The following is a 54,119-nucleotide window of genomic DNA, read 5'->3' on the forward strand; positions in this document are numbered from 1 at the left end:
CCTGCTGGCTCGCCAGGTGGGCGTGGGCTACATCATCGTCTACCTGAACAAGTGCGACATGGTGGACGACAAGGAGCTGCTCGAGCTGGTGGAAATGGAAGTCCGCGAACTCCTCGACAAGTACGAGTTCCCTGGCGACGCCACCCCGATCATCCACGGCTCGGCCAAGCTGGCCCTGGAAGGCGACAAGGGCGAGCTCGGCGAAGGCTCGATCATGAAGCTGGCCGAGGCGCTGGACACCTACATCCCCACGCCCGAGCGCGCGGTGGACGGCACGTTCCTGATGCCCGTGGAAGACGTGTTCTCGATCTCCGGCCGCGGCACCGTGGTGACCGGCGCTGTCGAGCGCGGCATCATCAAGGTCGGCGATGAAATCGAGATCGTCGGTATCCGTGCGACCCAGAAGACCACCTGCACGGGCGTGGAAATGTTCCGCAAGCTGCTGGACCAGGGCCAGGCGGGCGACAACGTGGGCGTGCTGCTGCGCGGCACGAAGCGCGAAGAAGTCGAGCGCGGCCAGGTGCTGTGCAAGCCCGGCTCGATCAAGCCGCACACGCACTTCACCGCCGAGGTGTATGTGCTGAGCAAGGACGAAGGTGGCCGTCACACGCCGTTCTTCAACAACTATCGCCCGCAGTTCTACTTCCGCACGACCGACGTGACCGGCTCGATCGAGCTGCCCAAGGACAAGGAAATGGTCATGCCCGGCGACAACGTGTCGATCACGGTCAAGCTGATTGCTCCGATCGCCATGGAAGAAGGTCTGCGCTTCGCGATCCGCGAAGGCGGCCGCACCGTGGGTTCGGGCGTCGTCGCCAAGATCCTCGACATCTGATTCGAACGTTCGCTAGGAAGGAATCAACATGGCCACCAAGCAAAAAATCCGCATCCGCCTCAAGGCGTTCGACTACAAGCTGATCGACCAATCGGCTGCCGAGATCGTGGACACCGCCAAGCGTACCGGCGCCATCGTCAAGGGTCCGGTGCCGCTGCCGACCCGCATGAAGCGCTTCGACATCTTGCGTTCGCCGCACGTCAACAAGACGAGCCGCGATCAGTTCGAGATCCGCACGCATCAACGCCTGATGGACATCGTCGACCCGACGGACAAGACGGTGGACGCGCTCATGAAGCTCGACCTGCCGGCCGGCGTGGACGTCGAGATCAAGCTGCAGTAAGCGCATTCCTACCGCTGTGTAAGCCCGCACGCAGAAATGCGTGCGGGCTTTCTCTTTTGGGCGCCGAATGTGGCATCCTAGAAATCGTGAAGAGCGTTCGCGCCTGAATGCTCTGGATGCGGCACGAGGTGGTCAGGGTATGAATTGCAGATCGTATTGGCAAGGGTTCGCGGTGTGGGCCCTGGTGTCGCTTCTCGCCGGGTGCGGCGGCGGGGGTGGTGGTGGCGGCGGTGCTGTATTCCTGCCGGCAGCGGTCAGTTCCGTCACGCTGAGCGGCACGGCAACCTTCGATTCGATTCCCAATGACAGCGGGCCGCTGAACTATGCGGCCGTGAGCTCCAAGCCGGTCCGCGGCGCCGCGGTGGAGGTCGTGAACAGCGCCTCCGCGGTCCTGGCCTCGACGAGCACCGATGCCAATGGCGCCTACTCCGTGACCGTGCCGGCCAATACCTCGGTGATCGTGCGCGTCCGCGCGCAGATGACGCAGGGCGGCTCGGGGCCGAGTTGGGATGTCTCCGTGCGAGACAACACCCAGTCCGATGCGATCTACGCCATGGAGACGCCGGCCTTCTCGTCGGGATTCAATGCCACGCTCCAGCGCGATATTCACGCGCCGTCCGGCTGGGGTGGTTCCTCCTATACCAGTGCGCGCGTGGCGGGGCCTTTTGCGCTGCTCGACGTCGTCTATGCGGCGCAAGCCAAGGTGCTGTCGGTGGCGCCCGCCACGGCATTCCCGGCATTGCGCGTCTTCTGGAGCGTCAACAATGTGCCGGGCGGCAACAATCCGGCCATCGGCCAGATCGGAACGACCTTCTTCAGCAACGGCACAGCCGCACGCGCCATCTACGTGCTGGGCAAGGAGAACGTCGACACCGATGAGTACGACGCATCCGTCATCGCGCACGAATGGGGCCATTACTACCAATCGGCCTTCAGTCGCGACGATTCGCCGGGCGGCAGCCATTCGATGACGGACAAGCTCGACCGCCGCGTGGCTTTCTCCGAAGGCTGGGGCAACGCCTGGTCGGGCATCGCGCTCGGGCGCAGCAACTACACCGATTCGGTCCTGACGGGACAGGCTTCGGGCTCGAACGTGAATCTGGCGATCGGCTACCCCACGGACCCGGGGTGGTACCGTGAGGCCTCGATCCATTCCATCTTATGGAACCTGAACAGCCAGATCGGCTTCAAGGCGATCCACGACACGCTGACCAACAGCGCCTTCAAGAGCGGCATCGCGGTGACAGAAATTCACCCGTTCGCGGCCGCGTTCTATGCGGTGGCACCCGGGGCCGCCTCGAACCTCAACGCGCTGCTGAGCGGCCAGGCGATCAGCGCGGCCTCGGCCGACCCGTTCGGCGTGTCGGAAACGAATGGCGGCAATGTGTCGACCGCACTGCCGATGTACCGTGCGGCCACGCCGGGGGCGACCACCCAGGCCTGCGTGAGCAACGCGGCCGGTGCCGACAACAAGCTCGGAAGCTACGCCTACCTGCGCTTCACGGTGCCGTCGGCGGGCACCCGCACGATCTCCGTGTCCGGGCCCGCCGGTAGCGATCCGGATTTCGCGGTCTTCCATGGCGGACAGATCGCTGCGTCCGACGCCGTCGCCACGACCGAATCCGCCGCGGTCGACCTGCCCGCCGGCGAAAGCGTTCTGGTGATCAACGACTTCAACAATTCCTCGGCCTCGACATGCTTCAACGTCTCCATCCAATGATCGGCTCGATCGCCCGCGTGGGCGCAGCGGCATGGCTGATGCTCGCCCTCGCCACGCCGCCGCAAGCCGCTGCCGACGCCGCACGGCCTGACCCGCGCGCCGCTGGCGTGGCGGGCATGAAAACTGCACCGATGAAGGGCAATGGCTCCGGCGTGACCGTCCGCTACCGCATCGACGGCACTCCGCGGGCCGGCGCCGCGATCCCCGTGGTGCTGAGCTTCGATGGCGTGACCGATCCGGCCGGGGCCTCACTGCGCTTGCAGACCGAGGGCGGACTCAGCCTGGGCAGCGCGGCCGAATCCCGAACGCTGCCGGCCGGCGCTGCAACCACCCTCACGATCGAGGTCACGCCGTCGGCCGCGGGCACGGCATACCTTCACGTGTTCACGGCGCAGTACGGGGCCGTGAGCGCGATCTCCATTCCGGTCCAGGTCGGCAAGGCGCCGTCCGGACTGCCGGAGGCGCAGGGCCTCAAGCAGGGGCCCGACGGCGAAAAGATTCGCTCCATGCAGGTCAAGTAGGGCGGCTTTCTGCGCGGCCCGCTGCCCAGTTGCGGCAACTAACGGCCCGGGCTATAATCGCCGGCTCTGCCCAAAATGCGTCTATTGGCCCCTGCCGGTAGCGCGGTTGTGCAGAGCTTTATCAACCTTCTTTCGCACACCAAACGCTGTCGCCAATTGAAGTGGCAGCGGCGGAAGTTTTGGAGAAAACCAATGAGTCTGAGCAACTCCCTCGGGTTGCTGGGCCGCAAGGTGGGGATGATGCGTCTCTTCACCGATGACGGGGACGCAGTTCCTGTCACGGTGGTGGATGTGTCCAACAACCGCGTGACCCAGATCAAGTCCCAAGAGAACGATGGCTACGTCGCACTGCAAGTGACGTTCGGTTCGCGCAAGGCATCGCGCGTGACCAAGCCCGAAGCCGGTCACCTCGCCAAGGCGGGCGTTGAAGCTGGCGAAATCATCCGGGAATTCCGCGTGACCGCAGACGCCGCCGCCCAGCACAAGGCGGGTGGCGCGATTGCCGTCGGCAGCGTCTTCGCCGTGGGCCAGAAGGTCGACGTGCAGGGTACCTCGATCGGCAAGGGCTACGCCGGCACGATCAAGCGCCACAACATGGGTTCGCAGCGCGCCTCGCACGGTAACAGCCGTTCGCACAACGTTCCTGGCTCCATCGGCATGGCGCAGGATCCCGGCCGCGTGTTCCCCGGCAAGCGCATGACGGGTCACCTGGGCGACGTCACCGTCACCACCCAGAACCTCGATGTGATCCGTATCGACGAAGCGCGTCAGTTGCTCCTGATCAAGGGTGCGATTCCGGGCTCGAAGGGTGGCTTTGTCACCGTGCGTCCGGCCATCAAGGCCAAGCCGCAAGCCGCTGAAGGAGCGAAGTAATGGAACTCGAACTCCTGAACGAACAAGGCCAGGCGGCGTCGAAGTTCGACGCGCCGGAAACCGTGTTCGGCCGTGACTTCAACGAAGACCTGGTTCACCAGATCGTTGTCGCCTACCAGGCCAATGCACGCCAAGGCACGCGCGCCCAGAAGGACCGCGAGCAGGTCAAGCACTCGACCAAGAAGCCTTTCAAGCAAAAGGGAACGGGCCGCGCCCGTGCCGGTATGACTTCCTCGCCGCTGTGGCGTGGGGGCGGCCGCATCTTCCCGAACATGCCTGACGAAAACTTCACGCAGAAGATCAACAAGAAGATGTACCGCGCCGGCATGGCCTCCATCTTCTCGCAGCTCGCTCGCGAAGGCCGTCTGGCGGTGGTCGATTCGATCAAGGTCGACTCGCCCAAGACCAAGGCGCTGGCCGCCAAGTTCAAGGCGATGAATCTCGAGTCCGTGCTCGTGATCGCCGAGGAAGTCGACGAAAACCTGTACCTGGCATCGCGCAACCTGGTGAACGTGCTCGTGGTCGAGCCGCGTTACGCCGATCCGGTTTCGCTGGTCCACTACAAGAAGGTGCTGGTCACCAAGGGTGCCGTCGACAAGCTCAAGGAGATGTTCGCATGAGCCGCATGAACCCTACCCCCGCACAGCGTCAGTTCGACGAAGGTCGCCTGATGAACGTGCTGGTCGCCCCGATCGTGTCCGAAAAGGCCACGATGGTCGGCGAGAAGTCGAACGCAGTCACCTTTAAGGTGCTGCAGGACGCCACCAAGCCTGAGATCAAGGCGGCTGTCGAACTGATGTTCAAGGTCGAAGTTCAAGGCGTGTCGGTGCTCAACACCAAGGGCAAGACCAAGCGCTTCGGCAAGTCGGTCGGTCGCCGCGACAACGTTCGCAAGGCCTACGTGACGCTGAAGGCCGGTCAAGAGCTCAACCTCGTCGGGGAAGGCGCTTAATCATGGCCGTCATCAAGCAGAAACCCACTTCGCCGGGCCAACGCGGCGCAGTGAAGATTTCGCGCGACCACCTGTACAAGGGTGCACCGCACGCGCCGCTGCTGGAATCGCAATTCCAGAAGGCCGGCCGCAACAACAACGGTCACATCACGACCCGTCACAAGGGCGGTGGCCACAAGCACCACTACCGCGTGGTGGACTTCGTGCGCAACAAGGACGGCATCCCGGCCAAGGTCGAACGTATCGAGTACGACCCGAACCGCACCGCCCACATCGCGCTCGTGTGCTATGCCGACGGCGAGCGCCGCTACATCATCGCCCCGCGCGGTCTGGAAGCCGGTGCAACGCTGCTGAGCGGTTCGGAAGCCCCGATCCGCGCCGGCAACACGCTGCCGATCCGCAACATTCCCGTGGGTTCGACGATCCACTGCATCGAACTGCAGCCCGGCAAGGGTGCGCAGATCGCCCGCTCGGCCGGCACCTCGGCCACGCTGCTGGCCCGCGAAGGCGTCTACGCCCAGGTCCGCATGCGTTCGGGCGAAGTTCGCCGCGTGCACGTCGAGTGCCGCGCGACCATCGGTGAAGTTGCCAACGAAGAGCACAGCCTGCGCCAGCTCGGCAAGGCCGGTGTGAAGCGCTGGATGGGTATCCGCCCGACCGTTCGCGGCGTGGTGATGAACCCGGTCGACCACCCGCACGGTGGTGGCGAAGGCAAGACCGGCGAAGGCCGTCACCCTGTCGACCCGTGGGGCAACCTGACCAAGGGTTATCGCACCCGTAACAACAAGCGCACGCAGGTCTTCATCGTGTCGCGTCGCAAGAAGTAAGGGATAGCAAATGACTCGCTCTCTCAAGAAGGGTCCGTTCGTCGACCACCACCTCGTGGCCAAGGCCGACAAGGCCGTGACGACCAAGGACAAGAAGCCGATCAAGACCTGGTCGCGTCGCTCGATGGTCCTGCCCGAGTTCATCGGCCTGACCATTGCCGTGCACAACGGCAAGCAGCACGTGCCCGTGTACATCACCGACCAGATGGTCGGCCACAAGCTCGGCGAATTTGCGCTCACGCGCACGTTCAAGGGCCACCCCGCGGACAAGAAAGTCCAGAAGAAGTAAGGAACGACCATGTCTGAAACACGTGCAGTCCTCCGCGGCGTCCGCCTCTCGGTCGATAAGGGCCGTCTGGTCGCCGACCTGATCCGCGGCAAGAAGGTCGATCAAGCGCTCAACATCCTGCAGTTCACGCAGAAGAAGGCCGCTGTGATCGTCAAGAAGGTGCTCGAGTCGGCCATCGCCAACGCCGAGCACAACGACGGTGCCGACATCGACGAACTGAAGGTCAAGACCATCTACGTCGAGCAAGGTGCCACGCTCAAGCGCTTCACCGCGCGCGCCAAGGGTCGCGGCAATCGCATCAGCAAGCCCACGTGCCATGTGTACGTGACGGTTGGCAACTAACAGGCTGGCAGAACTATGGGACAGAAAATCCACCCAACCGGCTTCCGCCTTGCGGTCAGCCGTAACTGGTCCAGCCGCTGGTACGCAAGCAACCGCGACTTCGCCGGCATGCTGGCCGAAGACATCAAGGTGCGCGAGTACCTGAAGAAGAAGCTCAAGAACGCGTCCGTTTCGCGCGTGCTGATCGAGCGCCCCGCCAAGAACGCACGCATCACGATCTACTCGGCACGTCCGGGCGTCGTGATCGGCAAGAAGGGCGAGGACATCGAGAACCTCAAGCGCGAACTGGGCAAGCAGCTCGGCGTGCCGGTTGCGGTGAACATCGAAGAAGTGCGCAAGCCCGAGATCGATGCGCAACTGATCGCCGACAGCATCACGCAGCAGCTCGAGAAGCGGATCATGTTCCGCCGCGCGATGAAGCGTGCGATGCAGAACGCCATGCGTCTGGGTGCCCAGGGCATCAAGATCATGTCGGCCGGTCGTCTGAACGGCATCGAAATCGCCCGTACCGAGTGGTATCGCGAAGGTCGCGTGCCGCTTCACACGCTGCGCGCCGACATCGACTACGGCACCTCGGAAGCCAAGACCACCTACGGCGTCATCGGCGTCAAGGTCTGGGTCTACAAGGGCGACACGCTGGGTCGCAACGACCTGCCGGCCGTCGAAACGCCGCGTCCCGAAGAAGAGCGTCGCCCGCGTGGCCCGCGTCGTGATGGCCGCCCCGGTGGCGACCGTCCCGGCTCCGACCGCCGTGGCCCCCGCGCCGGTGCCCGTGGCCCCATCGGTGGCAACACCGCTCCGGCCGACGGCAGCGACAAGCCCGCAGAAGCGACCGGTGCAGACTCGAAACCCGCCGTTAAGCGCGTCCGCAAAGCCGCGCCCGCTGCAGCAGCGGACGGTGCCAAGACCGAGTGATCGGTCTTAGAACTACGGAGTAACAAACATGCTGCAACCTGCACGCAGAAAGTTCCGCAAGGAACAAAAGGGCCGCAACACCGGCATCGCGACGCGCGGCAACGCGGTGTCGTTCGGTGACTTCGGCCTCAAGTCGATCGACCGCGGCCGCCTGACGGCCCGCCAGATCGAAGCCGCACGTCGCGCGATCTCGCGTCACGTCAAGCGCGGTGGCCGTATCTGGATTCGTGTGTTCCCCGACAAGCCGATCTCCCACAAGCCCGCAGAAGTGCGGATGGGTAACGGCAAGGGCAACCCCGAGTACTACGTCGCCGAAATCCAGCCCGGCAAGGTGATCTACGAGATCGTCGGCGTTCCCGAAGAACTCGCTCGCGAGGCCTTCCGTCTGGCCGCTGCCAAGCTCCCGCTGCGCACGACCTTCGTCGCACGCCAGCTCGGCGCCTGATCGAGGAGAACACCATGGCAACACGTAAGAAGAAGGACGCCGCGGCAACCGCCAAGACGTCGAAGGCTGCCGAGCTGCGCAACAAGGACGTTGCCGGCCTGCAAGCCGAAATCAAGGATCTGCAGAAGGCCCATTTCGGCCTGCGCATGCAGAAGGCCACGCAACAGCTGTCGAACACCGCCACGCTGCGCGTCACCCGTCGTGACATCGCACGTGCGAAGACCATTCTTGCTCAGAAGCAGCAAGAAGCCGCCAAGTAAGGAGTGACCATGACGGAAGCTAAAAAGTCCCTCAAGCGCACCTTGATCGGCAAGGTGGTCAGCGACAAGCGCGCGAAGACCGTGACCGTTCTGGTCGAGCGTCGCGTGAAGCACGAGCTCTACGGCAAGATCGTCGCCAAGACGAGCAAGTACCACGCCCATGACGAAAAGGGCGAGTACAAGCTCGGCGACATCATCGAGATCACGGAAAGCCGTCCGATCTCGAAGACGAAGAACTGGGTTGTGACCCGCCTTGTCGAAAAGGCCGCTCTGGTCTGATCCCGGCGAAGCAGCCAACGCAAAAGCGGCCCACAATGTGGGCCGTTTTTCTTTTACAGGAGCACTTCACATGATCAAAGTTGGCGACACGCTACCTTCCGCAACGCTGCAGGAGTACTCGGAGGTGGAAGGCGAGGGCTGCAGCATCGGCCCGAACCCCGTGGACGTGACCAAGGCGACGGCCGGCAAGACAATCGCGTTGTTCGCGCTTCCGGGCGCTTTCACGCCCACCTGCTCCGCCAAGCATGTGCCTGGGTACGTCCAGCACTTCGACGATTTCAAGGCCGCGGGCGTGGACGAAATCTGGTGCGTCAGCGTCAACGATGCCTTCGTCATGGGCGCGTGGGCTCGCGACCAGAAGACTGCCGGAAAGGTCCGCATGCTGGCCGACGGCAGCGGCGTGTTCGCCAACGCGACGGGCCTCACCCTCGATCTCACTGCACGTGGCATGGGTGTGCGCAGCAATCGCTATTCGATGCTGGTGAAGGATGGCAAGGTCGCTTCGCTGAACGTCGAGGCCCCCGGCAAGTTCGAGGTCAGCGGGGCCGACACCCTCCTCGCCCAAGCAAAGGGCTGAGTCTGATCCTGCGTTCGCGGGAAACGCCGCGGAACCGGCTTCGCCGGTCCGCTGGCGTTGCCCCCGGAAGGGGGTGTCCGAGCACACGAAGTGAGCGAGGCTGGGGGAGAGCCAAAGCTCCAAGGCTGGGGGAGGCTAAAGCTCCACCTTGAGGTAATGCGACCCGGCAATCGGGTTGTGATAGTAGGGGGGCACTTCGGCGAAACCCAGGTCTTCGTAGAGTGCCCGCGCCGATTCCATGTCGTCGAGCGTGTCGAGCAGCACGCATGCATACCCGGCGCCGCGCGCCGCGTCCAGGATGGCCTCGGCCAACTGCCGCCCGAGTCCGACACCGCGAAACTCCGGCCGCACGTACAGGCGCTTCATTTCCGCCGCATTGGGGTAGTCGGCCGAGTCCAGCGGGCGCAGCGCACAGCAGCCCGCAACATGAGCAAGGCCGCCATTGGCCCGCCGCAACGGCTGAGCCTGGACGGGCACGGCCGTGTCCGCGGTGCTGACCAGCGCGAGCAGCAGGGCGCCCCGCGGTTCGGCGTACTCGCCAGGGAGGGCCGCCAGTTCTTCCTCGAAATGCTGGAACCCGAGATCGATGCCCAGGGAGGCAGCGTAGTCACGGAAGATGGCGCGGGCCGCGTCGAACTCGTGCGGTTCGTCGGGCGTGAGCAGCACGATCTCGGGCATGTCCGCCAGGGGCAGTGGACGCGACGTCGAATGACTCATAGGCGAAGCGAGGCAATCCAGGCGGCGAATCCGCTGCAGATGACGATGACCACCAACGCGAGCGTTCTCGAGGCCGCATCGTCGCGGCTCGAAGCAGCGGCTCCGGCAGCAATGCGCTTGTCGCCGCCGAGCATCGGCCGCACCAGTTGCTGATGCTTCACCCGCACATAGAACAGCACGGCCAGGATGTGCACGCTCACCAGCGCGATCACGATCCACTTTCCGAAGCCCACGTGCCAGCCGCTCGCAAGACTGACGACCGCGCCCGGAACGAACCGCGTCAGTGGGCCCGATGCCGAAATCTCGTCGTCGGCGACGAGCCCTGTCGACGCCTGAGCGATCAGGAGGACAAGCAGGGCGTAGACCGACAGCGCCCCCAGCGGTGTGTGTCCGACCAGATGATCCGGATGGGCCTGGCCCCGGAGGTAGGCAACGAGTGCACGCGGCGCGTAGATGAAGGCGGAAAAACGCGACCAGCGGCCGCCGATCAATCCCCAGACCACCCTGAACAGCAGCAGCGAGAGCGACGCATAGCCGAACCGGAAATGCCACTCCATCACCCCGCCGAATCCAGTCGCGAGCAGACAGGCCACGGTGAGCGTCAGCGCCCAGTGGAACAGCCGCGTGGGCAGATCCCAGACACGCACCGAAACGGACACGGCGCCGGCGTTGTCCGACCCGGGGCGGCGTCTCGCGGGCTCGAGGGAAGCGGTCATGGTGGCGGTGGGCGCATGGCTGCGGGAAGCGCAGATTAACAAAGTTCGGGGGCGGCCCGTCCTGCGGGTTCCCTCTAATCTCGGCCGCCGGCAAATCCCTTACCTTGCCGCGGCACCGTGTCTCGCGATGCATCCACAGGAAGGGTTCACATGAAACGTCTCGTCACGTCTGCGCTGGCGATGGCCTGCGCCGCCCTTGCTGCGCCATCCCAGGCCCAGTTCGCGAAGGCCGAGGATGCGGTCAAGTACCGTCAGAGCGCGATGTTCATTCAGAGCCAGAACGTGGCCCGCCTCGGCGCCATGGCCAGCGGCCGGGCGCCCTACGATGCCGCCGTGGCAGTGGCGAACGCCGAAGTGGTGGCGCAGATCTCGAGGCTCCCATGGGCCGGCTTCGCGCCCGGCACCGAGGGCGGCAAGGCGAAATCCGAGATCTGGAGGGAACAGGCCAAGTTCAAGGAGCTCAGCGAGCGCCTCATGGCCGATGCCGACAAGCTCCTCGTCGCCGCAAAAGCTGGCAGTGTCGATGCGCTGAAAGCTGCCATGGGGCCCTTGGGCGAGACGTGCAAGAGCTGCCACGACACGTTCAGGAACCGCTGAAAAAACGAAGGCGCTGTATGGAACAGCGCCTTGTCTGAGTGGGCCGGGGCCCGCTTCACGCCTCGGCGAGCAGCTTCTCGATCAGCTTGTGGAGCTCGGCGAAGTCCGGTTCACCCACGTAGCGCTTGACGATCTCTCCGCGCTTGTTGACGACGTAGGTCGTCGGCGTGAGCTTCACATCGCCCCAGGCCTCTGCCACAGCGCCCGTGTTGTCGATGGCCACCTTGAACGGCAGTTTGCGCGTTTCGGCGAAGTTGACGACATACGCCGGCGGGTCGTAGCTCATCGCGACGGCGAGCGTGTCGTAGCCCTGGCCCTTGTACTTGTCGTACGTGGCGATCACCTTGGGCATCTCCGCGACGCAGGTGACGCAACTCGTCGCCCAGAAGTTGACCAGCGTCACCTTGCCCTTGAGGTCCTCCGTGCTCTTCTTGCTGCCGTCGAGCAGGACGAAGGTCGAAGCCGGGGCAGCGGACGTGCCGGTGTTCAGGTAGACGCCCGCGCCGACAGCCAGGGCAACTGCCACAAGGGCAACGGGGATGAATTTCTTCATGATGAACAAGGAGATGACTGGAAGCGATTTTAGTTCCGCCGCGCAGAACACGCAGAACGCCCGCGAAGGCAGGCCGCCCGGCGGCCAGGCGGGTTCGATAATGACCGCTCCATGTCAACCCGCTCCCGAATGGGCCGAGCCACGCTCGTCGCAGCTGCGGCCGTGTTCGCCGCCTGCAGCCCCACCTTCAATTGGCGCGAAGTCCCCGTCGGCGACGCGGGCGTGATCGCGCTGCTGCCCTGCAAGCCGGAGCGAGCGACGCGGGATCTCCCACTCGGCACCGAATCGATCCCTGTCGAGATGGCCGGATGCAAGGCCGGCGGCGCGATCTTCGCGGTCGCCCATGCCCGGGCGCAAAGCGCCGAACAGGCCGAGCTCTGGCTGCGCGCCTGGCATGCGGCGACGCGCAGCCAACTGGGCGACGTGCCGGTGGTCGAGTCGCCGGTGGTGCTTGCCCGGGCCGCGTCCTCGCCCGCGCCGGCCCGCCTCGATACCGGGGGCAACGACCCCGCGGCGGGCGCAGCCGCCACCCACGTGCTCTGGTTCGCCCATCGCCGCCTGGACGGGGGCGCGTCGGTCTACCAGGCGACCGTCTCGGGTGTGCCGTCATCGACGGACGCCGTAGGGACGTTCTTTGAGGGGTTCCACATCCCATGAGCGTGAAAAATCAAGCCATGCGAACGGGGCCCCTGTCGTGGATGCCCCCGCATAATCGACTAGCAGCAGATCGACCCGCATGAACAGCATCTTCATCATCGCCCACATGCCGCTCGCGAATGCGTTGCGGCAATGCGCGCTGCATGTGTTTCCCGATTGCGAGTCGTCGATCGCAGCGCTCGATGTGCTGCCCAATGTGTCGCCCGACGAAACCCTCGCGGCGGCGCGCATCACCCTGGCGCAGCTTCAGCGCTCGCCGCGCTCGCAGGTGCTCGTGCTGGCCGACGTGTTCGGCGCGACGCCCTGCAACGTCGCGCAGAAGCTCGTCGACGGCGTCCGCTCGCGGCTCGTGGCCGGGGTCAATCTGCCGATGCTGCTGCGCGCGGTCAGCTATCGCAACGAGCCGCTCGAGACCCTCGTGCAGCGCGCGCTCACCGGCGGAACCGCGGGCGTCATGCAGGTCGCAGTCACCGCTCCCCAGAACCAGGCAAGAAGAAAGCACAGTGATCAAGACATCCGTGACCATCAGCAATAAGCTGGGCCTGCACGCGCGCGCCTCGGCCAAACTCACCAAGCTCGCGGGGAGCTATCCCTGCGAAGTCTGGCTCGCGCGCGGCGACCGCCGCGTCAATGCCAAGAGCATCATGGGTGTGATGATGCTGGCCGCCGGCCTCGGCGTGACGGTGGACGTCGAGACCAACGGCGAGCGCGAGCAGGAGGCGCTCGACGCGATCGTCGCGCTCATGAACGACAAATTCGGCGAAGGAGAGTGATGAAGCCCACCCCCGTTGCTTGTCCACTTCGTGTAGCAGCCTCCCCCATCGAGGGGGCGCACCCGGCGACCCGGCCGAGCCGGTTCCGCGGGTGCCTGCGAACGGGCCTGCTACGCGGCCGGGGGGATTGGGGCGCTCTGATCGCAGCGGGTGACTGACATGACTTTCTCGATTCACGGTCTTCCGGTTGCCCGTGGCATCGCCATCGGGCGGGCGGTGCTCGTCGTGTCGAGCCGGATCGACGTCGCGCACTACTTCATCAAGCCCGAAGAGGTCGAAACCGAGATCGACCGCGTGCGGGTAGCGCGCGACGGGGTGGCCGAGGAACTGCAGAAGCTGCAGGCCAGCGTTGCCCTGATGGGCCCCAACGACGCGCCGCACGAGCTTTCGGCGTTGCTCGACGTGCACCAGATGCTGCTGCAGGACGAAGTGCTCACCACCGGTGTCAAGCACTGGATCGTCGAGCGCCTCTACAACGCGGAATGGGCGCTGACCACCCAGCTCGAGATCGTCGCGCGCCAGTTCGACGAGATGGAGGACGAGTACCTGCGCGAGCGCAAGGCCGACCTCGAGCAGGTCGTCGAGCGCCTGCTGCACCGGATGAAGGGCACGGCCGCGGTCCTCGCGCCGCCGCCTCCGCGCCGCAAGCGGGCCGCGGAACACCACGACGAGGACCACGCCGACCCGACCGCCGGCGAGGCCTTCGACGCGCCGCTGGTGCTCATCGCGCACGATCTCTCGCCGGCCGACATGCTGCAGTTCAAGAAGAGCGTGTTCGCCGGATTCGTCACCGACGTGGGCGGGCGCACGTCGCACACCGCCATCGTCGCGCGCAGCATGGACATCCCCGCCGTGGTCGGCGCGCGCAGCGCGAGCCAGTTGGTGCGGCAGGACGACTGGGTCATCATCGATGGCGATACCGGCGTGGTGATCGTCGATCCGTCGCCGATCATCCTCGCCGAGTACGGCTTCAAGCAGCGCCAGGGCGACCTCGAGCGCGGACGGCTGTCCAGGCTGCGGCACAAGCCGGCCGTCACGCTCGACGGCCAGCGCGTCGAACTGCTCGCCAACATCGAGATGCCCGAAGACACGCTCGGCGCCGTCAAGGCGGGCGCGGTCGGCGTGGGACTCTTCCGCAGCGAATTCCTCTTCATGGGCCGCGAGTCGCAGCGCAAGACGCGGCTGCCCGACGAGGACGAGCAGTACGAGGCGTACAGGCGCGCGATCGATGGGATGCAGGGCATGCCGGTCACGATCCGCACCATCGACGTCGGCGCGGACAAGCCGCTGGACGGCAAGTCGGTGCGCGACGACGCCCACCTGAACCCCGCGCTCGGCCTGCGTGCGATCCGCTGGAGCCTGGCCGATCCGGCGATGTTCCTGACGCAGTTGCGCGCCATCCTGCGCGCCGCGGCTCACGGCGAGATCCACCTGCTGATCCCCATGCTCGCGCACGTGAGCGAGATCCGGCAGACGCTGTCGCTCATCGACTTCGCGCGCGCCGAACTCGACAACCGTGGCGTCGCCTATGGGCACGTGAAGGTCGGCGCGATGATCGAGATTCCCGCGGCGGCGCTCACGCTGCGCACCTTCCTCAAGTACTTCGACTTCCTGTCGATCGGCACGAACGACCTGATCCAGTACACGCTGGCGATCGATCGCGCCGACGAGTCGGTGGCACACCTCTACGACCCCGCGCATCCCGCGGTGCTTCGGCTGGTGGCCGACACCATCGCCGAGTGCCGCCGCCAAGGCAAGGGCGTGAGCGTCTGCGGCGAAATGGCCGGGGACGTGATGTTCACGCGCCTGCTGCTTGGGCTCGGCCTGCGCAGCTTCTCGATGCATCCCTCGCAGATCCTGGCCGTCAAGCAGGAAGTTCTGCGCGCCGACGTCAGCAAGCTCGAAGCCTGGGCGCGTGAGGTCGTGGAGGCCGAGGACCCGGCGGCCGCGCTGGCGCGATAGATCGTCCGTCGCAATAAAACGAAACAGAGCGAAACCGCCGCGAAAGCACTTCGCGGCGGCTCGCCGCGAGCATCGAGTCTTCCGATCGATCCCCGATCGCAATGCAAGGAAGACTCATGAAGCCCTGGTTCAAACGATCCCTCTTCGGCCTCGCCGGCGCAGCGCTGGTGGCGGGCAGCCTCACCGGCTGCGGCTATCGCCATGGCGGCTGGCACAACGCCTCCGAGCAGGACCGCGCCGAGTTCCGCGCCCGCATGGTCGAGCGCGTCAGCAGCAAGCTCGAACTCGACGCCACGCAGAAGGCCAAGCTCGCGGCCTTGAGCGAGAAGATCCAGGCCCAGCGCGCCGCACTGCGCGGCGGTGGTGATCCGCGTGCCGAGTTCCGTTCGCTGTTCGCCGGCGCCAAGCTCGACCAGGAACGCGCGAAGAAACTCGTCGAGGACAAGACGGCTGCCATTCAGGCCGGCAGCCCCGAGGTCATCGCCGCGGCGGCCGACTTCTTCGACAGCCTCAATCCGGAACAGCAGCAGAGGGTCCGTGACTTCATGGATCGCGGTCGTCGCTGGGGCCGGGGGTGAGCTACGTCCCGCCTTCGTCCGGCGTGTCGCGCGCCGGAAACCGGCCTGCCGCATGGGCAGCCCGCCGGCACGCGCCCGGCGGCGCTGCAGAAGGTGCCGTCTCCGGTGGCGTCCGTGCGGCGCTGCGCCTTGAAGGCCTCGCGGTTCTGCTCGCGTCGGTTGCCGCCTATGCGCAACTCGGCGCGGGATGGGGCGCATTCGCGATGCTGTTCCTGGTGCCCGACCTTTCGTTCCTCGGCTACCTGGCCGGGGCGCGCACGGGCGCGGCGATCTACAACACTGCCCACTCGTACGTCGGGCCCGTCGCGCTGCTGGCGCTCGGCGCGCTCGCGGACCTGCCGGTCACGCTGGCGATTGGCCTGATCTGGTGCGCGCACATCGGATTCGACCGCATGCTGGGCTACGGGCTGAAGTACGCCTCGGGCTTGGCGGCCACCCACCTCGGCCGCATCGGTCCGGGCGATCCATGGTGAAGCCATGACCAGCGTATGCACAATGCCCGCATGCCACGCATCCTGCTGATCGACGACGACGAGCACCTGGGCGCGCCGCTCGCGAGCTATTTCGCGCGCTTCGACTATGTGCTCGAAAGCACGACGCGCCCCAGCGACGGCCTCGCGAAGCTGCGCGCCGGCGGCTATGACGTCGCGATCCTCGACGTGATGCTGCCCGAGATGGATGGCTTTGCGCTGTGCCGCGAGATCCGCAAGGAAAGCGACATCCCCATCGTGATGCTGACTGCGCGCGGCGAGGTGATGGATCGCGTGGTCGGGCTCGAACTCGGCGCCGACGACTACCTGCCGAAGCCCTTCGAGCCGCGCGAACTCGTGGCGCGCGTGCAGACCATCCTGCGGCGGCAGCGCAGCGCGCCGGCCGCCGTGCCGGCGCAACGCAGGGAGTTCGATGGACTGTCGATCGACCTCGACAAGCGCGAAGTGCTCCGGCACGGCGAGCGCGTCGAGCTGACCGGCACCGAATTCGAGCTGCTGGCGCTGCTGGCCGACCAGCCCGGCAAGGTGTGGAGCCGCGACGACATCCTCAACCGCCTTCGCGGGCACGAGGCCGAGCTCTACACCCGCGCGGTCGACATCGTCGTCAGCCGCCTGCGCAAGAAGCTCGAACCGCTGGACTGCATCAAGACGCTGCGCAACGCGGGCTACACGCTCGCGGTGGGCAAGAGCGCGCCATGAGGCGTCGCCAAGGACGGCCCGGGCATTGGCGCCATCGCTGGGGCCATTCGCTACGCGTGCGCCTCATCACCGTCTTCGTGCTGCTCGCGCTGGCGATGACCGCGGTGTTCCTCGGCGGCATGCAGCACGCCTTCTCCAGCGGCTGGCGCGATGCCGCGCGGCCGATCGTGTCCGACTACCTCGACCGCCTCGTCGCCGACCTCGGCACGCCGCCGGATGTCGAGCGCGCGAAGGCGCTGGTCACGCGACTGCCGATCTCGATCCGCATCGAAGGCCCCGCGGTGAACTGGGACTCGCATCCCGATCGCCGCCGCCACGGCTTCGGCGCGCGCGGCGACTGGCTCAGCCGCACGACGGCAGACGGCCATCGCGTGACCTTCGGCCTCGGGACGCTGCCCTGGCAGCGCGAGCCGCAGGGCATCGGCTGGATGACGCTGGCGCTTCTGCTGGGACTGATCGTGCTGGCCTATGCCTACGTGCGACGGCTGCTGCGGCCACTGGACGATATCCGCGCGGGCGCCGAGCGTTTCGGACGCGGCGCTTTCGACACCCCGATCCCGCTGCGCCGGCGCGACGAGCTGGGCGACCTCGCGTTGCGCATCAACACCATGGCGCGCGACATCCAGGGCATGCTCGATGCCAAGCGGGCGCTGCTGCTGGCGCTCAGCCACGAACTGCGCTCGCCGCTCACCCGTGCGCGGCTCAATGCCGAACTGCTGCCGCCGACGGCCGAAGGCGCCACCGAACGTGCCGCGCTGCTGCGCGACCTGGCGGAGATGCGCGACCTGATCAGCGACCTGCTCGAAAGCGAGCGGCTCGCCAGCCCGCATGCGGCGCTGCATCGCGAACCGGTCGATCTCGCCGCGCTGGTGCGCGACGTGGCCGGCGAGCTGGAAGGCGGCGGGCGGGTCGCCATCGACGCGACGGCCGATCTGCCTGCGCTCTCGCTGGACCGCTCGCGCGTCCGCCTGCTGGTGCGCAACCTGATCGACAACGCGCTGCGCCACGGCGGCGACAGCGCGCAGCCGCCGCAGCTGACGCTGCGCCGCGCGGGGCAGGGCATCGAGCTCGAAGTGCGCGACTTCGGTCCGGGCGTCGATGCGGCCCAGCTCGACCGCCTGACCGAACCCTTCTACCGCACCGACAGCGCCCGCCAGCGCGCGACCGGCGGCGTCGGTCTCGGCATGTACCTTTGCCGGCTGGTGGCCGAGGCGCACGGCGGGCGACTCTCGGTGCGCAACGCCGAGCCGGGGCTCGCGGTCACAGCAGTATTGGCGTGACCGCGTCTGCCGCAGCACCGCCCGTGCGCTGGCCGGCCTGCTGCACCGCGTCGTCGACGCTCCACGCCGCATAGGCGCTCGGCGGCAGGTCCTCGGATCGGACCTGTTCGAGCAGGTCGCGCAGCGTGTCCTTCACCCGGGCGAGCGTCAGTTGCGCGCCGCGCTGGCGGACGTGGGCCGCGAAGTCGCACAGGGCTTCGACGCTCGTGCCGTCGAGGTCGGCGGATTCCTCCAGACTCACGACCACGTGATCGAGGTTCCGCGTCTGCGCCACCTGCGCCCGGATCGTGGCGAACACCGCTTCGACATTGCCGAAGAAGAGCGGCGTCTCGGGCCGCGCGATCAGCATGCCGGCCGGCACCCGCGCTTCGGGGTGCCGCGCGATGTCGACGAAGTCGTGGCCCCCGTTGAGCCGACCGAGCCAGCTCACGCGCGCCGTCGACATCCCGCGCAGCAGAAGCAGCAGGCTGACGCCGATGGCGGTCAGCAGCCCGTCGAGCACGCCGAGCAGCAGGACGGCCACGAAGGCCACGATCGCGACCAGCCGGTCGCGTCGCCACGAGAAATAGGGTCGCAGGCTGTCCGGGTTCAGCGTGTGGCCGACCGCATGGATCACGATGGCCGCGAGCAGCGGCTCGGGCGTGTGGGCGATCCACGGCAGGAGCGCGATCGCCGCCAGCAGGACCACGCCGCCCGCGATCAATCCTGCCGCCCGGGTTCGGGCGCCGGCGGCTTCGTTGGCCGAGGTGGCCGAAAAGCCCGCGCCGACCGGCATGCCCTGCAGCAGGCCCGAGGCGAGATTGGCCGTTCCGAGAGCCAGCAGATCGCGGTTGGCCGAGACGCGGTCGCCATGCCGCAGCGCGAAAGTGCGGATCGATCCGTACGACTCCGCGTACAGGATCAGTGCCATCGCGAACGCCAATTCGCCCATGCGAAGCCACAGCTCGCGCGAAAGCGACGGCAGGCTCGGCGTCGTCAGCCTGAAATCGATGGGACCCACCGCGTCGATGCCCCATTGCCGGCACACGCCGGACAGGTCGAGGGCGATTCCGGTCGCGATCACCAGCAGCGCCGCGGGCACCGCGCGCGTCGCTCGCCAGCGGCCCAGACCCTGCAGCAGTGCCACGCCGACCGCCGCCATGGCGAGCCCCGCGAGGTTCCAGCGGTCGAGGCTCGTGATCAGTTCCCACGACAGCCGCAGGAAATCGCCGTGCGCCGTCTGCACATCCAGCACCTTGGGCATCTGCTTGACCACGATGGTCAGCGCCAGGCCCAGCGCGAAGCCGCGCAGCACCGGCTTGGCGATCAGGTTGGACACGGCGCCGAGCCGCGCCGCCGCGGCGATCAGGAAAAACACGCCGGTGAGCACGATGATGCCCGTGCCGAGCGCGAGCCGCGTCGCCAGATCGCCCTCCGCTGCCGAGTTGGTGGCGGCCAGCAGCACGGCGGCGGATGAAGAGGTGGCCGAGACGATCGCGAATCGGCTGCTGCCGAGCAGGCCGTAGACGAACAGGCCCACGAGCAGCGCGATCACGCCCGCCTGCGGCGGCAGCCCTGCGATGCCCGAATAGGCCACGGCCTCGGGCAGCAGCAGCCCGGCGATCGACAGACCGGCGACCCAGTCGGCCGCGCGAAAGAGGCGAGGCGCGGACGGCGCGTCCACGCCTCAGGCTCCGCGCCGCGTCTGCTGCCTGAACTCGCTCGGGCTGCCGCCGGTGTGCTCCCGAAACACCCGGCTGAAGTGCGAGAGGTTGCCAAAGCCCGAAGCCAGCGCGATGTCGGTGATCGAGCGCGTCGCGTTCGCCGGATCCTGAAGGTCGCGGATGCAGGCGGCCAGCCGCTGCTGGAGGATGTAGCCGGTCAGCGTGTCGTCGTCGCCCGCGAAGGCGTTGTGCAGAAGCCGCTTGCTGCAGCGCAGCGACTGCGCGATCGCCTCGATCGACAGGGCCGGGTCGTGCAGGTGCTGCGCGACATGGCGGCGGATGCGGTCCTTCAGGGCTTCGCGCTGCGTGCGCGGCGTGTCCTGGCCGGCCAGTTCCATCAGCGACAGCCGCACGAGCTGGATGATCAGGTCGCCCGCGCCGCGCGCCGCCGCTTCGCTCATGCAGGGCAGCTCCTGGTAGGTGTTGCGCATGGTCTCCAGCGCCACGCGCGAGATGCCGCTGCCGCCGCCGATGCGCCGGGCCACGAGGTCGCCGAGCGGTAGCCCGGCCGCGGCGATCTGGTCCTTGGGCAGCATCACGATCAGGTGGTCGCTGCGCTCCGGATTGGCGACGGTGTAGTCCGTCGTGGTGTCGTAGAGCGTCCAGCCGCCCGCGCGCACCGCCGCTGCGCGCCCGCACTGGGCGACTTCGGCCGAGCCCTGCCAGGGCGCGACGATCTTCAGGTAGGGCGCTTCGCTGGTCCGCGCCATCTGCCGGGTGCGCAGCACGCGGTGGCGGTTGGCTTCGAGCCGCGTCAGCATCACGTCGCCCGCATGCGAGGCCGCGAGATGACCCTCGAATTCGGTGTCGCCGTACAGGTCGGATTCGAGGCCGCCGAAATGCCGCCACACCCAGTCGCGCCACACCGGCGCGCGTTCGCGCGAAGGCACTTCGTCGGTCGACAGGAGAGAGGAGGCGGTCATGGCTCGGCGTTTGAAAGCCCGCCTATTTTCCGGCGCGGGCATTGCTGCGAGGCTTGCGGGTTAACCACTAGCGGCGTGCACGCTGCGACAAGCGCTTTGTGCGCAGAGGGCACAGCGCGCGTCCGCCGCCCTTCCTACCATGCCGGCACCGGACGCATCGGGACGTCCGGAAAGGAGACCCCATGCTTCACCACGCCAATCGCCGCCGCTGGATCCAGGGAACCGCCACCGCGCTCGGCGCCGCCGCCGTCGCGCCGAAGCTCTTCGCGCAGGGCGCACCTGTGCGCGTGGGCTATGCCATCGCCCGTACCGGCCCCTGGGCGGCCGGCGCCCAGGTCAGCCAGGAGCCCAACTACCTGCTGTGGGCCGAGCAGGTCAACGCCGCGGGCGGGCTCTCGGTGAAGGGTGCGAAGCGGCCCATCGAGCTGATCGGCTACGACGACCGCAGCGAAACCGAAACCTGCGTGCGCACCTTCGAGAAGCTCATGGGCAGCGACAAGGTCGACCTCATATTGCCGCCATGGGGCTCGGGCGCGAACTTCGCGGTCGCGCCGCTCGCCAACCGCTTCGGCTATCCGCTGCTCGCGCCCACGGCGCTCTCGCGCAAGCTGATCGACATGCGCCTGCCGTACTTCTTCTCGCTGCTGCAGCAGCCCGACAAGATGATGGGCGCGCTGGTCGACATGCTGGTGGCCAACAACGTGAAGACGATCGCGATCGTCTACATGGACGACCTCTTCGGCCTGGAGAACTTTGCCGCGCTCAATACCGCGCTCAAGAAGACCAGCATCCAGGTGGTCGACCGCAAGAGCTATCCGCTCGGCGTGAAGGATCTCGCGCCGGTGCTGCGCACCATCAAGGACCTGAACCCCGACGCCTTCATCGGCATCACCTACCCGCCGGACACGATCCTCGTGAGCAAGCAGTCGCGCGAGATCGGCTTCAACCCGAAGTTCTTCTACGCCTCCGTCGGCACGGCCTTCCAGCTCTACCCGACCGTCATGCAGGCGAACGCCGAAGGCGTGATCGGCATGGGCTCGTGGAACGCCAGGACCAGCCCCGAGGCCAAGGCCTACTTCGACGCGCATACAAAGAAGTTCGGCAAGGAGCCCGACCGCTGGGCCAGCGGCCACTGCTGGGCGGGCCTGGAGATCCTGCAGCAGGCCGTCGGCAAGGTCGGCCTCGACCGCAAGGCGCTGCGCGACCAGATCGCGAAGAACGAGTTCAAGACCGTCCTCGGCCCGATCCGCTTCGAGGGCAGCGAAAACGCATCGATCCCGGGCACCGTCGCACAGTGGCAGAACGGCGAGTTCGAGGTCGTCTGGCCCAAGGACCGCGCGACCGCGCAACTCGTCACACCCAAGCCGGCCTGGAAATAACGTGTCCTGGAGCGGATGGGCCGAGCTGCTGGCCGGCGGATTGATCACGGGCGGCATCTATGCGCTCGTGGCCATCGGACTGAACCTGCAGTACGGCCTGATGCGCATCATGAACATCTCGCACGGCGAGTTCCTGATGCTCGGCGCCTTCGTGACCTGGTGGGCGCACACCACGTGGGGCATCTCGCCGCTGGTCTTCCTGCCGGCGGCCTTTGCGGTGCTCATGGTGATCGGCATGGCGGTGCACTGGCTGTGCTTCCGGCAGGTCGCGGCGCGCGCGCCCAATGTGGAAGTGTTCGAGGCCCGCAGCCTCATGGCCGGCTTCGGCCTGATGTTCTTCGTGCAGAACACCGCGCTCCTGATCTGGGGCGGCGATCTGCGCGGCTACGAGTACCTCGCGGAGCCGGTGCAGTTCGCCGACATGCGATTCACCGCGAACAAGCTGGTGCTCTTCGGCGTCGCGCTGGCACTGAGCCTGGCACTCATCGCGCTGCTCAAGCTCACGCTGCTCGGCAAGGCGGTGCGTGCGCTGATGCAGTCGCCGGTGGGCGCGCAGCTCGTGGGCATCAACACGAAGCGTCTGCATCCCCTGATGTTCGGCATCGGCCTCGGGCTCTCGGGCGTGGCCGGCGCGCTGCTGTCGATGACCTATGAAATTTCCCCCTCGATGGGGGAGCCCTACACGGTGACCGCGCTGATCGTGATCACGCTGGGCGGTTTCGGCAGCATCGCGGGCAGCCTCGTGGGTGGCCTGCTGCTGGGCGTGGTCGAGGCGCTGGGCATGCACTTCACGAGCCCCTCCCTCAAGATGCTGCTGTCGTATGCCGTCTTCATCGGCGTACTGATCTGGCGGCCCAACGGATTGTTCTCTCGATGAAGGCGCAACTCGCGGACAGGCCCTGGGGGGTGTTGGGCATCGGCGTGGCGCTCGCGGCCTGCGTGCCGTGGGTGGCTTCGGACTTCGTGACCTCGGTGGCGCTCTCCTGCCTGATGTACATCGCGCTCGCCACGAGCTGGTCGCTGTTCTGCGGCGCGACGCGCTACCTGTCGCTCGCGACTTCGGCCTTCTTCGGGCTTGGCGCGTATGCGAGCGCGACCCTGCTCGACGTGCTGCCCTGGCCGCTGGTCATCCTGGGCGGCGCCGTGGTCGCGAGCGTGATCGCGGTGCTGATGGGCGCCGCCGTGCTGCACCTGCGCGGCACCTATTTCGCGGTGCTCACCTTCGGCATGACCGAGCTGATTCGCCATGCGGTGACTTTCGTCGAGAAACAGGTCTCCGGCACCGTCGGCCGTGTGCTCGCGGTGGTGCCGTCGAACGAGACGGTCTATCTCACCGTGCTCGCGATCGCGGGCGGCGCCATCGCCACGGCCATCGTGGTCAAGCGCAGCCGCTTCGGACTGGCGCTTGCGGGCATCGGCGCCGACGAGCAGCGGGCGCAGACGCTCGGCGTGGATACGCGCCGCATCAAGATCGCGGGCTTCGCGCTCACCGCAGCGTTTGCCGGAGCCGTCGGCGCGGCGATGGCGGTGCGCTGGACGTACATCGAGCCGCCAGCGGTGTTCAGCCCCTTCATCGGCTTCCAGACCGTGCTGATCGCGCTGATCGGCGGCGCGGCGAGCATCGGCGGGCCGGTGGTCGCGGCGATCGTCTTCAGCCTGCTGGCGGAAACGCTGCGGCTGCAATTGCCCTACGGCTACATGATGGTGCTCGGGCTGCTGCTGATCCTCTGCGTGATGTACCTGCCGAACGGACTTGCTTCGCTCTGGCAACGCCATGGTGTGCGAGGGGGCGGGCGTGGCTGAAGGACCCATCCTGCTCGAAGCCCGCGAAGTCACGGTGCGATTCGGCGGCCTGACCGCCGTCGATGCGGTCTGCATGCAGCTGCGCGCGGGCGAGCTGGTCGGCATCATCGGCCCGAACGGGGCGGGCAAGACCACCTTCTTCAATGCCGTCTCTGGCGTGGTCGCACCGACCAGCGGGCATCTCTTCGCGGAAGGCGTCGACCTCACCGGCCGCGGCCCGCATCTCTATGCAGCGCACGGCGTCGCGCGCACCTTCCAGACGCCGCGCGTGATGGTCGACATGACGCTCACGGACAACGTCCGCTTCGGCATGGAGTTCGCAGGAAGGCGCCGCGAACCCATCGCAGGATTGCGCAGCGAGCACGAGATCCTCGACATGCTCGGACTCGCATCGCTCGCCGACCGGCCCGCGTCGGACGTGACGCCGTCGCAGCAACGCCTGCTGGAGATCGGCATGGCGCTCGGCACGCGGCCGCGCGTGCTGCTGCTCGACGAAGTGGCCGCCGGACTCACCGAGGCGGAAGTCGACGCGATGGCCCGCCGCATCCGCAGATTGCGCGACGAGCACGGGCTCACAGTGGTGTGGATCGAGCACGCGGTCACCACGCTGCTGAAGTACGTCGAGCGCGTGCTGGTACTGCACCAGGGCCGCAAGATTGCCGACGGTACGCCGGGTGAAGTGGTACGCAATGCCGAAGTAGTCGAAGCCTATCTCGGCGACGAGATGGTGGAGGTGGAATGATGCTCACCCCCAGGCTTGGCGCACTTCGCGTCGCTGCGCCAACCCCCTCTCCGGGGGCGCACCCGGCAGCCCGGCGAAGCCGGTTCCGCGGATGCCCCAAGCAGGGCTGCGCCAGCTTCATGGGGCGCCCGGGGCGCATGGGAGAGCTGTCATGAATGCGAACCTGAAAGTGCGCGGCCTCGTCGCGGGCTACCACGGGTTCCAGGTGCTGCAGGGCATCGATCTCGATGCGCTGCCGGGCATCACCGTCGTGCTCGGGCCGAATGGTGCGGGCAAGACCACCTTGTTGAAATCGCTCGCGGGCCTGCTGGCGCGCCAGGGCGAGGTGAAGCTCGATGGTGCGCGGCTGCCGGCCGAGGATGCGACCGCCTGCGTTCGCCACGGCCTCGCGCTGGTCGCGGAAGGGCGGCAATTGTTCCCGCAGATGACCGTCACCGAGAACCTCGAACTCGGCGGCTGGCTGGTGCCTGCGCGCGTGCGCGCCCAACGGCTCGCCCGTGCGTTCGAAGACTTCCCGCGCCTCAAAGAGCGTGCCTCGCAACTGGCCGGCACGATGAGTGGCGGCGAGCAGCAGATGGTCGCGGTTGCGCGCGCGATGATGAGCGGGCCGCGCCTGTTGATGCTCGACGAGCCCTCTCTGGGATTGGCTCCGCGCATGGTGGACGAGCTGCTCGCGATCGTGCGGCGCATCGCGGCGCAGGGCGTCACCGTGCTCATGGTCGAGCAGAACGTGCGCAAGGCCCTGCAGGCGGCCGACCGGGGCTACGTGCTCGAGCGCGGACGTGTCGTCGCCTCCGGCGATGCTGAAACGCTGCTCCATTCCGACGTGATTCGCCACGCCTATCTCGGCAAGACATGAGGCTCTCCCCCCTCTTGGCATAGCACTGATCCCTTAGTTTGAGGAGTTCTCACATGACCACCATTTCCATGCTCATCAACGGCGAGCGTCGCCAAGCCGAAGGCGGCGCGACCTTCGAGCGCCGCAATCCGCTCGACGGCGGCGTCGCCACGAAAGCACCCGCGGCCACGACGCGCGATGCGATCGCCGCCGTCGAGGCCGCGCATGCCGCGTTCGATGCCTGGTCGCAGACCGGCCCAGGCGAACGCCGCGCGCTGCTGCAGAAGGCCGCGCATGCGCTCGAAGCGCGCACCAACGATTTCGTGAAGGCGATGGCGCGCGAGACCGGCGCATCGGCGATGTGGGCCGGCTTCAACGTGCATCTGGCGGCAGGGCTGCTCACCGAAGCCGCGGCGCTGACCACGCAGATCGGCGGCGAGGTGATCCCTTCGGACGTGCCCGGCAGCCTCGCGATGGGCGTGCGGCAACCGGCGGGCGTGGTGCTCGGCATCGCGCCGTGGAACGCACCCGTGATCCTCGCCACGCGTGCGATCGCCACGCCGCTCGCCTGCGGCAACACCGTGGTGCTCAAGGGCTCCGAGCTGTGCCCGGAAACGCATGCGCTGATCGTCGACGCGATGAACGAAGCCGGCCTGCCGCCGGGCGTGGTGAACTTCATCACCAATGCGCCGGCCGATGCGGGCGCGGTGGTCGAGGCGATGGTGGCCCATCCGGCGGTGCGGCGGGTGAACTTCACCGGCTCCACGCGCGTGGGCCGCATCATTGCGCAGATCTGCGCCAAGTACCTCAAGCCCGTGGTGCTCGAACTCGGCGGCAAGGCACCGCTGGTGGTGCTCGACGACGCCGACATCGATGCGGCCGTGAACGCGGCCGCCTTCGGCGCCTTCGCCAACTCGGGGCAGATCTGCATGTCGACCGAACGCATCGTGGTCGATGCGGCCATCGCCGATGACTTCGTCGCGAAGTTCGCCGCCAAGGCGAAGAGCCTGCCGGTCGGCGATCCGCGCGAGGGCCCGGTGGTGCTCGGCTCGGTGGTGGATGCCAGCACGGTCGCGCGCTGCAATGCGCTCATCGACGATGCGCTCGCCAAGGGTGCGAAGCTGGTGTGCGGCGGACGCGCCGAGAACACGCTGATGCCGGCCACGGTGATCGACCATGTCACGCCGCAGATGCTGATCTACCGCGAGGAATCGTTCGGTCCGGTGAAGGCGGTGGTGCGCGTGAATGGCGTCGAGGAAGCGATCACGACGGCCAACGACAACGAGTTCGGCCTTTCGTCGGCGGTCTTCGGCCGCGACATCGCGCGTGCCCTCAACGTCGCGCGCCGCATCGAATCCGGCATCTGCCATGTGAACGGCCCCACGGTGCACGACGAGGCGCAGATGCCGTTCGGCGGGGTCAAGGATTCGGGCTACGGCCGCTTCGGCGGCAAGGCCGGCGTCGAGGCCTTCACCGAGCTGCGCTGGATCACGGTGCAGACCACGCCGCGCCACTACCCGTTCTGACCACGCGCGCTTGTCGCCTTCGCTACCCACGCAAGGGCCGGCCGGGGCTACGATCCGCAGCCCCAGCCCTGAAGGAGACACGCGCATGAGCAGCACCACCCTGAGCAACCGGCAGATCCGCCTCGCCAAGCGCCCGCAAGGCGCGGCCACCCGCGACGACTGGCAGTTCACCACCGAGCCGGTGGCCGATCCGGCCGAAGGCGGCGTGCTGGTCAAGACGCTGTCGCTCTCGCTCGACCCCGCGATGCGCGGCTGGATGAACGAGGGCAAGAGCTACATCGCGCCGGTCGAGATCGGCGCGGTGATGCGCGCCGGCGGCGTGGGCCGCGTGGTCGCGTCGCGCAACCCGGCCTTCGCGGTGGGCGACATCGTCTACGGCACGCTGGGCGTGCAGGAATACGCGCTGGTCCCGCAGGAGGAGATCAAGCGCTCGGGCCTCGCGAAGATCGACCTCTCGCTCGGCACTATCGGTCAATGGCTCAACGTGCTCGGCATGCCGGGCATGACCGGCTACTTCGGCCTCATGGACATCGGCGAACCCAAGCCGGGCGAGACCGTGGTGGTGTCCGGCGCAGCCGGCGCGGTCGGGCAGACCGTCGGCCAGCTCGCGAAAATCAAGGGCTGCCGCGCGGTCGGTATTGCCGGTGGGCAGGCCAAGTGCGACTTCGTGGTCAAGGAACTGGGATTCGACGCCTGCATCGACTACAAGGCCGGCCCCGCGGCGGTGCGCGAGGGGCTGAAGGCGCATTGCCCCAAGGGCATCGACATCTACTTCGACAACGTCGGCGGCGACATCCTCGATGCGGCGCTGGCGAAGATCACGCGCGGCGCGCGCATCATCATCTGCGGCGCGATCAGCCAGTACAACAACACCACGCCGATCCAGGGCCCGAAGAACTACCTGAGCCTGCTCATGAACCGCGCGCGCATGCAGGGCATGGTGGTGTTCGACTATGCCGACCGCTACCCCCTCGCGATCGCCGAGATGTCGGCCTACCTGAAGGACGGCCGCATGAAGAGCCGCGAGGATGTGGTGGAAGGGCTCGAGACGTTCCCTGAAGCGCTGACCAAGCTCTTCACTGGAGAAAACTTCGGCAAGCTGGTCCTGAAGGTCGCCGACTGACGTTCAACGTGCCCGCGTGCCCATGACGGCCGCGGAGATGATCAGTACGGCCGCAAGCGCGATGCTCCAGCTCAGCGGCCGCCCGGTCACGATCAGCAGCAGTGCGGTCGAAGCCAGCGGCGTGATGTAGCTCAGGATGCCGATCTGGCGTGCATCGCCGCGCTTGAGCGCCAAGTCCCAGAAGAAGAACGCCGCGCCGAGCGGGCCGAGTCCGCAGAGCGCGACCAGCAGCCAGTCGCGCGTGGACAGTGCGACAGCGGGCTCCAGCAGCCAGTGGCAAAGCAGCGACAGCGCGCCCGAGACCAGCCCGAACAGTCCGATGGCGCTGGTCGGAAACGCGGCGACGCGCTGCGTCCAGAGCGAATAGCTCGCCCAGATGAAAGCCGAGCCGAGCGCCGGCAGAAAACCCCAGTAGCTGCCGCCGTCCGAGGCCGCGCCGCGCGCACCCAGGATCGCGATCGCCGCGCCCGCGAAGCCCAGCAGGGCGGCGACCACATGCAACGGCCGCAGCGACATGCGGGGCAACAGCACCGGCGCGAGCACCACCATGAAGAGCGGCCAGAGATAGTTCACCAGATTCGCTTCCACCGGCGGCGCGAGCCGCAACGCGATGAAGAGCAGGAAGTGAAAGCCGAACAGCCCATAGATGCCCAGCGCCAGCGTGCGTGCCGGCACCGCCCAGGCGCGCGGATTGCGCAGCACCAGCGGCCAGCTCATCGCGCTGCCGATCATCAGTGCGAGGCCGGTCAGCAGGAAGGGCGGCAGATGTGAAAGCGAAGTGCCCAGCGATGCCAGCGTGGCCCAGAGGGCGATGGCGGCGAGGGCGTACAGCGTCGAAGACATGGCCGCCGAGCTTAAGCGCAGCCATCGTCGCGAAACGACGGCGCGTCGTCGCGCAATGGCGGTTCGTCGCTTCAGCTCGGGGTGGTTGAGCGTCGCATCGCGGCTGTCAGCGCCGACGGCGAACGGTAGCCGGTGCGCCGCGCGGTTTCGGAGACGCCAATGCCGCGATCGCGCAACTGGCGCGCATGGAGCAGGCGTTGCGCGCGCAGCCAGTGCATGGCGCTCATGCCTTGCTCGTCGCGGCACCGTTGTGCGAACTGGCTCGGGCTCAGGCAGGCCACGGCGGCGAGATCCGCGACGCTGAGCGGGCGATGCCAGCGGCCGCGCGCCCAATCGGAGAGGGCTTGCCAGTCGATCGCCCGACGACGGCCGTTCGGCACCACCGGGCCCCAGGCTTCGAGCAGCAGCGACGGCGCCTGGTGCAGCGCGGTGGGCGAAGTCGCGGGCTCCGAGACGCACAGCGCGAGGTAGCGTGCGAGCGCCAACAGTTGCGGCGCGAGCGGTGCGCGGCCTGCGCATTGCGCCCAGAGATCCTGCGTGGTGTCGAGGATGAGGCAGCGGCTTCCGTCTTTCGATTCGAAATCGTGCCGGTCGCCCGGTGTCACCACCCAGCCCTCGCCGGCCCCGACCCGGCGGCCCCGACCCTCGACTTCCAGGTCCAGCACGCCATCGAGGCCGATCAGCACCTGGAAGTGGTCGTGCGAATGGCTGCCGCGCGATGCGCCGTAGCGTCGCAGGGAAAGGCCATTCGAGGAAGAAAGCGCAGCGCCCATGGGAGACGGTGGATTTTCCATTCGGCGTCGGCCGTTGTCACCTGAGTCGGAACAAGAGAGCGGTCGCGCCGCACAGCAGCAGGAACGGAATGCTGATGCGATGGAACTCGCGCAGCCCATGGGGCAGCTTCGCGAGCCGCAGCGCGATCAGGTTCGCGAGCGAGCCCAGCACGCAGCCGAATCCGCCGACGCTCACGCCGGCCGCGAGCGCAGGCAAGTCGTGCACGAAGCCGTCGAGCAGGATCGCGGCCGGCACATTGCTGATCACTTGGGAGGTGGCGATGGCCGCCAGGTACGCACGCCAGCCGTCGCGGATCGGCAGTTGTGCGAACAGCGAAGTCACCGAGGGCAGCTCCGCGAGTTGTCGCAGGTCGATGAACATCAGCGCGATGATCAGCAGCAGCGTCCAGTCCACGCCGAGCAGCACGCGCGGGCGCAGCAGCAGGAGGGCGCCGAACACCAGGGCGAGTCCGGCCAGCATCCAGTGCCGGTCGAGCGCGATCACGAAGGCGACGAACAGCATGCCCGAGAGCGCCAGCAGGCGCGGCTCGACCGCCGCCTCGTCGCCCGAGGGCTTGAGCAGGATCGGGGCGCGCGGCACCAGGAAGCGGATCGCGGCGAAGAGCCAGAACAGCATGACCGCGACGGTCGGCGACATCATCGTCATGAAGCCGATGAAGCTGTCGCCCGAGCGGTGCCAGAGAAAGAGGTTCTGCGGATTGCCGATCGGCGTCAGCGCCGAACCCGCATTGACGGCGAGCGCCTGCAGCACCACGAGCCGACCGAGCGGCAGATGGGCCTGCTGCGCCAGCACCCGGGTGAGCGGCACCAGCAGAAACAGGCTCACGTCGTTGGTGACGAGCGCCGACAGCAAGGCGGCGCTCGCGGTCAGCAAGTAGACGAGATGGCGCAGCTCGGTGGTGCGTGACAGCAACTGCGTCGCGAGCTTCTGCAACATGCCGCTGCGCTCGACCCCCTGCGTGATCGCGAGCAGGCCGGCGAGCGCGCCGATGGTCTGCCAGTCGACGAGCCGGACGTAGTCGATGGGCGCGCGCGGCCGCACGAAGGCGAAGACGGCTGCCGCCGCGACCAGCACCCACAAGAGGCCGTTCCCGCCGCCCTCCTTGTGGACGCCGGCTTGGCCGTCAACGAATTTCGCGTTCACGCAGTTCTCGCTTGAGCACCTTGCCGATCGCGCTGCGCGGAAGCTCGTCGATGAGGTTCAGCCGCGCGAGCCGCTGCGTCTTGCCCAGCTGGGCGTTGGTCCATTGCAGCAGCGTGTCGGTGTCGGTGACATCGCCTTCGCGGCGCACCACGAAGGCCACCGGCGTCTCGCCCCATTGCTCGGACGGCACGCCGACCACCGCGACATCGGCGACGGCCGGATGGCTGCGCACCACGGTTTCGAGGTCGCTCGGGTAGATGTTGAAGCCGCCGCTGATGATCATGTCCTTCTTGCGATCGAAGAGCGTGAGGAAGCCGTCCGCATCGAAGCGGCCGACATCGCCGGTGCGGATGAAGCGCTTGCCGGTGGCGTCGAACCACTCGACCTCGCGCGTCTTCGCGGGCTGGCGGTGGTAGCCGACCATCATTCCGGCCGAGTGGCCGACCACCTCGCCGGCCTCGCCGACCGGGACTTCGCGGCCCGATTCGTCGACGAGGCGGATGTCGCTGCCTTCGGCGGGCTGGCCCACCGTGTGCAGCTTGTCCGGATGCAGATGCGCTTCGAGGATGCACGTGCCGCCGCCTTCGGTCATGCCATAGAACTCGATCAGGCCGCCCGGCCAGCGCGCGAGCACATCGGCCTTGAGCGCCGCATTGAACGGCGCGCTGGTGCTGAACTTGAAGCGGAAGCTCGAGAGGTCGTGCGCGTCGAAATCTGGCCGTGCCATCAGGCGCTGGTACTGCACCGGCACCAGCATCGTGTGCGTGACGCGCTTACGCTCGGCGAGCTTCAGATAGGCCGCGGCGTCGAACTTGGGCATCAACACCACGCAGCCGCCGAAGGCGATGGTCGGGAAGAACACGACCAGCGTGGTGTTCGAATAGAGCGGTGTCGACAGCAGCGTGACCGTCTCCGGGCCGTATTCGTACTTCGCGCCGCGCCGCACATGCGCCCAGCGCATGCCGTGGCCCTGGACGATGCCCTTGGGCTCGCCGGTGGTGCCGGACGAGTAGATGATGTTGAAGGGCGAAGAAGGCTGCAGCTCGACCTCGGCAGGCCGGGTGCCGGCCGGCATGAGCCAGCCTCCGAGCGCCGTTCCGGCATCGGAAGCGTCGAGCGCGATGCGCGCAATCGCGCCAGGCGCAGCCGGCCCGATCGCCTCGGCCGCCATCGCGTCGACGAACAGCAGGCGCGCACCGGCGTCCTCGATCATGCGCGCGAGGCTGGCCGGCGTGGAGCCGGGCGCGAGCGGCGCGACCGCCACCCCGGCGCGCAACGCGCCCAGGAACACCGCCGCGTAGTTCACGCTCGACGACGCGCAGATCGCGATCGCGTCACCCGCGCGCAAGCCGTCGCGCTGCAGGCTTGCGGCCACGCGATCCATCAGTGCATCGAGCGAGCCCCAGTCGAGGCTGTCGGCGGCATCGACGAGTGCAGTTCGCCCAGGCGCCTGCGCCGCATGCGTCCGGATCAACCGGGCGATGGTGTCGAATTCCTGCGTGGCAATCATGTCGGAAGTCTCCTTGTTGCTTCGGCCGCCTCGCGCACGACCTCGATGACGTAGTCGATTTCGTGGTCCTCGAGCATCGGATAGAGCGGCAATGCCAGCGAGCAAGCCGAATGCCGGTCACTGTTCGCGAGCGTACGTCCGTCGTGCCACGCGCGCAGCGCCTCGTGGCGGTGCAGCGGCTTCTCATAGTAGATGCGCGTGTCGATTCCGTTGGCGGCGAGCTGCGCGGCGAAGGCATCGCGCCCAAGCCGCGTGCTCAGCGCGACGACGAAGTAGTTCCAGGCATGCCCCTCGGCGTCGAGCGGCATCCGGATCGGACCGCCGGACCACGCGGCGCGGTAGCGCGCGGCAATGGCGCGGCGACGAGCGATCGCCGCCGGGAAGTCGTCGAGCGCCGCGAGCAGCAGGCAGGCCTGCAATTCGTCCATGCGGCTGTTGTGGCCGAGGCAGAGATGCGTGCCGTCGCGCCAGCCGTGGTTGCGCAGCAGGCGGGCGCGCTCTGCATGGCGCGGATCGCGAAACGCCAGCGCACCGGCGTCGCCCGCAGCGCCCAGCGTCTTGGTCGGATAGAAGCTCATCGCCGCCGCATCGCCCCAGGTGCCTGCAGGGCGGGCGAGGCCCTCGATGTCCGGAACGTTCGCACCGAGACACTGGGCCACGTCCTCGACGAGGTACAGGCCTTCGCCTTCGCAGTAGGCCGAGAGTTCGGGCAGACCGGTCGGGTCGCCGAAAAGCCCGACTGCGAGGATCGCCCGCGTGCGCGGAGTGCGTGCGGCGCGGAAATGCGCAAGCGGGGGCAGAAAGTCGAAGGCCGCGCTGTCGACGAAAACCGGGCGAGCCCCCGCGGCCAGCACGGCTTCGGCGCACGCGACGAAGGTGTAGGCGGGCAGCAGGACTTCATCCTCGGCATTCCCGCCGGCCGCGCTTCCGATGCCGAGGCTCTTGAAGGCCAGCAGCAGCGCCTCGGAACCCGAACCGACGGCGACCGTCTGGCGGCCTTGCAGCATCGCGGACAGACGGTCCTCGAAGGCGCGGACCTGCGGCCCGAGGACGTAGACGCCGCTGCGAAGCACGTCCGCCCAGGCCCGGGTCACGCGTGCAACCGTGGGTTCGGCGGATGCGGCCGACCGGAACAGCGGGATCTTCATGCTTCGAGGATCTGGCAGGCCCGCGTCACCGCCGCGAGGCCGTCGGCGCCGGATGCGATGCGCCGGCCCCTGCCATGGACGGCACGCCGGAAGTCGCGGTACTGGCGTGCGAGTGCATCGTCGCCTGTCAGGGCAGGGTGGGCGCGGCTGCGCAGATCGAGCACCAGTGGCCGGCTCTCATGCCCCGCCTGCATGCGAGCGTTCGCGGGCGCGCTGCCATAGCCGCTTTCGAGATCGGCGACCCAGTCGCCCAGACGCACCCGCGCGCGGACATGGCGGGCGCAGATGCGGCGCGCCAGCACCTGCATCGGCGCGTCGGTCGGGATCGCGCACAGCCAAGCGAACAGGTCGAGGTCGTGCACCATGAGATCGAGCACGCTGTCGAGCGCACCGGCGTCGCGCGATGAATAGCGGCGAAAGCGCAGAAACGGGTGGGTGCCGTGGCGATGGGCGCGCGCCATGTGCCGAAGCCGGGTCAGCGTGAGATCGTCGAAGACCGGATTGAAGCGCTCGATGTGTCCGGTGCTGAGAGTGACGCCGTACTGCTGGGCGGTCCGGATCATGAGTGCACCGTCGCGCCTTTCCGTACACAGCGGCTTTTCGACCAGCACATGGCAGCCGCGACGCATCAGCGCCTGCGCCACGGGCGCATGGGCCGCATCGCTGGTGGCGACCGTTGCCGACTGGACGTCCGGCGGCAGATGATCCACTGCGGCCAGCCGCGGCAGGGCGGCGAGTTCAGCGCAGTCAGCGGCGGCTTCTGCCGGGTCGACCGTCGCGCGCAGACGGAACCCCGAAAGACCGGCGAGCTTGCGCGCATGCGTGGTGCCGAAGCGGCCGAGCCCCACGATGGCATGAATCAGGGGGGCGTCATCGCTGGGCGGCGACGCGGAAAGAGCCACCGGGGCGGACCGGAAGTCTTCGGGATCGAGCGCGACGAATGTCATCGAAGGCCGTTTCAGCCAATCCCCCGATCGCACAGCCGGTCTGCCACCGCCTGCAGATGCGCGCCGCGGATCACGTACTTGTACACGCCGGCAGCGACCCGCTCTTCGCCGATGGTTTCGAAGAGCGGCTTGCCGGCTGGCGCCACGGCTTGTTCGTAGCGCGTGGCTCGCGCCGCGAACAGGCACTCGCGGCCATAGGCGCCGGCGCCGAATTCGTCGATGAAGCCGTCGAGCTCGCGCTGCAGCTGCCCGCCGAAGCTGCGGGCATAGCGGACCATGTCGTCCAGCTTGCGCTGCAACTCGTTCGCGGTGAGTTCCACGAGCAGGTGGTGCTCGGTATCGAGGCGGCGCTGCGGACTCGGGTGCCCGACCGTCGGATAGCCGTACGCGGCGACCGCATGGCCGCGCGCAGTCGCCCGCGCAGCCACCTGGTTGGCCAGCAGCCGGCACAGGTCGTGCGACGGGTTGTAGTCTTCCGCCTCGTCGGCCACGATGCAGTCGATGCCTTGCGCGAGCACATGGTCGGTCAGCGCGTCGAGCCATTGCGAGAAGAGGCGGGTGTCGCCGTCCAGCAGCGCGCGATAGATGTCCGCATCGGCCATCGGCTGGACCACGCCCGGGACCCAGTTCGCGCCGGCGCGCGCCAGGTTGTCGATCGTGGGTTCGAGCCGCGGCACGCCGGTGGAGCCGGCGCCGTTGGTCAGCACGACGAAATCGGGCCGCGCTTCGCGCAGCCATTTCCACAGCAGCAGCTCGTGCCCGGAATGGGCCGCGACCACCAGGGCCTTCATGTGCGCCGGCCCTTCGAAAGCAGTCCCCCGGAGAGTCTGCGAAGCGGGGCGGTCACTCGCCAGGAGCGACTGGCGTGGAACTCGCGCAGGTGCGTCTGCAAAGCCGCGACTTCGGCGCGCGCTGCGCGGAGTTGGTGATCGGCGTCGGCGCGCACGGCTTCCAGCTCGGCGCGCAGTTGCGCGTCGTGCCGCGCCTGTTCGGCGGCGAACGCTTGCTGGTGGGCATGCTGGCGGTCGTCGAGCACCTGCTGGAGCCGTTCGGCGTGCTGCCGCGCCGATGCGAGATGCAGATGCACGGACGTGGTGCTGCCACGGCGGATCCAATCGTCCATGTAGTGCGCGACTTCGCGTGCGCGCTGCTCGGCAGGCACCGCGACCACCGCATGCTGCTCGGCGAGGCGCATGGCGCAGCGCTCGAGTTCGCCGAGCGACGCGTCGAGCCCGCCGCGTTCGCGCATCCATGCGGCGGCAGTTTGCGCATCGGCCGCGTCGTAGCGGTCGAGTTCGGCGCCGACGCTGTCCCGCGTGATGGGGCGGGTGAGGAGTGCGCGGCCGAAGTTCCAGCGCCGCGCGTGCGCCACGTTGGCTGAAGTCACCATCTCTCCCATGCCGTAGCCGGGATCGAGCATCACGACCGCGTTGCCCGTGACGAGCGCTTCGGTGGCGCAGCGCGCCTTGCCGAAGACGACGTCGTAGCGGCCCAGTGCCTGCGCGGGGTCCGCGAGGTGATTGCCGGAGGCGAGGCCGACGACGTCCAGGCGCATCCCGCGCGCCACGCAGGCGGCACGGATCTCGTCGAGCTGCGCATCGTCGACCGCCTGGTTGCTGAAGACCAGCGCCGAAAGCGGGCGCGCAGGCAGCTCGGGGCGGGGCAGGAAGCGCGAAAGGTCGATGCCGTTCTGGATCAGCTCGATGCGCTCGCGCGCGATCCCGAACTCGTTCACGAGCCGCTCGGCACAGTTCTCGTCGACGGCGACGTGGCACTTCACCTGGGCGAACTGCGCCGGCCGTCCATGGTCCGCGCTGCGGTCGTGGCAGATCGTGAGGACCGGCACGTCATGGAAGTGGAGCAGGGCGCGCACCGTCTCGTGGTGCGTGTTGCCGATGATCACGTCGGGCCGCGCCGCCATGTCTGCCACATCGGTGATGCATGCGATCGAAGCAAGGCGCAGTTCGTCGGCCATGTCGCCGAACGCGGTGGCGAAGATCGTCACCGCATGCCCTCGCCGGCGCAGCCACATCGCCAGATCGCGCGTGAACATCTCCGCCCCGGTGCGGTGCACGAGGTAGCACATGGTCAGGAGGATGCGCAGGGGCCTTCCGGCCGGCGATGCCCCCGGTTCTGCGCTTGCAGTGGGCACGATCAGTCGAGGGCGGGCGCGCCGGCCAGCACGTGGCCGGCCTGCTGATCGGCGTGGTAGCTGCTGCGCACCATCGCGCCGACCGCGGCGTGGCTGAAGCCCATCTTGTAGGCCTCTTCCTCGAACATCTTGAAGGTGTCGGGGTGCACGTAGCGGCGCACCGGCAGGTGACTGTTGCTCGGCGCAAGGTACTGGCCGATGGTCAGCATGTCGATGTCGTGCGCGCGCATGTCGCGCATCACCTGCAGGATCTCTTCATCCGTCTCGCCGAGGCCCACCATGATGCCGCTCTTGGTCGGGACGTTCGGGTGCAGCGCCTTGAACTTCTTGAGCAGGTTCAGGCTGAACTGGTAGTCGCTGCCGGGGCGCGCTTCCTTGTAGAGGCGCGGCACGGTTTCGAGGTTGTGGTTCATCACGTCCGGCGGCGCCGCCTTGAGGATCTCGAGCGCGCGGTCGTCGCGGCCGCGGAAGTCGGGCACGAGAATCTCGATCTGCGTCTCGGGCGACAACTCCCGCGTGCTGCGGATGCAGTCGACGAAGTGCTGGCTGCCGCCGTCGCGCAGGTCGTCGCGGTCGACGCTGGTGATCACCACGTACTTGAGGCGCAACTTGGCGATGGTCTTCGCCAGGTTGAGCGGCTCGTCCTTGTCGAGCGGATCGGGCCGGCCGTGGCCGACGTCGCAGAACGGGCAGCGGCGCGTGCACTTGTCGCCCATGATCATGAAGGTCGCGGTGCCTTTGCCGAAGCACTCGCCGATGTTCGGGCACGAGGCTTCTTCACACACGGTGTGCAGGTTGCTTTCGCGCAGAATCTGCTTGATCTCGTAGAAGCGGGTGGTGGGCGAGCCGGCCTTGACGCGGATCCACTCGGGCTTCTTGAGCACTTCGCCCTGGACCACCTTGACGGGGATCCGGGAGAGCTTGGCGGCGGCCTTCTGCTTGGCGGAAGGGTTGTAGTCGGCGGCGCTTTGGGCCTCTCGGACGACGGTGGATTCAGCGTGCGGGGTGCTCATGAGTTCTCTCTGGCGGGCTCAAGGTGCGAGGTAGACGTTGAGCTTGCTGCCCAGCACCTGCGCCGCTTCGTCCCAGGTTGTTTGAACGCCGATTGTAAAAAGATCGACGGTTTTCAGCCCTGAATAGCCGCAAGGGTTGATCCGGGTGAAGGGTTCGAGGTCCATCGCCACGTTGAGGGCGACGCCGTGGTAAGTGCAGTGCCGGCTCACCTTGATGCCCAGGGCGGCGATCTTCCCGAGGCCGCGAAACGGGTCGTCCGGGTGGGCCGGGCCGGTGAGCGCGGCATGCGAGAACGGGTCGTCGAGCCGCACATAAATGCCGGGAGCGCCACTTACGCGGTGCCCGGTCACGCCGAAGTGGGTGAGCGTACGGATCACGGCTTCCTCGATGCGAAAGACGTATTCCTTGACGTAGTACCCGGCACGGCGCAGGTCGATCAACGGGTAGGCCACCACCTGGCCGGGGCCGTGGTAGGTCACCTGCCCGCCGCGATTGGTCTGCATGACCGGGATGTCGCCGGGGCTCAGTACATGGTCGGCCTTGCCCGCCAGCCCCTGCGTGAAGACTGGCGGGTGCTCGCAGATCCAGAGCTGGTCCGGCGAATCGGCCGCGCGCTCCTCCGTCGTCTTCTGCATCGCCGCATAGGTGCCGGCGTAGTCGACGCGGCCGAGCAGCGAAACCTGCAGGGCGCTCACCGAGTGACCTCCGCGCAACGCACTGCGGTGCAAGCCCCCTTCGGAACGGCCGGGCGGGGGCTCAGAGCACCACCTTGACCATCGGGTGGCTGGAGAGCGCGCGATACAGGTCGTCGAGCTGCTCGCGGCTGGTCGCGGTCACGGTGATCGTCACGCCGAGGTAGTTGCCCGCCTTGCTGGGGCGCAGCTCCACGGTGCTGGCGTCGAAGGTCGGGTCGAAGCGTTCGGCGACCTGCGTCACCGCATGCACGAAGCCGTCGACCTTGGCGCCCATGACCTTGATCGGGAATTTCGAGGGGTACTCGATCAGCGAGTCCTTGCGCGCGTCCACCGGGGTGTCTGGCGTTGCGCCGGTGGGCGGGCTGGGCGTGTTGGGCGTGGTTGGGGTGCTCATGCTGTGACTCCGTTGTCCTGAGTGCTGCTCGCCTTGGCCTCTTCCTTGGCGTGCTGATAGGCGGCGAAAAGGGTCTGGTAGACCGGGCCGGGCCGGCCGGCGCCGATCGTGCGGCCATCGAGCGTCACGACCGGCAGGATCTCCTTGCTGGCCGAAGACAGCAGCAGTTCGTCGGCGTCGAAGACCTCCTCGCGGGCGACCCGGCGCAGCGTGAAGGGGATGCCGGCTTCGGCGCAGAGGCGCTCGATCAGCCCGTAGCGGATGCCGGCAAGTACCAGCTCGTCCTTCGGCGGACCGATGACCACGCCCTGCCTGACCACCCACACATTGCTCGACGACGCCTCGCTGAGCCAGTCGCCTCGGAACATGATGGTTTCGGCCGCGCCGGCCTCGACGCTGATCTGCCGCGCGAGCACCGCGCCCAGCAGGCTGGTGCTCTTGATGTGCGCCTTCTGCCAGCGGAAATCGTGCGCGCTGACGCACGCGACGCCCTTGGCACGCACCTCGTCCGGAACGGGCTTCATCGGGTTCACCATGACGAAGACCGTCGGCGTGAGTCCTTGCGGCATCGCGTGATCGCGCGGTGCGACGCCGCGCGTCACCTGGATATAGAGGCCTTGCATGCCCGCGCGTGCGGCCGTGGGCGAGGCCTCGATCAGCCGCTTGGCGATGCCCTGCCATTGCACGGAGGCCATCGGGTTCCTGATCTGCAACTCGACAAGCGAGCGTTCGAGCCGCGCCATGTGCTCTTCGAAGCAGAAGAGGTGTCCTTCGTAGATCGGCACGACCTCGTAGACGCCGTCGCCGAAAATGAAGCCGCGATCGAGCACGCTCACCTTCGCTTCGCGAAGCGGCGTGTAGGCGCCGTCGAGGTAGCAGAGTGTGTCCGGGAGCGCGTCGATGATCGGGTGCATGGGCAATTATGGTGGGGGCGCATCGACGCTTTCCAAGCGGAGCGATGCCGATTCGGCGTCCGGCGCAGGGACCAAATCCCGGCATGTGTCGTCAACTTGGCCGAAGCGCGTGGCTTTCTACCTATAATCAATGGCTTTGTAGAAATTCTGGGTCGTCATCCGGGCTTCATTCGCAATGAAAACAATCGCCCGTGATGGATCGAAGGGAATCCATGAGGACACTCCCGACCTGGACGGAGATTTCAAGTCGCTGACCGCCGAGGAGGCGCAGCGGCTTCGCGACAGGAAGCCGTTGATCTCGCCGTGGCGCGTGATCGCGATTCAGGTCGTGGCGGGACTCCTGGTGGCGTTGGCTGCCTGGGGGCTCACAGGGAGGCAAAATCTGGGATGGTCCGCCGGATACGGCGCGCTCGCGGTGGTTCTTCCCGCGGCGGTGTTCGCACGTGGGCTGACCGGCAGGTTTGCTTCGCTGAATCCGGGTACTGCGGTATTCGGATTCTTTTTGTGGGAAATGGTCAAGTTGGCCTTGACGATGGCGATGCTGATCGCCGCGCCAAGGCTGGTAGAGGCGCTGAGCTGGCCGGCAATGCTGATCGGCTTGGTGGTGACAATGAAGGCGGCTTGGGTGGCTGTGATGCTGACTCCCAAGCGCCCGAAACTTTGAGACGAGTAACGGATGGCTGCTGAAAACGCTGCGGAACATGGTCAAACCGCTGGTGAATACATCGTTCACCATTTGACGCATCTTCAAAGCCACGCCCCCAAAGGTGTGGCCGACCTTTCGGTTTTCAATCTCGATTCGATCCTTTTCTCGATCGCGCTCGGCGTCATCACCTGCTGGTTTCTGTGGGCGGCGGCCCGCAAGGCCACCTCGGGCGTGCCCGGCCGCTTTCAGGCCGCGGTCGAGTTCCTGCTCGAAATGGTCGACCAGCAGGCCAAGGGCATCGTTCACAACGCGCAAAGCCGCAAGTTCGTCGGGCCTCTCGCGCTGACGATCTTCGTGTGGATCCTCCTGCTCAATGCGATGGACCTGCTGCCGGTCGACCTGCTGCCCTGGGTCTGGGGCCAGGCCTACGGCGCTGCCGGCGGTGATCCGCATCACGCCTACCTGCGTGTCGTGCCGACTGCCGATCTTTCGGTGTCCATGGCGTTCTCGGTCACGGTGCTGCTGATCTGCATCTACTACAACATCAAGATCAAGGGCCTGGGCGGCTGGGTGCATGAGCTGTTCACCGCACCGTTCGGCAACCACTGGGCGCTGTATCCCTTCAACTTCGCGATGCAGATGGTCGAGTTCATCGCCAAGACCGTCTCGCACGGCATGCGGTTGTTCGGCAACATGTATGCCGGCGAACTGATCTTCCTGCTCATCGCGCTGATGGGCGGTGCATGGACCCTCTCGGCCACCGGCATCCTGCTGGCGCTCGGCCACATCGTCGCGGGCACCGCGTGGGCCATCTTCCACATCCTGATCATCACGCTGCAGGCGTTCGTGTTCATGATGCTGACGCTCGTCTACGTGGGTCAGGCACACGATCACCACTGATCGCCCCGTTTCAGTTTCGTTTTTCTTTTCTCTTCAACCAAAGTCCTCTAGGAGTCATCATGGAAGTTATTAGCTTTGTCGCTCTGGCCGCTGGCCTGATCATCGGTCTGGGTGCTGTTGGCGCTTGTATCGGTATCGGCATCATGGGTAGCAAGTACCTCGAGTCGGCCGCGCGTCAACCTGAGCTGATGGGCGAACTGCAAACCAAGATGTTCCTGCTGGCTGGTCTGATCGACGCCGCGTTCATTATCGGCACCGGTATCGCGCTCTGGTTCGCAACGGCCAACCCGTTCCTCTCGCAAATCGCCAACCTGCCGAAGTAATCGGCCCAGGCTTTCTCGTCGAACCCATGTCGTTCTTCATTGAATGGCGTTGGATTCATTCCCAAAGAGAGGGTGAAAAGTGAGCATTACCGGTACCCTGATCATCCAGATGATCGTGTTCCTGATCCTGGTCGGGTTCACGATGAAGTATGTGTGGCCGCCTATCGCCAAGGCGCTGGACGATCGTGCCCAGAAGATCGCCGAAGGTCTGGCTGCTGCCGACAAGGCGAAGTCCGAACTGAGCGCCGCCAACAAGCGCGTCGAAGTCGAACTCGGCCAGGCTCGGAACGAGTCCGCCCAGCGTCTTGCTGATGCCGAACGTCGTGCGCAGGCCATCGTTGAAGAGGCCAAGGCCCGCGCCACGGAAGAAGGCAACAAGATCATCGCTGCCGCCCGCGTCGAAGCCGACCAGCAGGCCATGAAGGCGCGCGAAGCCCTGCGTGAGCAGGTCGCTGCGCTGGCCGTCAAGGGCGCAGAGCAGATCCTGCGCAAGGAAGTGAATCCGGCCGTCCACGCCGATTTGCTGGCCCGCCTGCAGACGGAACTCTGATCAAGCCATGGCAGAACTCGCCACCATTGCACGTCCCTACGCCGAAGCGCTGTTCAAGGCCTCCGCGTCGGATCTGAGCGGCGCGGCAGCCTGGCTCGAAAAGGTCGCGGCCATTGGCGCCAACCCCGAGCTCCAGCAGTTCGCGGACAACCCGAAGGCCACCACCGACCAGGTGGTCGGCGTCGTCGCCGGCGCATTCGGCGCGCCCTTGCCGCCTGCCGCGAACAATTTCCTGATGGCGCTGCTCGAGAACGGGCGTTTCAGTGCGCTGCCGGAAATCGCGAAGCAGTTCCGGGTCCTGGCGAACGCCCAGAGCGGTTCGTCCGATGCCGTGGTGTACAGCGCCTTCCCGATCGATGCGAACGCATTGAGCAGCGTCGCTGCCACGCTCGAAAAGCGCTTCGGCCGCAAGCTGCAAGTCACGGTCCAGCAGGATCCGTCGCTGATCGGCGGCATCCGCGTGGTGGTCGGCGACGAAGTGCTCGACACCTCCGTCAAAGCGCGTCTTGAACAAATGAAAGTTGCGCTGGTGGCCTAAGGCCGCCAGCCCCCTTAACGAAAGAAGGAAAGAGTCATGCAACTCAATCCCGCAGAAATTTCCGAACTGATCAAGAGCCGCATCGAGGGTCTCGGCGTCAGCGCGAACATTCGCAACGAAGGCACCGTGGTGTCGGTGACCGACGGTATCGTGCGCGTGCACGGCCTGTCGGACGCCATGCAGGGCGAAATGCTCGAGTTCCCGCCCACGGCCGACGGCACGCCGTCGTACGGCCTCGCGCTGAACCTGGAGCGCGACTCCGTCGGCGCCGTGATCTTGGGCGAGTACGAGCACATCTCCGAAGGCGACACCGTCAAGTGCACGGGCCGCATTCTGGAAGTGCCGGTCGGTCCCGAACTGATCGGCCGCGTGGTGAACGCACTGGGCCAGCCGATCGACGGCAAGGGTCCCATCAACGCCAAGCTCACCGACGTGATCGAAAAGGTTGCTCCGGGCGTGATCGCACGTCAGTCGGTCGACCAGCCGATGCAGACCGGCCTGAAGTCCATCGACTCGATGGTGCCGATCGGGCGCGGCCAGCGTGAGCTGATCATCGGCGACCGCCAGACCGGCAAGACGGCCGTGGCGATCGACGCGATCATCAACCAGAAGGGTCAGAACATGACCTGCGTCTACGTCGCGATCGGCCAGAAGGCCTCGTCGATCAAGAACGTGGTGCGGTCCCTGGAACAAGCCGGCGCGATGGATTACACCATCGTCGTTGCAGCCTCTGCCTCCGAATCGGCCGCCATGCAGTACGTGTCGGCCTACTCTGGCTGCACGATGGGCGAATACTTCCGCGATCGCGGCCAGGATGCGCTGATCATCTATGACGATCTGTCCAAGCAGGCCGTGGCCTACCGTCAGGTCTCGCTGCTGCTGCGCCGCCCACCGGGCCGCGAAGCCTATCCGGGCGACGTGTTCTATCTCCACAGCCGTCTGCTCGAGCGCGCTGCGCGCGTGAACGCCGACTACGTCGAAGCCTTCACCAAGGGTGAAGTCAAGGGCAAGACCGGCTCGCTCACCGCACTGCCGATCATCGAAACGCAAGCCGGCGACGTTTCCGCCTTCGTTCCGACCAACGTGATCTCGATCACCGACGGCCAGATCTTCCTGGAAACCAACCTTTTCAACGCCGGTATCCGCCCCGCCATCAACGCCGGTATCTCGGTGTCGCGCGTGGGTTCGTCGGCGCAGACGAAGGTCATCAAGGGCCAGTCCGGCGGTATCCGTACCGACCTCGCCCAGTACCGTGAACTCGCGGCTTTCGCGCAGTTCGCTTCCGACCTCGACGAAGCGACCCGCAAGCAGCTCGACCGCGGCGCCCGCGTGACCGAGCTGCTGAAGCAGGCCCAGTACAGCCCGCTGCCGATCTCGCTGATGGGAGCGTCGCTGTTCGCGGTGAACAAGGGCTTCATGGACGACATCGACGTCAAGAACGTGCTGTCCTTCGAGCACGGCCTGCACCAGTTCCTGAAGTCCAGCCATGGCGCGCTGCTCGACAAGATCGAGCAGTCCAAGGCGCTCGACAAGGATGCGGAAGCCGAACTGAACGCAGCAGTCGCCGCGTTCAAGAAGTCGTTCGCCTGATCGACCGAGCAAGGAGCCCCAATGGCAGCTGGTAAGGAAATCCGCGGCAAGATCAAATCGGTGGAGAACACCAAGAAGATCACCAAGGCCATGGAAATGGTGGCCGCGTCGAAGATGCGCAAGGCGCAGGATCGCATGCGTGCCGCCCGCCCCTACAGCGAGAAGATCCGCAGCATCGCGGCCAATCTCGGCCAGGCGAACCCGGAGTACACCCACGCGTTCATGAAGACGCACGACGCGAAGGCGGCGGGCTTCATTGTCGTCACGACCGACAAGGGTCTGTGCGGCGGCATGAACACCAACGTGCTGCGTGCCGTGACGGCCAAGATGCGCGATCTGCAGTCGGCTGGCACCGCCATCGAGGCGGTGGCCATCGGCAACAAGGGCCTGGGCTTCCTGAACCGCGTCGGCGCTCGCGTGGTGTCGCATGTCACCCAGTTGGGTGACACGCCGCATCTCGACAAGTTGATCGGCCCCGTGAAGGTGCTGCTCGACGCCTACGCCGAGGGCAAGCTCAGCACGGTCTATCTCTGCTACACCAAGTTCATCAACACGATGCGGCAGGAGTCGGTGGTGGAGCAGCTGCTTCCGCTGCCCGCCGAGTCGCTCAAGGTCGAACAGGGGCAGCACTCGTGGGACTACATCTACGAGCCCGACGCGCAGAGCGTGATCGATGAACTGCTGGTGCGCTACGTCGAATCGCTGGTGTATCAGGGCGTCGCGGAGAACATGGCTTCCGAGCAGTCGGCCCGCATGGTCGCGATGAAGGCGGCCACCGACAACGCCGGCAACGTGATCAACGAACTCAAGCTGGTCTACAACAAGACCCGCCAGGCAGGCATCACGAAGGAGCTGTCCGAGATCGTCTCGGGCGCTGCGGCCGCCGCTGGCGTCTAAGCCAGCCAGGTGTCGGACGTCAACCAGATTTAAATTTTTATCGGAGCAGATGATGGCTCAAGAAAACGCAGCTCAAGGCAAGATCGTTCAATGTATCGGCGCCGTGGTCGACGTGGAGTTTCCGCGCGACCAGATGCCCAAGGTCTACGACGCCTTGAAGTTCGAAGGCGGTGGCCTGACCCTCGAAGTGCAGCAGCAGCTGGGCGACGGTGTGGTCCGTACCATTGCGCTCGGTTCGTCGGACGGTCTGCGCCGCGGCATCACCGTGGTCAACACCGGTGCGGCGATCACGGTGCCGGTCGGCAAGGCCACATTGGGCCGCATCATGGACGTGCTCGGCAATCCGATCGACGAGCGTGGTCCCGTCGGCCAGGAACTCACCGCACCGATCCACCGCAAGGCGCCGGCCTATGACGAGCTCTCGCCCTCGCAGGACCTGCTCGAAACCGGCATCAAGGTGATCGACCTGGTCTGCCCGTTCGCCAAGGGCGGCAAGGTGGGCCTGTTCGGCGGCGCCGGTGTGGGCAAGACCGTGAACATGATGGAACTCATCAACAACATCGCCAAGGCGCACTCGGGTCTGTCGGTGTTCGCCGGAGTGGGCGAGCGTACCCGCGAAGGCAACGACTTCTATCACGAAATGTCGGATGCCAAGGTGGTGGACCAGGAGAACCTGGCGAACTCCAAGGTGTCGATGGTCTACGGCCAGATGAACGAGCCGCCGGGCAACCGTCTGCGCGTGGCGCTGACCGGCCTGACGATCGCCGAATCGTTCCGCGACGAAGGCCGTGATGTGCTGTTCTTCGTGGACAACATCTACCGCTACACGCTGGCCGGTACCGAAGTGTCGGCGCTGCTGGGCCGTATGCCTTCCGCCGTGGGCTACCAGCCGACGCTGGCCGAGGAAATGGGCCGCCTGCAAGAGCGCATCACGTCGACCAAGGTCGGCTCGATCACCTCGATTCAGGCCGTGTACGTGCCGGCGGATGACTTGACCGACCCGTCGCCTGCAACGACCTTCGCCCACCTGGACTCCACCGTGGTGCTGTCGCGTGACATCGCTTCGCTCGGTATCTACCCCGCCGTGGATCCGCTCGACTCGACCTCGCGCCAGCTCGATCCGCACGTGGTCGGCGAAGAGCACTACGGCGTTGCCCGCGCCGTGCAAGGCACGCTGCAGCGCTACAAGGAACTGCGCGACATCATCGCGATTCTGGGCATGGACGAACTCGCGCCGGAAGACAAGCTGGCCGTGGCCCGCGCGCGGAAGATCCAGCGTTTCCTGTCGCAGCCTTTCCACGTGGCCGAAGTGTTCACCGGCTCGCCTGGCAAGTACGTGCCGCTGGCCGAGACGATCCGTGGCTTCAAGATGATCGTGAACGGTGAATGCGACCACCTGCCGGAACAGGCGTTCTACATGGTGGGCGGCATCGACGAAGCGTTCGAGAAGGCCAAGAAGGTCGCTTAAGGAATCACCATGGCAGGCACCATTCACGTGGACGTGGTCAGCGCCGAGGAGTCCATCTTCTCGGGCGAGGCCAAGTTCGTCGCGCTCCCCGGCGAAGCCGGTGAGCTCGGCATCTACCCGCGCCACACGCCGCTGATCACGCGCATCCGTCCCGGCGCCGTGCGCATCGAGACGGCCGACGGCGGCGAGGAATTCGTCTTCGTGGCCGGTGGCATCCTGGAAGTGCAGCCGACCACCGTGACCGTGCTGTCCGACACCGCGATCCGCGGCAAGGACCTCGACGACGAAAAGGCCAGCGCCGCCAAGGCGCGCGCCGAAGAGGCTCTGAAGAATGCCAAGAGCGACATCGACATCGCCCTGGCCCAGTCGGAGCTCACCGTGATGGCCGCGCAGATTGCCGCGCTGCGAAAGTACCGCGACAAGAAGTGACCCACACGGTCTGATTTCTACGGAGAAGCCGCCCCATCGGGCGGCTTTTTCATTGGCGTGCGTCGTGGATCGCCCATCGTTGACGAAGCGCGTTGGGTCTTGAGGAGCTCCATGCACCGTCCGGACGCATGCACGAACGCCACGAGCAACTTCGATCCGAATTTGGCTGAAGTTAAGTCTTGTTAGGCTGAAGACGCGCTCCTAGTATTCGCGTTCGCCCAATGTTCTGCGGGACCTCGGCGATCGACGAAAAAACGACGGAGACGACGCGTGACCCCCTGGAGTCGCCTGACTGCGGATGAGTTGCAGCTGCTGGAGACCACGTTCTGGTCGGCCGGCGGCTCGCGCCATCGCATGGCGGAGCGGCTGGGCTTCTCCAAGAGCAAGGCGAATGCGTTGGTCGCCGGGCTCGTCGAGCAGGGATTGCTGACCGAAGCCGGCCTGCAGCGTTCGACCGGTGGCCGCCGCGCCGAAAACCTGCAGCTGAATGCAGGACTGGGCGTGCTGGTGGGCGTCGACATCGGCGCCACGAGTCTCGACGTTGCCGTTCTCGCCCCGGACCTCGCCGTGCTCGCGCATCACGCGGAGCCCGCCGACGTGCGCGAGGGGCCAGGCGTGGTGCTCGCGCGCGTTCGCGGGCTCATCAAGGAATTGCTCGCGCGCGCCGGCTTCACGGCGAAGCAGGTGATGGGCATCGGCATCGGTGTTCCGGGCCCGGTCAACTTCGAGATCGGCCAGCTCGTGAATCCGCCGCTGATGCCGGCCTGGGACAGCTTCTCGATCCGCGACTACCTGCGCGAGGACTATGCGGCGCCGGTCTTCGTCGACAACGACGTCAACCTCATGGCGCTGGGCGAGCTCTGGCGGCTCAAGCGATCGCTTTCCAACTTCCTGGTCATCAAGGTCGGCACGGGCATCGGCTGCGGCATCGTCTGCCATGGCGAGGTGTACCGCGGCGCCGCTGGATCGGCCGGCGACGTGGGCCACATCTGCGTCGACCAGGAAGGCCCGCGCTGCCATTGCGGCAACCTCGGCTGTGTCGAGGCGATGGCCGCGGGCCCGGCCATCACGCGCATGGCGGTCCAGGCCGCCGAAGCCGGCGAAAGCGCCGGGCTCGCCGAATGCCTGCGCACGCAGGGCCGCATCGAGGCCATCGATGTCGGGCAGGCCAGCCGGGCGGGCGATGCAGCGGCGAACGCGATCGTCCAGCGCGCCGGCAACCTCATCGGCCAGATGCTCGCGTCCATCGTCAACTTCTTCAATCCGTCGCACGTCTTCATCGGTGGCGGCATCACGCGCATCGGGCCGCTGTTTCTCGCCGCGGTACGCCAGAGCGTGTACCAGCGATCGCTGGCCCTCTCGACGCGGCATCTCGAGATCCAGTACACGCCGCTCGAAGGGCAGGCCGGCCTGATCGGCGCCGGCGTACTCGCGATGCAGGAAACCCTCAAGGTGCGGGGCGTGGCGCCATGACGAGCACCGCCGCAGCGATCGCCACCCCGCGGCAGAAGGCCGCCGTCTCCGTCGAGTTCGACCACGTGGTGAAGGCCTTCGGCCCTGTGCAGGTGCTGCATGGCGTGAGCTTCTCGCTCGAACCCGGACGGGTCTACGGGCTCCTTGGCGAGAACGGGGCGGGCAAGTCGACGCTGATGAAGATCCTCGCAGGCTACGAGCCGCTCACCTCCGGCAGCCTGCGCGTCAACGGCCACGCCCAGCAGTTCGCCGGCTCGCGGGATGCAGAGGCGCTGGGCATCGTGCTGATCCACCAGGAGTTCAACCTCGCGGAAGACCTCGGCATCGCGCAGAACATCTTCCTCGGCCATGAAAAGAAGAAGGGCTGGCTGCTCGACGACGCCGCGATGGCGCGCGAAGCCGCCGCGGCGCTGGCCGAGGTGGGCCTGCACATCGACCCGGCCACCAAGGTGCGTCGACTGATCGTGGCCGAGAAGCAGCTCGTGGAGATCGCGAAGGCGCTCTCGCGCCACGCGCGCCTGCTGATCATGGACGAGCCCACCGCCACGCTGACCCCCGGGGAGACCGAACGGCTCTTCAAGCTCATCGCGCAGCTGCGCGCGGACGGCGTGACCGTGGTCTACATCTCGCACAAGCTCGACGAAGTCGAGCGCGTCACCGACGAGGTGATCGTGATGCGCGATGGCCGCTTCGTCGCGCGCGCACGCACGGCCGACGTCACGCGGCAGCAGATGGCCAACCTCATGGTCGGCCGCGAACTGGCCGACCTCTATCCGCCGCGCGACGTCGTGGCCCTGGACGCGGCGCCGGCGATGCGCGTGAGCCACTTCACCGTGCCCGGGTGGGCCGAGGACGCGAGCTTCGAAGTGCGGCCGGGCGAGATCCTGGGCTTCGCGGGCCTCGTCGGTGCAGGTCGCACCGAACTGTTCGAAGGCCTGCTCGGGCTGCGATCTGCAAGTGGTCGCGTCGAGATCCACGGGCAGGCGGTTCAATTGCGCAATCCGCGCGAAGCGGCGAAACACGGCCTCACCTACCTGAGCGAGGACCGCAAGGGCAAGGGCCTCCACGTCAACTTCGGTCTGCGCCAGAACCTCACGCTGATGGCGCTCGAACGCTACGCCACGCCGTGGCTGCACCCCGACGCGGAGCGCCGCGCGCTCGCGGTCGCCGTGAAGGACTACGGCATCCGCACCGGCGATCTCGATGCGCGCGCCTCGTCGCTCTCCGGAGGAAACCAGCAGAAGCTTGCGCTGGCCAAGGTGCTGCAGCCGAAGCCGAAGATCGTGGTGCTCGACGAGCCCACGCGCGGCGTCGATGTCGGCGCCAAGCGCGACATCTATTTCCTGATCCAACGCCTTGCGCGAGAAGGTCTCGCGGTGATCGTCGTCTCGTCCGAACTGATGGAGCTGATCGGCCTGTGTCATCGCGTCGCGGTGATGCGCGCCGGCCGGCTCGTCACGACCCTTGACGCGGAAGCATTGACTGAAGAGGAGCTCATCGCTCATGCCACCGGAACGAGATGAACCCACCCCCAGGCTGCGCGCACTTCGTGTCGCTTCGCCAACCCCCTTGCAGGGGGCGACACCGGTGGCCCGGCGAAGCCGGTTCCACGGTGCTCCCCGCATCGCTTGCCGGATAGCATATGGCTTCAACGCCTGATTCCGCTGCCGCACACCGCAGCGAAGCCAAGCCGCGCTGGACCGAGCGCCTGCACGGCTTCGGACCGGTCATCGGCCTCGTGCTGCTGTGCATCGCCGGCACCCTGCTCAACAGCGACTTCGCGACGCTCGACAACGCGATGAACGTGCTCACGCGCACCGCCTTCATCGGCATCATCGCGGTGGGCATGTGCTTCGTGATCATCTCTGGCGGCATCGACCTGTCGGTGGGATCGATGGCCGCGCTGATCGCAGGCTGCGTGATCATGTTCATCAACGCGATGGGTCCGGTGGTCGGCTCGCCGCTGCTGGCCGTGGTGCTCGGCGCGCTGCTCGCGGTGGTGCTCGGCGCGGTGTTCGGCCTCGCGCACGGGCTGCTCATCACCAAGGGGCGGATCGAGCCCTTCATCGTCACGCTCGGCACGCTGGGCATCTTTCGCGCGTACCTGACCTACTTCGCCAACGGCGGTGCGCTCACGCTCGACAACGACCTGTCGGATGTCTATGCGCCGGTCTACTACGCGAGCCTGCTCGGCGTGCCGGTCCCGGTGTGGGTCTTTCTGGTTGTCGCGGTCATCGGCGGCTTGATCCTCAACCGCACCGCCTACGGCCGCTACGTGCAGGCCATCGGATCGAACGAGCAAGTGGCGCGCTACGCGGCGGTCGGCGTCGACGGCGTGAAGGTGCTCACCTACGTGTTCCTCGGCGTGTGCGTCGGCATCGCGACGCTGCTCTATGTGCCTCGGCTCGGCTCCGCATCACCGACGACCGGCCTGCTGTGGGAGCTCGAAGCGATCGCCGCGGTGATCGTCGGCGGCACCGCGCTCAAGGGCGGATCGGGCAGCGTTGTCGGCACCGTGATCGGCGCGATCCTGCTCTCGGTCATCAGCAACATCCTCAACCTCACCAGCATCATCAGCGTGTACCTCAACGCGGCGGTGCAGGGCTTCGTGATCATCGTCGTCGCGTTCCTCCAGCGCGGCCGCCGATGACGCTCGACCGGTTTTTCGTCCGTTCCGTTTCATCAACCAAGGAGACAAGCAGCATGAAGACTTCCATTTCCCGTCGCATGGTCCTGAGTGCGGTTGCCGCGGCGAGCTTCGCCGCGATCCCGGTCCTCGCGGCCGCCGAGCCGGTGCACCTGGGCGTGTCGATCCCGGCCGCGACGCACAGCTTCATGGGCGGCATCAACTACTGGGCCAACCAGGCCAAGAAGGACCTGGAGAAAGAGCACAAGGACCTGAAGATCACGATCAAGACCGCGGCGAATGCGCCCGAGCAGGCCAACCAGTTGCAGGACCTCTCGACCGTGAGCAAGATCAATGCGCTCGTGATCTTCCCGTTCGAATCGGCCGCGCTCACCAAGCCGGTCGCGCAGGTCAAGGCCAAGGGCACCTATGTCACGGTGGTCGATCGCGGCCTGACCGATACCAGCGCACAGGACGCCTATGTCGCCGGCGACAACACCGCCTTCGGCAAGATCCCGGCCGAATACATCGCCAAGAAGCTCGGCGGCAAGGGCAATGTCGTCGCGCTGCGCGGCATCCCGACCACGCTCGACAACGAGCGCATGGACGCGTTCAACAGCGTGCTCAAGAACTACCCCGACATCAAGCTGCTGGATGCGAAGTACGCCAACTGGAACCGCGACGATGCCTTCAAGGTCACGCAGGACTACCTGACGCGCTTCAAGGACATCGACGCGATCTGGGCCGCCGACGACGACATGGCAGTGGGCGTGCTCAAGGCCATCGAACAGGCCAAGCGCAACGACATCAAGGTGATCTTCGGCGGCGCGGGCGCCAAGGGCATGGTCAAGACCATCATCGACGGCAAGGACAAGCGCATCGATGCCGACGTGAGCTATTCGCCGAAGTTCATCTACGACGCGATCAAGCTCACGGCCGAGGCGCGCCTGAAGGGCGAGAAGCTGCCGGCGACGACGATCATTCCTTCGGTGCTGATCACCAAAGAGAACGCGAAGGACTTCTACCATCCCGATAGCCCGTTCTGAGCTCACCCCCAGCCTCGCTCACTTCGTGTAGCTCTGCACCCCCTTTCAGGGGGCGACACCAGCGGCCCGGCGAAGCCGGTTCCGCGGTGTCTCCCGCTTGGTATGTGCGAGTGCGGCTGTCGCAAGCTATTGGAAGCGTCCAATGACAGAAACATCCTTTCGTAGATTGCGCTACGCCATGGTGGGTGGCGGGCGCGATGCCTTCATCGGCGCGGTGCACCGCAAGGCGATCGCGCTCGATGGGCAGGCCGAGCTGGTGGCGGGGGCGCTTTCTTCGAGTCCGGAGAAAGCGAAGGCCTCGGGGCGCGATCTGTTCCTGGCGGACGATCGCAACCACGGCGACTGGCGCGGGCTGCTGGATGACGAGTTGAAGCGGCCCGCGCATGAGCGCATCGACTTCGTCTCCATCGTCACGCCGAACCACATGCACTTCCCGGTGGCGCTGGCCTTCGTGGAGGCGGGCTTCCACGTGGTCTGCGACAAGCCGCTGGTGCACACGCGCGCACAGGCCGATGCGCTCGTGGACGCGGTCGCACGCATGGGCACCGTCTTCGGCGTGACCTACAACTACACCGGCTATCCCATGGTGCGGCAGGCGCGCGACATGGTGCGTTCGGGCGTGCTCGGCGAGATCCGCAAGATCGTCGTCGAATACAACCAGGGGTGGCTCGCGACGCGGCTCGAAGGCGAGGGCAACAAGCAGGCCGCTTGGCGCAGCGATCCGGCGCAAAGCGGCGCGGCCGGCGCCATCGGCGACATCGGCTCGCATGCGGAGAACCTGGTCGCCACGGTGACCGGGCTCGAAATCGAAAGCCTCTGCGCGGATCTGAATTCCTTCGTGCCCGGTCGGCCACTCGATGACGACGGCAGCCTGCTGCTGCGCTTCAAGGGCGGTGCGCGCGGCGTGCTGATCGCCTCGCAGATCAACACCGGCCTCGAGAACGACCTGCGCTTGCGCATCTCCGGCGCGCAGGGCACGCTCGAATGGCGGCAGGAGCGGCCGAGCGAGCTCACGCACCTCCCGCACGACGGGCCGAAGCGCATCCTGACGCGCGGCGCACCCTGGCTCTGCGAGTCGGCACGGCGTGCGAGCCGGCTGCCGAGCGGGCATCCGGAGGGCTTCATCGAGGCCTTCGCCAACCTCTACGGCGGCGTGATCGCGGACATCCGCGCGAAGCTGGCCGGCACGGCGGCCGATCCGCTCGCGGCCGACTATCCGCGCGTGGAAGATGGTGCGCGCGGCGTGCGTTTCATCGAACGCACGGTGGCCTCGGCGACGAGCGAGGCCAAGTGGACCGCCTGGTAGGCGCGCGCCGCGCGTCGGCCTGAACCGACAGCAGGTCGCGCCCGCTGCGCGGCGCGCGGATCGGCGGCCCGACCTACGATGTGCGCCACCACCATGGCCGAACCAGCGAACGCCCCGGCGCCTCGCGACCTCGTCGTCGCGCGCCCCGAAGGCCTCTACTGCCCGCCGGGCGATTTCTACATCGACCCGTGGCGGCCGGTCGACCGCGCTGTCATCACGCATGCGCATTCGGATCACGCACGCGTCGGACACGGGCACTACCTCGCGCACCACGACAGCGCCGGAACGCTGCGCGTGCGGCTCGGCGACATCACGCTGCAGACGCTCGCGTACGGCGAGACGATCGAGCACAACGGCGTGCGGATATCGCTGCATCCTGCCGGCCATGTACTGGGTTCGGCGCAAGTCCGCATCGCGCACGGCAGCCGCGTCTGGGTCGCCTCGGGCGACTACAAGACCGAAGCCGACGGCACCTGCACGCCCTTCGAGCCGGTGCCCTGCGACACCTTCATCACCGAATCGACCTTCGGCCTG

The 54,119-nt window shown here is 66.8% G+C and carries 63 protein-coding genes (1 of these 63 running past the window's edge); 46 read left to right on the plus strand and 17 right to left on the minus strand.

The genetic code is table 11. From position 1 onward, the window contains the following. The 15 genes from WKW77_RS10110 to WKW77_RS10180 form a co-directional block, all read left to right on the plus strand. On the plus strand, positions 1-835 hold an 835-nt coding region (locus WKW77_RS10110), incomplete at its 5' end, for an elongation factor Tu (RefSeq protein WP_340356727.1). Between the two features lie 28 nt (positions 836-863). Further along, a complete protein-coding gene (rpsJ, locus tag WKW77_RS10115; protein WP_028250951.1) occupies positions 864-1,178 on the plus strand; it encodes a 30S ribosomal protein S10 in 315 nt (104 codons plus the stop codon). A 139-nt stretch (positions 1,179-1,317) separates the two neighbouring features. After that, positions 1,318-2,898: a carboxypeptidase-like regulatory domain-containing protein gene (locus WKW77_RS10120; RefSeq protein ID WP_340356728.1), complete on the plus strand. Its 1,581-nt coding sequence runs from the start codon at positions 1,318-1,320 to the stop codon at positions 2,896-2,898. Continuing rightward, a complete protein-coding gene (locus tag WKW77_RS10125; protein ID WP_340356729.1) occupies positions 2,874-3,419 on the plus strand; it encodes a hypothetical protein in 546 nt (181 codons plus the stop codon). Before WKW77_RS10120 ends, WKW77_RS10125 begins: the two co-directional genes overlap by 25 nt. A 192-nt stretch (positions 3,420-3,611) precedes the next feature. After that, positions 3,612-4,292: a 50S ribosomal protein L3 gene (gene rplC, locus WKW77_RS10130; protein WP_088954963.1), complete on the plus strand. Its 681-nt coding sequence runs from the start codon at positions 3,612-3,614 to the stop codon at positions 4,290-4,292. Then, positions 4,292-4,912 (plus strand): 50S ribosomal protein L4, encoded by a 621-nt coding sequence (gene rplD / locus WKW77_RS10135; RefSeq protein WP_340356730.1) that lies wholly within the window; start codon positions 4,292-4,294, stop codon positions 4,910-4,912. The genes rplC and rplD overlap by 1 nt, the downstream gene beginning before the upstream one ends. After that, positions 4,909-5,244, plus strand: a complete 336-nt coding sequence (gene rplW, locus WKW77_RS10140; protein ID WP_093162195.1) for a 50S ribosomal protein L23 — start codon at positions 4,909-4,911, stop codon at positions 5,242-5,244. Before rplD ends, rplW begins: the two co-directional genes overlap by 4 nt. A 2-nt stretch (positions 5,245-5,246) precedes the next feature. Beyond that, on the plus strand, positions 5,247-6,071 hold the full coding sequence (gene rplB, locus WKW77_RS10145; protein ID WP_093162196.1) for a 50S ribosomal protein L2: 825 nt from the start codon (positions 5,247-5,249) through the stop codon (positions 6,069-6,071). A 10-nt stretch (positions 6,072-6,081) separates the two neighbouring features. Next, positions 6,082-6,360: a 30S ribosomal protein S19 gene (gene rpsS, locus WKW77_RS10150; RefSeq protein WP_007838132.1), complete on the plus strand. Its 279-nt coding sequence runs from the start codon at positions 6,082-6,084 to the stop codon at positions 6,358-6,360. Positions 6,361-6,369: 9 nt separating this feature from the next. Then, positions 6,370-6,702, plus strand: coding sequence for a 50S ribosomal protein L22 (gene rplV / locus WKW77_RS10155; RefSeq protein ID WP_019657678.1), 333 nt, complete (start codon positions 6,370-6,372; stop codon positions 6,700-6,702). Between the two features lie 15 nt (positions 6,703-6,717). Next, complete coding sequence (gene rpsC / locus WKW77_RS10160) at positions 6,718-7,617, plus strand: 30S ribosomal protein S3 (RefSeq protein ID WP_340356731.1); 900 nt, start codon at positions 6,718-6,720, stop codon at positions 7,615-7,617. A gap of 28 nt (positions 7,618-7,645) precedes the next feature. After that, the gene (rplP, locus tag WKW77_RS10165) at positions 7,646-8,062 is read left to right on the plus strand and encodes a 50S ribosomal protein L16 (protein WP_028250943.1); all 417 of its coding nucleotides are present in this window, start codon (positions 7,646-7,648) and stop codon (positions 8,060-8,062) included. 14 nt (positions 8,063-8,076) lie between these two features. Beyond that, positions 8,077-8,322 (plus strand): 50S ribosomal protein L29, encoded by a 246-nt coding sequence (gene rpmC / locus WKW77_RS10170; protein ID WP_184530399.1) that lies wholly within the window; start codon positions 8,077-8,079, stop codon positions 8,320-8,322. A gap of 9 nt (positions 8,323-8,331) precedes the next feature. After that, on the plus strand, positions 8,332-8,601 hold the full coding sequence (gene rpsQ / locus WKW77_RS10175; protein ID WP_093162201.1) for a 30S ribosomal protein S17: 270 nt from the start codon (positions 8,332-8,334) through the stop codon (positions 8,599-8,601). Positions 8,602-8,671: 70 nt separating this feature from the next. Beyond that, the gene (locus WKW77_RS10180) at positions 8,672-9,178 is read left to right on the plus strand and encodes a peroxiredoxin (RefSeq protein WP_340356732.1); all 507 of its coding nucleotides are present in this window, start codon (positions 8,672-8,674) and stop codon (positions 9,176-9,178) included. A gap of 135 nt (positions 9,179-9,313) precedes the next feature. On the opposite strand, the gene WKW77_RS10185 is transcribed toward WKW77_RS10180, so the two are convergent. Both WKW77_RS10185 and WKW77_RS10190 read right to left on the minus strand, forming a co-directional pair. Beyond that, positions 9,314-9,895 (minus strand): GNAT family N-acetyltransferase, encoded by a 582-nt coding sequence (locus WKW77_RS10185; RefSeq protein ID WP_340356733.1) that lies wholly within the window; start codon positions 9,893-9,895, stop codon positions 9,314-9,316. Next, positions 9,892-10,611, minus strand: a complete 720-nt coding sequence (locus WKW77_RS10190; RefSeq protein WP_340356734.1) for a cytochrome b/b6 domain-containing protein — start codon at positions 10,609-10,611, stop codon at positions 9,892-9,894. Before WKW77_RS10190 ends, WKW77_RS10185 begins: the two co-directional genes overlap by 4 nt. A 150-nt stretch (positions 10,612-10,761) precedes the next feature. Here WKW77_RS10190 and WKW77_RS10195 point away from each other — a divergent pair, with 150 nt between their 5' ends. After that, positions 10,762-11,208: a c-type cytochrome gene (locus WKW77_RS10195; protein WP_340356735.1), complete on the plus strand. Its 447-nt coding sequence runs from the start codon at positions 10,762-10,764 to the stop codon at positions 11,206-11,208. A gap of 55 nt (positions 11,209-11,263) precedes the next feature. On the opposite strand, the gene WKW77_RS10200 is transcribed toward WKW77_RS10195, so the two are convergent. Beyond that, positions 11,264-11,761, minus strand: a complete 498-nt coding sequence (locus WKW77_RS10200; RefSeq protein WP_340356736.1) for a TlpA disulfide reductase family protein — start codon at positions 11,759-11,761, stop codon at positions 11,264-11,266. Between the two features lie 111 nt (positions 11,762-11,872). Between WKW77_RS10200 and WKW77_RS10205 the strand changes: the two genes are divergently transcribed. The 8 genes from WKW77_RS10205 to WKW77_RS10240 all read left to right on the plus strand — a co-directional run bounded on the left by WKW77_RS10205 (position 11,873) and on the right by WKW77_RS10240 (position 18,201). Continuing rightward, a complete protein-coding gene (locus WKW77_RS10205; protein ID WP_340356737.1) occupies positions 11,873-12,418 on the plus strand; it encodes a hypothetical protein in 546 nt (181 codons plus the stop codon). 79 nt (positions 12,419-12,497) lie between these two features. Next, positions 12,498-12,953: a PTS sugar transporter subunit IIA gene (locus WKW77_RS10210; RefSeq protein WP_340356738.1), complete on the plus strand. Its 456-nt coding sequence runs from the start codon at positions 12,498-12,500 to the stop codon at positions 12,951-12,953. Beyond that, positions 12,922-13,191, plus strand: a complete 270-nt coding sequence (locus WKW77_RS10215) for an HPr family phosphocarrier protein (RefSeq protein WP_093162213.1) — start codon at positions 12,922-12,924, stop codon at positions 13,189-13,191. Before WKW77_RS10210 ends, WKW77_RS10215 begins: the two co-directional genes overlap by 32 nt. A gap of 159 nt (positions 13,192-13,350) precedes the next feature. After that, entirely contained in the window at positions 13,351-15,153 is a 1,803-nt protein-coding gene (ptsP, locus tag WKW77_RS10220) for a phosphoenolpyruvate--protein phosphotransferase (RefSeq protein ID WP_340356739.1), read from the plus strand. 116 nt (positions 15,154-15,269) lie between these two features. After that, on the plus strand, positions 15,270-15,731 hold the full coding sequence (locus tag WKW77_RS10225; RefSeq protein WP_340356740.1) for a Spy/CpxP family protein refolding chaperone: 462 nt from the start codon (positions 15,270-15,272) through the stop codon (positions 15,729-15,731). Next, on the plus strand, positions 15,728-16,204 hold the full coding sequence (locus tag WKW77_RS10230) for a DUF4260 domain-containing protein (RefSeq protein WP_340356741.1): 477 nt from the start codon (positions 15,728-15,730) through the stop codon (positions 16,202-16,204). The genes WKW77_RS10225 and WKW77_RS10230 overlap by 4 nt, the downstream gene beginning before the upstream one ends. 30 nt (positions 16,205-16,234) lie before the next feature. Further along, positions 16,235-16,921 (plus strand): response regulator transcription factor, encoded by a 687-nt coding sequence (locus tag WKW77_RS10235; RefSeq protein ID WP_340356742.1) that lies wholly within the window; start codon positions 16,235-16,237, stop codon positions 16,919-16,921. Then, positions 16,918-18,201 carry a HAMP domain-containing sensor histidine kinase gene (locus WKW77_RS10240; protein WP_340356743.1) on the plus strand — a complete coding sequence of 428 codons (1,284 nt, stop codon included), beginning with the start codon at positions 16,918-16,920 and terminating at the stop codon, positions 18,199-18,201. The genes WKW77_RS10235 and WKW77_RS10240 overlap by 4 nt, the downstream gene beginning before the upstream one ends. Here the strand turns inward: WKW77_RS10240 and WKW77_RS10245 are convergent. Together WKW77_RS10245 and WKW77_RS10250 are read right to left on the minus strand one after the other, a co-directional pair. Next, positions 18,182-19,864 carry a SulP family inorganic anion transporter gene (locus tag WKW77_RS10245; RefSeq protein WP_340356744.1) on the minus strand — a complete coding sequence of 561 codons (1,683 nt, stop codon included), beginning with the start codon at positions 19,862-19,864 and terminating at the stop codon, positions 18,182-18,184. The two genes, WKW77_RS10240 and WKW77_RS10245, sit on opposite strands and share 20 nt — an antisense overlap. A 3-nt stretch (positions 19,865-19,867) precedes the next feature. Beyond that, complete coding sequence (locus WKW77_RS10250) at positions 19,868-20,827, minus strand: AraC-like ligand-binding domain-containing protein (protein ID WP_340356745.1); 960 nt, start codon at positions 20,825-20,827, stop codon at positions 19,868-19,870. A gap of 182 nt (positions 20,828-21,009) precedes the next feature. On the opposite strand from WKW77_RS10250, the gene WKW77_RS10255 reads away from it, so the two are divergent. The 7 genes from WKW77_RS10255 to WKW77_RS10285 all read left to right on the plus strand — a co-directional run bounded on the left by WKW77_RS10255 (position 21,010) and on the right by WKW77_RS10285 (position 28,238). Beyond that, positions 21,010-22,206, plus strand: coding sequence for an amino acid ABC transporter substrate-binding protein (locus tag WKW77_RS10255; protein ID WP_340356746.1), 1,197 nt, complete (start codon positions 21,010-21,012; stop codon positions 22,204-22,206). A 1-nt stretch (position 22,207) separates the two neighbouring features. Continuing rightward, complete coding sequence (locus WKW77_RS10260) at positions 22,208-23,083, plus strand: branched-chain amino acid ABC transporter permease (RefSeq protein ID WP_340356747.1); 876 nt, start codon at positions 22,208-22,210, stop codon at positions 23,081-23,083. Further along, positions 23,080-24,009, plus strand: a complete 930-nt coding sequence (locus WKW77_RS10265; protein WP_340356748.1) for a branched-chain amino acid ABC transporter permease — start codon at positions 23,080-23,082, stop codon at positions 24,007-24,009. The genes WKW77_RS10260 and WKW77_RS10265 overlap by 4 nt, the downstream gene beginning before the upstream one ends. Further along, complete coding sequence (locus WKW77_RS10270; protein WP_340356749.1) at positions 24,002-24,751, plus strand: ABC transporter ATP-binding protein; 750 nt, start codon at positions 24,002-24,004, stop codon at positions 24,749-24,751. Before WKW77_RS10265 ends, WKW77_RS10270 begins: the two co-directional genes overlap by 8 nt. A gap of 151 nt (positions 24,752-24,902) precedes the next feature. After that, entirely contained in the window at positions 24,903-25,610 is a 708-nt protein-coding gene (locus WKW77_RS10275; protein WP_340356750.1) for an ABC transporter ATP-binding protein, read from the plus strand. A gap of 53 nt (positions 25,611-25,663) precedes the next feature. Next, positions 25,664-27,115, plus strand: coding sequence for an aldehyde dehydrogenase (locus WKW77_RS10280; protein ID WP_340356751.1), 1,452 nt, complete (start codon positions 25,664-25,666; stop codon positions 27,113-27,115). Positions 27,116-27,200: 85 nt separating this feature from the next. Next, entirely contained in the window at positions 27,201-28,238 is a 1,038-nt protein-coding gene (locus WKW77_RS10285; protein WP_340356752.1) for an NADP-dependent oxidoreductase, read from the plus strand. 3 nt (positions 28,239-28,241) lie between these two features. On the opposite strand, the gene WKW77_RS10290 is transcribed toward WKW77_RS10285, so the two are convergent. From WKW77_RS10290 to WKW77_RS10345, 12 genes are all read right to left on the minus strand, one after another. Then, complete coding sequence (locus WKW77_RS10290) at positions 28,242-29,081, minus strand: DMT family transporter (protein ID WP_340356753.1); 840 nt, start codon at positions 29,079-29,081, stop codon at positions 28,242-28,244. 71 nt (positions 29,082-29,152) lie between these two features. Continuing rightward, a complete protein-coding gene (locus WKW77_RS10295) occupies positions 29,153-29,854 on the minus strand; it encodes an AraC family transcriptional regulator (RefSeq protein WP_340356754.1) in 702 nt (233 codons plus the stop codon). A 37-nt stretch (positions 29,855-29,891) separates the two neighbouring features. After that, the gene (locus WKW77_RS10300; RefSeq protein ID WP_340356755.1) at positions 29,892-31,019 is read right to left on the minus strand and encodes an SLC13 family permease; all 1,128 of its coding nucleotides are present in this window, start codon (positions 31,017-31,019) and stop codon (positions 29,892-29,894) included. Next, the gene (locus WKW77_RS10305) at positions 31,000-32,529 is read right to left on the minus strand and encodes a class I adenylate-forming enzyme family protein (protein WP_340356756.1); all 1,530 of its coding nucleotides are present in this window, start codon (positions 32,527-32,529) and stop codon (positions 31,000-31,002) included. Before WKW77_RS10305 ends, WKW77_RS10300 begins: the two co-directional genes overlap by 20 nt. Continuing rightward, a complete protein-coding gene (locus WKW77_RS10310; RefSeq protein ID WP_340356757.1) occupies positions 32,526-33,677 on the minus strand; it encodes a DegT/DnrJ/EryC1/StrS family aminotransferase in 1,152 nt (383 codons plus the stop codon). Before WKW77_RS10310 ends, WKW77_RS10305 begins: the two co-directional genes overlap by 4 nt. Then, a complete protein-coding gene (locus WKW77_RS10315) occupies positions 33,674-34,624 on the minus strand; it encodes a Gfo/Idh/MocA family protein (RefSeq protein ID WP_340356758.1) in 951 nt (316 codons plus the stop codon). Before WKW77_RS10315 ends, WKW77_RS10310 begins: the two co-directional genes overlap by 4 nt. 11 nt (positions 34,625-34,635) lie before the next feature. Further along, positions 34,636-35,415, minus strand: a complete 780-nt coding sequence (locus tag WKW77_RS10320; protein ID WP_340356759.1) for a hypothetical protein — start codon at positions 35,413-35,415, stop codon at positions 34,636-34,638. Then, complete coding sequence (locus WKW77_RS10325; protein ID WP_340356760.1) at positions 35,412-36,776, minus strand: glycosyltransferase family 4 protein; 1,365 nt, start codon at positions 36,774-36,776, stop codon at positions 35,412-35,414. The genes WKW77_RS10320 and WKW77_RS10325 overlap by 4 nt, the downstream gene beginning before the upstream one ends. Positions 36,777-36,778: 2 nt before the next feature. Continuing rightward, positions 36,779-37,789: a lipoyl synthase gene (lipA, locus tag WKW77_RS10330; RefSeq protein ID WP_340356761.1), complete on the minus strand. Its 1,011-nt coding sequence runs from the start codon at positions 37,787-37,789 to the stop codon at positions 36,779-36,781. Between the two features lie 18 nt (positions 37,790-37,807). Beyond that, positions 37,808-38,476, minus strand: a complete 669-nt coding sequence (lipB, locus tag WKW77_RS10335) for a lipoyl(octanoyl) transferase LipB (RefSeq protein WP_340357148.1) — start codon at positions 38,474-38,476, stop codon at positions 37,808-37,810. A gap of 70 nt (positions 38,477-38,546) precedes the next feature. After that, positions 38,547-38,879, minus strand: a complete 333-nt coding sequence (locus WKW77_RS10340; RefSeq protein ID WP_340356762.1) for a YbeD family protein — start codon at positions 38,877-38,879, stop codon at positions 38,547-38,549. Then, complete coding sequence (locus tag WKW77_RS10345; RefSeq protein ID WP_340356763.1) at positions 38,876-39,793, minus strand: D-amino acid aminotransferase; 918 nt, start codon at positions 39,791-39,793, stop codon at positions 38,876-38,878. The genes WKW77_RS10340 and WKW77_RS10345 overlap by 4 nt, the downstream gene beginning before the upstream one ends. Before the next feature lie 175 nt (positions 39,794-39,968). Here WKW77_RS10345 and WKW77_RS10350 point away from each other — a divergent pair, with 175 nt between their 5' ends. The 15 genes from WKW77_RS10350 to WKW77_RS10420 form a co-directional block, all read left to right on the plus strand. Further along, positions 39,969-40,457, plus strand: coding sequence for an ATP synthase subunit I (locus tag WKW77_RS10350; RefSeq protein ID WP_340356764.1), 489 nt, complete (start codon positions 39,969-39,971; stop codon positions 40,455-40,457). Between the two features lie 12 nt (positions 40,458-40,469). Then, complete coding sequence (atpB, locus tag WKW77_RS10355) at positions 40,470-41,339, plus strand: F0F1 ATP synthase subunit A (protein WP_340356765.1); 870 nt, start codon at positions 40,470-40,472, stop codon at positions 41,337-41,339. A gap of 59 nt (positions 41,340-41,398) precedes the next feature. Then, positions 41,399-41,662: a F0F1 ATP synthase subunit C gene (atpE, locus tag WKW77_RS10360; protein ID WP_019657641.1), complete on the plus strand. Its 264-nt coding sequence runs from the start codon at positions 41,399-41,401 to the stop codon at positions 41,660-41,662. A gap of 79 nt (positions 41,663-41,741) precedes the next feature. Then, on the plus strand, positions 41,742-42,212 hold the full coding sequence (locus WKW77_RS10365) for a F0F1 ATP synthase subunit B (protein ID WP_340356766.1): 471 nt from the start codon (positions 41,742-41,744) through the stop codon (positions 42,210-42,212). Between the two features lie 7 nt (positions 42,213-42,219). After that, positions 42,220-42,750, plus strand: a complete 531-nt coding sequence (locus WKW77_RS10370) for a F0F1 ATP synthase subunit delta (RefSeq protein ID WP_340356767.1) — start codon at positions 42,220-42,222, stop codon at positions 42,748-42,750. A gap of 36 nt (positions 42,751-42,786) precedes the next feature. Further along, positions 42,787-44,340 (plus strand): F0F1 ATP synthase subunit alpha, encoded by a 1,554-nt coding sequence (gene atpA, locus WKW77_RS10375; protein ID WP_340356768.1) that lies wholly within the window; start codon positions 42,787-42,789, stop codon positions 44,338-44,340. Positions 44,341-44,361: 21 nt separating this feature from the next. Then, complete coding sequence (gene atpG, locus WKW77_RS10380; protein ID WP_340356769.1) at positions 44,362-45,237, plus strand: F0F1 ATP synthase subunit gamma; 876 nt, start codon at positions 44,362-44,364, stop codon at positions 45,235-45,237. A 52-nt stretch (positions 45,238-45,289) separates the two neighbouring features. Then, complete coding sequence (atpD, locus tag WKW77_RS10385) at positions 45,290-46,705, plus strand: F0F1 ATP synthase subunit beta (protein ID WP_340356770.1); 1,416 nt, start codon at positions 45,290-45,292, stop codon at positions 46,703-46,705. A 9-nt stretch (positions 46,706-46,714) separates the two neighbouring features. Continuing rightward, the gene (locus WKW77_RS10390; RefSeq protein WP_340356771.1) at positions 46,715-47,134 is read left to right on the plus strand and encodes a F0F1 ATP synthase subunit epsilon; all 420 of its coding nucleotides are present in this window, start codon (positions 46,715-46,717) and stop codon (positions 47,132-47,134) included. 303 nt (positions 47,135-47,437) lie between these two features. Beyond that, positions 47,438-48,607: an ROK family protein gene (locus tag WKW77_RS10395; protein WP_340357149.1), complete on the plus strand. Its 1,170-nt coding sequence runs from the start codon at positions 47,438-47,440 to the stop codon at positions 48,605-48,607. Continuing rightward, positions 48,604-50,130 (plus strand): sugar ABC transporter ATP-binding protein, encoded by a 1,527-nt coding sequence (locus WKW77_RS10400; protein WP_340356772.1) that lies wholly within the window; start codon positions 48,604-48,606, stop codon positions 50,128-50,130. The genes WKW77_RS10395 and WKW77_RS10400 overlap by 4 nt, the downstream gene beginning before the upstream one ends. Positions 50,131-50,249: 119 nt before the next feature. Continuing rightward, entirely contained in the window at positions 50,250-51,257 is a 1,008-nt protein-coding gene (locus WKW77_RS10405; RefSeq protein ID WP_340356773.1) for an ABC transporter permease, read from the plus strand. Between the two features lie 53 nt (positions 51,258-51,310). Continuing rightward, positions 51,311-52,279, plus strand: a complete 969-nt coding sequence (locus tag WKW77_RS10410) for a substrate-binding domain-containing protein (RefSeq protein ID WP_422823170.1) — start codon at positions 51,311-51,313, stop codon at positions 52,277-52,279. A 142-nt stretch (positions 52,280-52,421) separates the two neighbouring features. Beyond that, positions 52,422-53,585 carry a Gfo/Idh/MocA family protein gene (locus WKW77_RS10415; RefSeq protein WP_340356774.1) on the plus strand — a complete coding sequence of 388 codons (1,164 nt, stop codon included), beginning with the start codon at positions 52,422-52,424 and terminating at the stop codon, positions 53,583-53,585. Positions 53,586-53,678: 93 nt separating this feature from the next. Then, positions 53,679-54,119, plus strand: partial view of a ligase-associated DNA damage response exonuclease gene (locus tag WKW77_RS10420; RefSeq protein WP_340356775.1) — the beginning only. It continues 636 nt past the right edge of the window; only the first 441 of its 1,077 coding nucleotides appear in the window; the start codon lies at positions 53,679-53,681; the stop codon falls past the right edge of the window.

Origin of the sequence: Variovorax ureilyticus (genome assembly GCF_037889935.1) — a bacterium.
GTDB lineage: Bacteria > Pseudomonadota > Gammaproteobacteria > Burkholderiales > Burkholderiaceae_C > Variovorax > Variovorax ureilyticus.

What these genes read in the sequence shown, in the direction of transcription:
- rpsJ (WP_028250951.1), top strand. Translation starts at nt 864, where the DNA reads ATGGCCACCAAGCAAAAAATCCGCATCCGCCTCAAGGCGTTCGACTAC.
- WKW77_RS10120 (WP_340356728.1), top strand. Translation starts at nt 1,318, where the DNA reads ATGAATTGCAGATCGTATTGGCAAGGGTTCGCGGTGTGGGCCCTGGTG.
- WKW77_RS10125 (WP_340356729.1), top strand. Translation starts at nt 2,874, where the DNA reads ATGCTTCAACGTCTCCATCCAATGATCGGCTCGATCGCCCGCGTGGGC.
- rplC (WP_088954963.1), top strand. Translation starts at nt 3,612, where the DNA reads ATGAGTCTGAGCAACTCCCTCGGGTTGCTGGGCCGCAAGGTGGGGATG.
- rplD (WP_340356730.1), top strand. Translation starts at nt 4,292, where the DNA reads ATGGAACTCGAACTCCTGAACGAACAAGGCCAGGCGGCGTCGAAGTTC.
- rplW (WP_093162195.1), top strand. Translation starts at nt 4,909, where the DNA reads ATGAGCCGCATGAACCCTACCCCCGCACAGCGTCAGTTCGACGAAGGT.
- rplB (WP_093162196.1), top strand. Translation starts at nt 5,247, where the DNA reads ATGGCCGTCATCAAGCAGAAACCCACTTCGCCGGGCCAACGCGGCGCA.
- rpsS (WP_007838132.1), top strand. Translation starts at nt 6,082, where the DNA reads ATGACTCGCTCTCTCAAGAAGGGTCCGTTCGTCGACCACCACCTCGTG.
- rplV (WP_019657678.1), top strand. Translation starts at nt 6,370, where the DNA reads ATGTCTGAAACACGTGCAGTCCTCCGCGGCGTCCGCCTCTCGGTCGAT.
- rpsC (WP_340356731.1), top strand. Translation starts at nt 6,718, where the DNA reads ATGGGACAGAAAATCCACCCAACCGGCTTCCGCCTTGCGGTCAGCCGT.
- rplP (WP_028250943.1), top strand. Translation starts at nt 7,646, where the DNA reads ATGCTGCAACCTGCACGCAGAAAGTTCCGCAAGGAACAAAAGGGCCGC.
- rpmC (WP_184530399.1), top strand. Translation starts at nt 8,077, where the DNA reads ATGGCAACACGTAAGAAGAAGGACGCCGCGGCAACCGCCAAGACGTCG.
- rpsQ (WP_093162201.1), top strand. Translation starts at nt 8,332, where the DNA reads ATGACGGAAGCTAAAAAGTCCCTCAAGCGCACCTTGATCGGCAAGGTG.
- WKW77_RS10180 (WP_340356732.1), top strand. Translation starts at nt 8,672, where the DNA reads ATGATCAAAGTTGGCGACACGCTACCTTCCGCAACGCTGCAGGAGTAC.
- WKW77_RS10185 (WP_340356733.1), bottom strand. Translation starts at nt 9,895, where the DNA reads ATGAGTCATTCGACGTCGCGTCCACTGCCCCTGGCGGACATGCCCGAG.
- WKW77_RS10190 (WP_340356734.1), bottom strand. Translation starts at nt 10,611, where the DNA reads ATGACCGCTTCCCTCGAGCCCGCGAGACGCCGCCCCGGGTCGGACAAC.
- WKW77_RS10195 (WP_340356735.1), top strand. Translation starts at nt 10,762, where the DNA reads ATGAAACGTCTCGTCACGTCTGCGCTGGCGATGGCCTGCGCCGCCCTT.
- WKW77_RS10200 (WP_340356736.1), bottom strand. Translation starts at nt 11,761, where the DNA reads ATGAAGAAATTCATCCCCGTTGCCCTTGTGGCAGTTGCCCTGGCTGTC.
- WKW77_RS10205 (WP_340356737.1), top strand. Translation starts at nt 11,873, where the DNA reads ATGTCAACCCGCTCCCGAATGGGCCGAGCCACGCTCGTCGCAGCTGCG.
- WKW77_RS10210 (WP_340356738.1), top strand. Translation starts at nt 12,498, where the DNA reads ATGAACAGCATCTTCATCATCGCCCACATGCCGCTCGCGAATGCGTTG.
- ptsP (WP_340356739.1), top strand. Translation starts at nt 13,351, where the DNA reads ATGACTTTCTCGATTCACGGTCTTCCGGTTGCCCGTGGCATCGCCATC.
- WKW77_RS10225 (WP_340356740.1), top strand. Translation starts at nt 15,270, where the DNA reads ATGAAGCCCTGGTTCAAACGATCCCTCTTCGGCCTCGCCGGCGCAGCG.
- WKW77_RS10235 (WP_340356742.1), top strand. Translation starts at nt 16,235, where the DNA reads ATGCCACGCATCCTGCTGATCGACGACGACGAGCACCTGGGCGCGCCG.
- WKW77_RS10240 (WP_340356743.1), top strand. Translation starts at nt 16,918, where the DNA reads ATGAGGCGTCGCCAAGGACGGCCCGGGCATTGGCGCCATCGCTGGGGC.
- WKW77_RS10250 (WP_340356745.1), bottom strand. Translation starts at nt 20,827, where the DNA reads ATGACCGCCTCCTCTCTCCTGTCGACCGACGAAGTGCCTTCGCGCGAA.
- WKW77_RS10255 (WP_340356746.1), top strand. Translation starts at nt 21,010, where the DNA reads ATGCTTCACCACGCCAATCGCCGCCGCTGGATCCAGGGAACCGCCACC.
- WKW77_RS10265 (WP_340356748.1), top strand. Translation starts at nt 23,080, where the DNA reads ATGAAGGCGCAACTCGCGGACAGGCCCTGGGGGGTGTTGGGCATCGGC.
- WKW77_RS10275 (WP_340356750.1), top strand. Translation starts at nt 24,903, where the DNA reads ATGAATGCGAACCTGAAAGTGCGCGGCCTCGTCGCGGGCTACCACGGG.
- WKW77_RS10280 (WP_340356751.1), top strand. Translation starts at nt 25,664, where the DNA reads ATGACCACCATTTCCATGCTCATCAACGGCGAGCGTCGCCAAGCCGAA.
- WKW77_RS10285 (WP_340356752.1), top strand. Translation starts at nt 27,201, where the DNA reads ATGAGCAGCACCACCCTGAGCAACCGGCAGATCCGCCTCGCCAAGCGC.
- WKW77_RS10290 (WP_340356753.1), bottom strand. Translation starts at nt 29,081, where the DNA reads ATGTCTTCGACGCTGTACGCCCTCGCCGCCATCGCCCTCTGGGCCACG.
- WKW77_RS10295 (WP_340356754.1), bottom strand. Translation starts at nt 29,854, where the DNA reads ATGGGCGCTGCGCTTTCTTCCTCGAATGGCCTTTCCCTGCGACGCTAC.
- WKW77_RS10305 (WP_340356756.1), bottom strand. Translation starts at nt 32,529, where the DNA reads ATGATTGCCACGCAGGAATTCGACACCATCGCCCGGTTGATCCGGACG.
- WKW77_RS10310 (WP_340356757.1), bottom strand. Translation starts at nt 33,677, where the DNA reads ATGAAGATCCCGCTGTTCCGGTCGGCCGCATCCGCCGAACCCACGGTT.
- WKW77_RS10315 (WP_340356758.1), bottom strand. Translation starts at nt 34,624, where the DNA reads ATGACATTCGTCGCGCTCGATCCCGAAGACTTCCGGTCCGCCCCGGTG.
- WKW77_RS10320 (WP_340356759.1), bottom strand. Translation starts at nt 35,415, where the DNA reads ATGAAGGCCCTGGTGGTCGCGGCCCATTCCGGGCACGAGCTGCTGCTG.
- lipA (WP_340356761.1), bottom strand. Translation starts at nt 37,789, where the DNA reads ATGAGCACCCCGCACGCTGAATCCACCGTCGTCCGAGAGGCCCAAAGC.
- WKW77_RS10340 (WP_340356762.1), bottom strand. Translation starts at nt 38,879, where the DNA reads ATGAGCACCCCAACCACGCCCAACACGCCCAGCCCGCCCACCGGCGCA.
- WKW77_RS10345 (WP_340356763.1), bottom strand. Translation starts at nt 39,793, where the DNA reads ATGCACCCGATCATCGACGCGCTCCCGGACACACTCTGCTACCTCGAC.
- WKW77_RS10350 (WP_340356764.1), top strand. Translation starts at nt 39,969, where the DNA reads ATGAAAACAATCGCCCGTGATGGATCGAAGGGAATCCATGAGGACACT.
- atpB (WP_340356765.1), top strand. Translation starts at nt 40,470, where the DNA reads ATGGCTGCTGAAAACGCTGCGGAACATGGTCAAACCGCTGGTGAATAC.
- atpE (WP_019657641.1), top strand. Translation starts at nt 41,399, where the DNA reads ATGGAAGTTATTAGCTTTGTCGCTCTGGCCGCTGGCCTGATCATCGGT.
- WKW77_RS10370 (WP_340356767.1), top strand. Translation starts at nt 42,220, where the DNA reads ATGGCAGAACTCGCCACCATTGCACGTCCCTACGCCGAAGCGCTGTTC.
- atpA (WP_340356768.1), top strand. Translation starts at nt 42,787, where the DNA reads ATGCAACTCAATCCCGCAGAAATTTCCGAACTGATCAAGAGCCGCATC.
- atpG (WP_340356769.1), top strand. Translation starts at nt 44,362, where the DNA reads ATGGCAGCTGGTAAGGAAATCCGCGGCAAGATCAAATCGGTGGAGAAC.
- atpD (WP_340356770.1), top strand. Translation starts at nt 45,290, where the DNA reads ATGGCTCAAGAAAACGCAGCTCAAGGCAAGATCGTTCAATGTATCGGC.
- WKW77_RS10390 (WP_340356771.1), top strand. Translation starts at nt 46,715, where the DNA reads ATGGCAGGCACCATTCACGTGGACGTGGTCAGCGCCGAGGAGTCCATC.
- WKW77_RS10400 (WP_340356772.1), top strand. Translation starts at nt 48,604, where the DNA reads ATGACGAGCACCGCCGCAGCGATCGCCACCCCGCGGCAGAAGGCCGCC.
- WKW77_RS10405 (WP_340356773.1), top strand. Translation starts at nt 50,250, where the DNA reads ATGGCTTCAACGCCTGATTCCGCTGCCGCACACCGCAGCGAAGCCAAG.
- WKW77_RS10410 (WP_422823170.1), top strand. Translation starts at nt 51,311, where the DNA reads ATGAAGACTTCCATTTCCCGTCGCATGGTCCTGAGTGCGGTTGCCGCG.
- WKW77_RS10415 (WP_340356774.1), top strand. Translation starts at nt 52,422, where the DNA reads ATGACAGAAACATCCTTTCGTAGATTGCGCTACGCCATGGTGGGTGGC.